Raw genomic sequence first — 57,671 nt, 5'->3', positions numbered from 1 at the left:
TCACGGGACGGCCGCGCAGCACGTGGGCCTCCAGCACCACGGGCACGAGCACCCCGTCCGTGACGAGGGCCGAGAGCTCGGTGCGCGAGAAGGGGCGCGCCGGCAGGAACAGGGTGTCGGGGTGCCAGGGCGGGACGTCCATGGGGCCACTCTCGCCCCACGGCCCCGGCACGGGAAAGGCCCCGCGGGGCGCTGTGGACAGCGCCCCGCGGAGCCTCCCGGTGCGCCTGCGCTCAGCGCAGGTCCGCCGCGGAGCGGCGCAGGGTCTCCAGCCACTGGCGGCTGGTGGCGAGCTCGCCCTCCAGCTTGGCCGCGCGCTTGGTGTCCCCGGTGGACTGCGCCCGGTCCAGCGCCGCCTCCTGGTCCTCGATCTTCGACTCGAGCTGCGTGAGCATCGAGTTGGACCGGGCCTTGGTCTCGGGGTTGGAGCGCTGCCACTTCTCGTCCTCGGCCTGGCGCACGGCGTCCTCCACCGTGCGCAGCTCGGCCTCCACCCGGCGCATGTGGGCGCGCGGGACCTTCCCCGCCTGCTCCCACCGGTCCAGGATGTCGCCGAGCGCCCGCTTGGCGGCCTTGAGGTCGGTGATCGGCAGCAGGGCCTTCGCCTCGGCGAGCAGCTGCTCCTTCACGGCGAGGTTGCCCTCGAACTCCTGGTCGATCCGGTCGTTGTCGGCCTTGCGCGCCGCGAAGAAGGTGTCCTGGGCGGCGCGGAACCGCGCCCACAGGGCGTCGTCGTCCTTCTTGGACGCGCGCTTGGACTCCTTCCACCGGTCCATCAGCCGGCGGTACTCCGCGGCCGTGGCGCCCCAGTCGGTGGAGCCGGACAAGGCCTCCGCCTCGGCGATGAGGGCCTCCTTGGCCCTCTTGGCCTCGGCGTTGTCGGCGTCCAGCTGCGAGAAGAACGCGCGGCGGTGCCGGTCGAACGTGGTGCGTGCGGTGCGGAACCGCTTCCACAGGGCGTCCTCCGCGGCCCGGCCCAGGCGGATGCCGGACTTCTGGTGGGTCTTCCACTGGTCGAACAGCTCGGCCATCCGGGCCGAGGACTGCTTCCACTGCGTGCGCTGGGGGTCCTGGGCGGCGATCTGCTCCGCCTCCGCGACGATCGCCTCGCGCGCCGCGACGTTCTGGGCGCGCTGGGCCTCGTGGGCGGCCCGCTCGGCGGCCTCGAGTTCCCGGATCGCCGGGCGCAGGGCCTCCAGGCGGGACTCGAGGCCCTTGACGTCCCCGAGCATCGTGCGCTGGCCGACCTGCTCGGCGAGGTGGTCCACCGTGCTGAGCATGTCCGCCGAGGGCGCACCGGCGGCCACCCGCTGCTCCAGCAGGGCCACCTGCGCTTCGACGTCGTCGAACTTCCGGGCGAAGTAGCCCAGCGCCTCGTCCTCGGTGGCGTCCGGGAACTGCCCGCAGAGGACCTCCTCGCCGTCGACGACCACGTAGACGTGGCCGTCCTCGGTGACCCGGCCGAAGGCCCGGGCGCGCGCCACGGACTCCGGGGAGGCCAGGGCCGGGGCGGCCGGGGCAGCGGGCGTCGCCGGGGGCGTGGGCGCCGCCGCCGGGGCGGGGGAGGCCTGTGCGGGTGCCGCCGGGGCGCCCGGTCTCGGGGCCCCCGGCTTCGGCACGGGCCCCGGGGTGGGGGCGGGGCGGGGCGTGGGCTGGTCGTCGGATTCGAGACGTTCTGTCACCGCTGAAACTCTTTCGCTCTCGCCGGGGCGGCGGCACCGGGAACGTGCCCGGCGTCGTCGCCCGGCTCCGGACAATCGTCAGCCCCATACTACCGAGGACACCTCCTCCGGCCGCCGCGGGCCCGGTGGCGGGACGTCCGGGCGCCCCGCGGTGCTTTGGGCGGTGCGCCCGGGGATCCCTAGGATGAGTGCGGAACCGTCGGGCCCGCCCGGGCCGACCGTCCACCCGCCCCGCCGCCGACCCACCCGAGGAGCACGTCCCCATGGCCCGCAAGACCTCCCTGTCCGGTTTCCCCGAATGGCTTCCGGAGGAGCGTCTGGTCGAGCTGCACGTCCTCGACGTCCTGCGGGAGACCTTCGAGCTGCACGGCTTCTCCTCGATCGAGACCCGCGCCGTCGAGACGGTCGGGCAGCTGCTGCGCAAGGGCGAGATCGACAAGGAGGTCTACGTCGTCTCCCGGCTGCAGGAGGACGAGGACGCCCCGGCCGAGCGCGGTGACGACCAGCTGGCCCTGCACTTCGACCTCACCGTGCCCTTCGCCCGGTACGTGGTGGAGAACGGCGGGCACCTCGCCTTCCCGTTCCGCCGCTACCAGATCCAGAAGGTGTGGCGGGGCGAGCGGCCCCAGGAGGGCCGGGCCCGCGAGTTCACCCAGGCCGACATCGACGTGGTGGGGGACGGCACGCTGCCCTTCCGCTACGACGTGGAGCTCGCTCTCGTGATGATCGACGCCCTGTCGAAGCTGCCCATCCCGCCTTTCGTGCTGCGCGTCAACAACCGCAAGCTCGCGGAGGGCTTCTACCAGGGCATCGGGCTGCAGGACACCGCCGGCGTGCTCCGCAACATCGACAAGCTCGAGAAGATCGGCCCCGAGCGGGTGGCCCAGGCGCTGTGCGAGGAGGTCGGCGCGACCCCCGAGCAGGCGCAGGCCGCCCTGCAGCTCGCGGCGATCCGCACCGAGGACGCCTCCTTCGTGGACCGGGTCCGCGCGCTCGGGGTGAACACCCAGCTGCTCGAGGAGGGCCTGCGCGAGCTGGCCGAGGTGGTCGGGGAGGCCTCGCGCCGCGCCCCCGGCACGGTGGTCGCCGACCTCTCGATCGCCCGCGGCCTCGACTACTACACCGGCACCGTCTACGAGACGGTGCTCGTGGGCCACGAGCAGCTGGGCTCCGTGTGCTCCGGCGGGCGCTACGAGTCCCTCGCCTCCACCGGCAAGAAGACCTACCCGGGCGTGGGACTGTCCGTGGGCGTGACCCGGCTCGTGTCCCGCGTCCTCTCCCAGGGGATGGCCGCGCCCTCCCGCAAGGTCCCCACCGCGGTGCTGGTCTCCCTGGTGGACGAGGAGTCCTGGTCCTCGGCCCAGGACGTGGCCCAGCAGCTGCGCCGGCGCGGCATCGCGTGCGAGGTCTCCGCGAGCGCGGCGAAGTTCGGCAAGCAGATCAAGTACGCCGAGCGCCGCGGCATCCCCTTCGTGTGGTTCACGGTCCGCGGCGAGGACGGCTCGCTCGCCCACGAGGTCAAGGACATCCGCTCCGGCGAGCAGGTCCGCGCCGACCCGGCCTCCTGGACGCCGCCGGCCGAGGACCTGCGCCCGGTCGTGCGGGCCGCCGGGGCCTGACCGCGCGGGCCCTCGCCGGCCCCGGCCGGCCCCACCGCCGCCGCGTCCCCACTCCCCGGACGCCCGTTCCGCCGAGTCCCCAGTCGGGCCGCGTTTCCCCAGTCCTTTTCCTGGGGAACTGCGACGCGAGTGGGGGCTCGGCGCTGGAAGGGAGCCTGTCTTGGGGGCTCGGCGCGGGACGGTGGCGGGTGACCGAGGGGCCGGCGCGCGGTGGCGGCGAGAGGCCGGTGTGGCGTGGCCCGGTGTGCGGGATCAGCGCCGCCGGGCCAGGACCAGGGCGCGCCCGGCCAGGCCCACGGCGAAGACGACGAGCATGGTGACCACGGACTGCCACGGCAGCGTGAAGGCCAGGACCAGGCAACCGGTCAGACCGAGCGCGTTGACCGCCCGCGGCGCCCACCGGGGGCGCTGCGCCAGCGTGAGCGCCGAGAGGTTGGCCAGCGCGTAGTAGACGAGCACCCCGAAGCTCGAGAACCCGATGACCGTGCGCACGTCGCCGACCAGCACGAGCACCACCACGAGCCCGGCCACGGCCAGTTCCGCCGCCCACGGCACCCGGTGCCGCCGCGACACCGCGCTCAGCGGCCCGGGCAGGTCCCGCTCGCGGGCCATGGCCAGGGCCGTGCGGGAGATCCCGGCGACCAGCGCCAGCAGCGCTCCCAGCGTGGCCAGGGCGGCGGCCGCGGTGACGACGACGGCGCCCGCGGTCGCCGGTCCCGCCGCCCAGCCGGCGTCCCGGACCACGGCCAGCAGCGGGGCGGTCGAGGCGGCCAGCCGGTCGACCCCGAGGAAGCGCAGCAGTCCGAGACCGAGCAGCCCGTAGAGCAGCAGGGTGAACGCCAGCGCCCCCAGCACGGCCCGGGGGATGGTCCGCGCCGGGTCCCGGACCTCCTCGCCCATCGTGGCCACGCGGGCGTAGCCGGCGAAGGCGAAGAACAGGGTGCCCGCGGCCGGCAGCACGCCCCACGCGGTGCCGTCCCACGCCGCGCCGACCCAGCCGCCGGGCCCCGCCCCGGAGGCCCCGCCCGCGGCCGGACCGGTGCCCGCGAACAGCAGGACGGCCACCGCCAGCAGGACCACCAGCACCGGGAGGACCAGCAGCTGCGTCAGCCGGGCCGTGCGGGTGACCCCGCCCAGGTTCACCGCCGTGAGGCCGAGGACCGCGGCCACGGCGAGCAGCCGCGCCCCGGCGTCGTCGGCCCCTGTGAGCTCCGCCGTGTAGAGGCCGAACGTCAGGGCCATCGCGGCCGCGGACGCGGTCTTGCCGGTCACGAACCCCCAGCCGGCCACGAAGCCCGGCCACGGGCCCAGCTGCCGGTTCGCGTACAGGTAGGCGCCGCCGGAGGCGGGGTGGACGGCGGCCAGCTGGGCGGTGGAGCTCGCATTGCACCACGCGACCACCGCGGCCAGCAGCAGGGCCAGCGGCAGCCGGGGACCGGCGAGCGCCGCGGCCGGGGCGAAGGCCACGAACACCCCGGCCCCGACCATCGAGCCCACCCCGATCACGGCCGCGTCGAGGGTGCCCAGGCGGCGGGCGAGGGCGGGGTGGCCGGGGGAGGTGCTCATGGTCGTCCTGTCGTCGTCCTGGGGCCCGAGGGGCGGGCTGTAAACTCGTCCCGGAACGAGAGTAGGGGCACCGGGGAAACACCGGACCAACGCGCGACGAGCGCGGCCCCGTCCGCACCTCCCGAACAACGAAGGGTTTTTCAGTGCTGCGCACCCACAACCTCGGCGCCCTGCGCGCCGAGCACATCGGAGAGACCGTCACGCTGGCCGGCTGGGTCGGCCGGCGCCGCGACCACGGAGGAGTGGCCTTCCTGGACCTGCGCGACGCCTCCGGGGTCGCCCAGATCGTGGTGCGCGACGAGGCGGACTTCCACCACCTGCGCAACGAGTTCGTGCTGCAGGTCACCGGCACGGTGGAGCGCCGCCCCGAGGGCAACGAGAACCCGGCCCTGGCCACCGGCGAGGTCGAGGTCATGGCCGAGACCGTGACCGTGCTCAACACCGCCGCCGCGCTGCCCTTCCAGATCGACGAGCACGTGGAGGTCGGCGAGGACGCCCGGCTGCGGCACCGCTACCTGGACCTGCGCCGGCCCGAGCCGGCCCGGATCATGCGGCTGCGCTCCGACGCCAACCGGGTGGCCCGCGAGATGCTGCACGAGGACGGGTTCACCGAGGTCGAGACGCCCACGCTGACCCGCTCCACGCCCGAGGGCGCCCGCGACTTCCTGGTCCCCGCCCGCCTGGCCCCGGGCTCCTGGTACGCCCTGCCGCAGTCCCCGCAGCTGTTCAAGCAGCTGCTGCAGGTCGGCGGGATCGAGAAGTACTACCAGATCGCCCGCTGCTACCGGGACGAGGACTTCCGCGCCGACCGCCAGCCGGAGTTCACCCAGCTCGACATCGAGGCCTCCTTCGTGGAGCAGGACGACGTCATCGCCCTCGGCGAGCGCATCGTGGCCGCCCTGTGGAAGCTCATCGACGTGGAGATCCCCACCCCGATCCGCCGGATGACCTACGCGGAGGCGATGGCCAAGTACGGCTCCGACAAGCCGGACCTGCGCTTCGGCCTCGAGCTCACCGAGCTGACCGAGTACTTCCAGGACACCACCTTCCGCGTGTTCAAGGCCCCCTACGTGGGCGCCGTGGTCATGCCGGGCGGGGCCTCCCAGCCTCGCCGCACCCTGGACGCCTGGCAGGAGTGGGCCAAGCAGCGCGGGGCCAAGGGCCTGGCCTACGTGCTCGTCGGGGAGGACGGCACCCTGAGCGGGCCGGTGGCCAAGAACATCACCGAGGCCGAGCGCGAGGGCCTCGCCGCCGCGACCGGGGCGCAGCCCGGGGACTGCATCTTCTTCGCCGCCGGCGAGCGGAAGTCCTCCCGCGCCCTGCTGGGCGCGGCCCGCGTGGAGATCGGCCACCGCACCGGGCTGATCGACGAGGACGCCTGGGCGTTCGTGTGGATCGTGGACGCGCCCCTGTTCGAGTCCGCGGCCGAGGCCGTCGAGTCCGGCGACGTGGCCGTGGGCGCCGGCCAGTGGACCGCCGTGCACCACGCGTTCACCTCGCCCAAGCCCGAGTTCCTGGACACCTTCGACCAGGACCCCGAGCACGCGCTGGCCTACGCCTACGACATCGTCTGCAACGGCAACGAGATCGGCGGCGGCTCCATCCGCATCCACCAGCAGGACGTGCAGCGGCGGGTCTTCGAGGTCATGGGCATCAGCCGCGAGGAGGCGGACGAGAAGTTCGGCTTCCTGCTCGAGGGCTTCCAGTACGGTGCGCCCCCGCACGGCGGCATCGCCTTCGGCTGGGACCGCGTGGTCGCCCTGCTGGCCGGCACGGACTCCATCCGCGAGGTCATCGCGTTCCCGAAGACCGGCAACGGCTACGACCCGCTGACCGCCGCACCGGCGCCGATCACCCCGCAGCAGCGCAAGGAGGCCGGGGTGGACGCCAAGCCCGAGGCCAAGTCCGGTGCCGCGGCGCAGCCCGGAGCCCGGGAGAAGAAGCCGGTCGACGCCTGAGCCGTCGGCGGCGCCCGCGGGGGCCGGGTCCGGTCGTGCACGACGACGACGGGCCCGGCCCGTGCGGGTAGTGTCAGTCGAGCAGGCTCTCCAGGTGCGGGGTGCGCTCGTGGGCGCCCGGCAGGGGGTCGCGGCCCCGGCCCAGGAGGAACCACAGCGGGACCACGAGCAGCCCCAGCAGCAGGCCCACCCACACCCACGAGGCGGTCAGCGCGTACTCCGCGGCCGTCAGCACGAGGGCCACGGCCATGAGCACCGTGCCCACCGCACCGAGCGCCCGCGCCCCGGCGCTCCGGCCGAGCTTCGCGACCGCCGCGCACGCCAGGCCGTAGTAGAGGGCCACGAGCACCGAGATGATCCCGATCGAGTCGTCGAACAGGGGACCGGAGAACGTCATCCACGCGGCCGCGACGGCTGCGGTGGTCCACGTGGCGAAGGACAGGGACAGGAAGCGGCGGGGGAGGTGCCCGCCGCGGGCCATGGACATCAGGCCGCGGGAGGTGGGGATCATCGTGGTGCCGATGGAGGCGCCCGCGGAGACCGCCACGAGGGCGGCCAGCAGCGGGGAGGCCACCGAGGAGCCCGGGGCGTAGGCCCAGCCGATGGCGGCGTAGGCGGCGGCCACCACGCCCAGGGCGATCCACGCCGAGACCCGCGGTGCGCGCTGGGTGGTGGACTCCTCGGTCAGCGAGAACGTGGAGTCCCACCCCCAGTACAGGAACAGGGCCAGCAGCAGGGCCGCCGCGACGTCCCCGGCCGACACGGCGGCGCCGGTCGCGAGCTCCGCGGCCCCGTAGAAGCCGGTCCACTCGCCGTCCTCGGCGCCCGTGCCGGGCGGGAGGGCCGGCGCGGTGCGCACGGCCCACACCAGCACGCCCACCCCGATCAGCTGCAGCACGGCCAGGACCCACTGCACGGCGGCCGAGACCCGGATCCCGGACGAGGAGACCGCCGCGAAGGCCGCCATGAGCAGGACGGCCACGGCGGTCGTGGTCCAGGGCCCGGCGCCGATCCCGAGGGCGAACAGGGCGGAGTCGGCCGTGACCCAGGCCAGGGAGGCGAGCACGAGGGTCGCCGAGAGCCACAGCCCCCAGCCGCCCAGGAACCCCGTGAACGCCCCGTAGGCCTCCCGGGCCCACCGGTAGACGGTGCCCTGGTCCTCGTAGAGCGCGTCCAGGCGGGCGAAGCACAGGGAGACGACCGCCATGGGGAGCACGGCGCCGACCAGGACCACGGGGGTCCAGGCGCCCACCAGGGCGTGGATCAGCCCCACCGTGACCACGGCCGAGTACAGCGGGGCGATCGAGGTGGACCCGATGACCGCCGAGGTCGTGGTGGAGATCGACCGGGGGAGCAGGTGGGCGGTCACAGCAGGCCCTTCTTGTCGATGATGTTCGGGACGAAGCGGCAGTAGTAGTCGGTGAGCGGGCCGTCGGACTCCCGGATCCCGATGCCGGCCGCGCCGGCCTCGCCCACCACCCAGGAGCCGATGACCGGGTGGTTGGGGGCGCCGTCGGAGCCCGGGAAGCTCCGGACGGGGGTGTAGGCCTGCCACACGTCCAGCGGGGAGTCGTGGGCGTGCTCCGCGCGGATCCGCACGTCGCGGGCGTGCACCTCGATGCCGTCGCCCTCGCGGCCGAACACGGGCTTGCGCACCCATTCCCGCAGCTCACCGGGCCCGTCCGGGTGGGCGGCCAGCAGGTTCTCGTGGCCGGGGAAGCACCGCCACAGGGCCACGAGCAGCAGCTTGTTGGACTGGAACATCTTCCACGGCGGCTCGTACCAGTGGTGCATCAGGGTGGGGTCCTCGAGCACGAACGCCCCGGGCACGTCGTCGACCATCTGCTCCCACGGGTGCAGGGCGAAGATCTCCTCGATGGGCCCCACCACCACGGGGTGGTCCACGTCCCCGGTGGCGTGCACCCAGCCGCGGGACCGGGTGTCGTAGCGGACGTCCTCGACGGGCAGCAGGACGGTCCGGTAGCCGGCCTCGGCGGCGGTGTTCGCCAGGACCGCGGCGTTGGCGGCGTCCTCCCCGGACTCCTCCGCACGGGTGTAGGCCACGTGCAGGGTCTTCGTGGCCGAGAACGGCAGCCGCTGCCGCCACCGCTCCACGAGCATGGGCCACAGCCCGTTGAGCTGGTCGAACTCCGGGTGGTCCTCGCCCAGGCCCGGGAACAGCGCCTCGACGCGGCTCCACTGGCAGATCGCCCCCTCCACGAGACCGGTGGGGGTGTCGCCGTTGAGCTCGAGCATCTTCGGCGGGCCCGTCCCGTCCCATGCCAGGTCGAAGCGGCCGTAGATCGAGGGCTCCCGCAGCCGCAGGGAGTGCTGGGCGAGCTCGAAGGCCGCCTCGGACAGGCCCAGCGTGCCCAGGGCGCCGGTGGCCAGGTACCGGGCGGCCTCGGCGCACATCCGGTGCAGCTCGTCCGTGACGGTCTCCAGCTCGTCCACCTCGTCGGGGGAGAGGACGTAGGCGGCCGTCTCGTTCCAGTAGGAGAAGCGCCGGCCGTCGGGTCGCTCGGTGAGGGCGTAGGTGAGCCCCTCGTCGCGCACGGTCCGCTCCCAGCCGGGCCGTGGGGCCAGGCCGTCGATGCGCCGCATCAGGAGCCCCAGCCGGTCTTCGAGCCGCCGAAGCCGCGCGAGACGCCGCTCTTGCCCACGGCGGTCCCGTTCCGGGGCAGCCCGCGGGCCACGGTGGCCGAGGCCGGCGGGCGGCCGGTGGTCCAGCCCGCCGAGGACGGCACGGACGAGCCGACGGCGGGCACGGGCACCGCGCGGGAGGAGCTCATGAGCACCCACATCGGGAAGAAGCCGCCGACCCGCGGGCCGCGGTCGTCCTCGCACTCGTCGTCGACCCGGACGGGCTCCGCCCCGCCCTCCCCGTCCTGGTCCTCGACGCAGATCCGGGCGTAGTCGGAGTCCACCTCCTGGACGTCCTGGGTCTCCTGGCCGCAGCCGGTCAGGGCGATCGTCAGGGCGCCGATCGAGGCGGCGGCCATGGTCCGTGAGGAGGGGCGGGGCGGCATGCTGGGCCTTCCGGGACGAGGACGGGACGAGAACTGGACACGGAGCGGGGCAGGAGCGGGCCGCCAGGACGGGCGCCCGTGCGGACTCCCCCGAGCGTAGGACGTCCCGGCGGCCGCCGGGCGTCCCGCGACCGTGCCGTGCCCGGACCGCGGGCACCACCGCGCGCCCGGGCCCCGGCCGGAGGGTGTGCGGGCGCAACCGGACGCAACATGGGTCCCGCCGCCGGCGCCCCGCAGTAGGCTTCCGTCACGTCCGGGGCCGTGTCCCGTCCCCGCCGCAGCACCCCAGGGGAGCCCATGAGCCGTGATCCCGCCGCCGCCCGCACCGCCCTGCTCGACGCCGGGGCCTGGTTCGCCGAGCTCGTCGAGGAGCTCCGCCCGCACCACTGGACGCGCCCGGGCCCCGGCGTCTGGGACGTCCGGGCGCTGGTGGGCCACACCCACCGCGCGCTCGTGACGCTCGGCAGCTATCTCACGGTCCCCGCCGAGGACGAGACCTGCACCGGGGTGGCCCAGTACTACGCGCTCGCCGCGGCCGCCACGGACCCGGCCGACGTCGCGGCCCGGGGCGTGGTCGCCGGTCACGAGCTCGGCCGGCACCCGGCCGACACCGTCCGGGCGTCACTGGACCGGGCCCGGGACGCCCTCGCGCAGGTGCCGCTCGACGAGGACCCCCTGATCCGCACCGTGGTGGGCGGCACCCGGCTGCGCGCCTACGTGCCCACCCGCACGTTCGAGCTGGCCGTGCACGGCCTCGACGTGGCCCAGGCCTGCGGGCTGGACCGCACGCCCCCGGAGCACGTCCTGGCCGACGCCGGGCAGACCCTGCTGGAGATCGGCGCCGACGGCGGGCACCTGCCCGGGATCCTGCTGGCGCTCACGGGCCGGCGGCCGCTGCCGCCGGGGTTCTCGGTCCTGCCCTGAGCAGGCCCCGTCCCGTCCCAGGCAGCCGGTGCCCCGGTGCACGTGCCCGGGCTCGGGCCTCCGTCAGAGCACCCTGCCGGCGGTGGCCGCGTAGCCCACCCCGATGAGCACTCCGATCAGCGCGCCGACGACCGCCTGCGCCGCGGTGTGGTCCCCGGTGCGCACCCGCGAGACGGCCACCGCGAACGGCACCGGCGCGGCGGCGAGCGCCGCCCACGGGGCGGCGAGGACGCCGAGGGCCACGGCCCAGCACGCCGCCATCGCCACGTGGGCCGAGACCTTCCACCGCAGCGTCACGAGCAGCAGCACCAGGATGCCCAGCAGCACGAACCCCGCGGTCACCGGCACGACCACGGGGGCGCCCAGCGCGGACTCGGCCAGCACCACGAGGGCCGTCAGCAGCCCCGTGGCGGCGTAGACGGGCAGCCGCTGCGCGCGGGAGCGCACGAAGTGCCCGTCCACCCGCCCCCGCCGGGCCAGCACCCGCAGCACGAGCATCGGCAGCGACGCCACGACCACCGCCGTGCCCAGGCCCCACGCGGCCCCGGGCCACCCGGCTCCCGACCAGCCGGCGAGCACCAGCAGGGACAGCACCAGCGGGGCCGGCGCGAACACCTCCGCCACCACGGTGCTCGGCCGGGACGTCGTGCGCGCTGCTGCCATGGGACGAGGCCAGCGGTGCTCCCGGTCCGTCCGCGCCTGTGGTGGACTGGGGCGCATGCGCATCGTTCTGCAGCGGGCGGCCCGGGCCGCCGTGACCGTCGGAGGAGACGTCGTGGGGGCCATCGAGGGACCGGGCCTCGTCGCCCTCGTGGGGGTGACACACGACGACGACGCCGCAACGGCCGCGAAACTGGCCGAGAAGACGTGGACGCTGCGGCTGCTGGCGGGGGAGCGGTCCTGCGCCGACCTCGGCGCCCCGGTGCTGGCGATCAGCCAGTTCACCCTCTACGGCGACGCCCGCCGGGGCCGGCGCCCCTCGTGGTCGGCGGCCGCTCCCGGACCCGTCTCGGAGCCGGTGTTCGAGGCCTACGTCCAGGCGCTGCGGGAGCTCGGCGCGCACGTGCAGACCGGCCGCTTCGGGGCGGCGATGCAGGTCGAGCTCGTCAACGACGGCCCGTTCACCCTGGTCCTGGACAGCGCCGAGCTGGACCGGCCCCGGCGGGGCTGAGCCCGGGACCGCCGTGCCCGGCCCCGGCGCCGCTCGCCCCCGCCGTACGGGGGGCGTCAGATCGGGGTGCGAGAGGCGGCCTCCTCGGTTCCCGTCCCCTTCCGCGCCCTGCGCCGCCGGGCACGGTCGAGCCTCGTGATGACGGGACCCGCGGTCACCCCGTGCAGCACGATGGAGGAGACGACCACCAGCCCCACGATGCGCCACAGGGCCTGGTCCTCCGCGGCGAACTCGCCCTCGGACAGGGCGTAGCCGAGGTAGTAGACGGAGCCGATGCCGCGCACGCCGAAGAAGGCGATCACGCCGCGCTCCCACGGGCCCGTCCGGCCGCCGAGCAGGCCGATCCACCCGGCGAGGGGACGGACCAGCAGGAGGAAAGCCGCCGCGACGAGGACCTCGCGCCAGGTGAGCCCGCTGAGCAGGCCGCGGGCCACGGCGCCGCCCAGGAGCACGAGCACCACGACGGTCAGCAGCCGCTCGAGCTGCTCGATGTAGCTGTGCAGCACGCCGTGCACACCGTGGACCCGCTCGACCGCGCGGATGGTCACCGCGCACACGAACACGGCGATGAAGCCGTAGCCCTCGACCATCTCGGCCAGGCCGTAGGTGAGGAAGGCCGCGGCCAGGGCCACGAATCCCTCGGGGTGCACGGTCGTGCGGACGCTCTCGAGCGCGGAGCGCAGGAAGATCCGGCCCAGGAGCCGGCCCACCAGGAAGCCGACGAGGCAGCCGAGGGCGATCCGCCAGGCCACGTCCACGGCGAGGAAGTGCGGCAACCACGCCGCGGGGTCGGTGCCCACGAGACTGAGGGCGATGGCGAGGTAGACGAAGGGGAAGGCCAGGCCGTCGTTGAGCCCGGCCTCGGAGGTGAGCCCGAACCGGACCTCGTCCTCGCCCTCGAGGTCGTCCTGGGTCTCCGAGGGCTCCCCGACCTGGACCTCGGAGGCCAGCACCGGGTCCGTGGGGGCGAGCGCCGCGGCCACGAGCACGGCGCCGGCCGCGCTCAGCCCCAGCACCGACCACCCGAGCAGCGCCGCCCCGAGCAGGCTCAGGGGCATGGCGATCCCCAGCAGCCGCCAGGTCGTGGCCCACCGCCTGAGCCCCGGCGGGCGGTCCAGCGCCAGCCCGGCACCCATCAGCGAGACGATCACGCAGACCTCGCTGAGGTGCACGGTGACGTCGCTGTGGGCCACCGGGTCCGGATCGGGCAGCCTGTCGGTCAGCGAGAAGACCACCGCGCCCGCGGCCAGGAACACCATGGGCATCGACACGGGTGCCCGCACGAGCAGACGGGGCAGCAGGGCGGCCGCGAACACGGCCAGACCGGCGGCGGCGAAGATCAGACTGGGGGGGGGTTCGAACACCGGTACCTCGTCCCTCGGACGGCCGGGCGGGCTCCCGGGTGGAGCCCGCTCCTGGTCGACCGTCGTCCTGCGCCGTCCGCCCACCGGGGGAACCGACGTGATCAGCGTGCTGATCGTACGCCGATCGTCTGTCGTCCGACAGGCCACGACGGGGACAGCCGCTAGCCTGAGGGGGTGACCGGCTCCCTCTTCGACGACCTCGACGCCTCCGACGGCGACCGGCGCGACGCCGCCGCGCCGGCCCGCCCCGCCGGGCGGGGACGTCGCACCCGCTCCCGGGCACCGCTCGCGGTGCGGATGCGCCCGCGCCGGCTCGACGAGATCGTGGGCCAGCAGCACCTGCTGAAGCCCGGCTCCCCGCTGCAGGTCCTGGCGGGGGAGGACCGGGGGCCGGCGGGACCGTCGTCGATCATCCTGTGGGGCCCGCCCGGCACGGGCAAGACCACCCTGGCCCACGTGATCGCCCGCGGAGTGTCCCGGAAGTTCGTGGAGCTCTCCGCGATCACCGCCGGCGTCAAGGACGTCCGGAAGGTCATGGAGGAGGCGCTCACCGACCGCGACCTGCACGGGCGCACCACGGTGCTGTTCCTCGACGAGATCCACCGCTTCACCAAGGCCCAGCAGGACGCGCTGCTGCCGGGGGTGGAGAACCAGTGGGTGGTGCTCGTGGCGGCGACCACGGAGAACCCGTCCTTCTCGGTGATCTCGCCCCTGCTCTCGCGCTCGCTGCTGCTGACCCTCCAGCCGCTGGAGCGCGCCGACATCGGGGCGCTGGTGGACCGGGCCGTCGCGGACCCCCGGGGCCTGAACGGCGAGGTGGAGCTCTCCCCGGAGGCCCGCGAGCACCTGCTGGACCTGTGCGGCGGGGACGCGCGCAAGGCCCTGACCGCCCTGGAGGCCGCCGCCGGGGTCGCCCTCTCCGAGCAGCCGGCGGCGGTGGACCGCACCGAGGAGGAGGACGGGGAGAACGGCGAGGAGGACGGCGCGGAGGAGGACCGCGGGCGTCCGGTCCCGGTGATCACCCGGGAGCACGCCGAGGAGGCCCTCGACCGGGCGGCGGTGCGCTACGACCGCAACGGCGACCAGCACTACGACGTGGTCAGCGCGTTCATCAAGTCGATCCGCGGCTCGGACGTCGACGCCGCGATGCACTACCTCGCCCGGATGATCGAGGCGGGGGAGGACCCCCGGTTCATCGCCCGCCGGCTCATCATCTCCGCCTCCGAGGACATCGGCACCGCCGACCCGACCGCCCTGCAGACCGCGGTCGCGGCCGCCGACGCGGTCCAGCTCATCGGCATGCCCGAGGGGCGGATCCCGCTGGCCCAGGCCGTGGCGCACCTGGCGACCGCCCCGAAGTCCAACGCCGCCTACACCGCGATCAACGAGGCCGTCGCCGACGTCCGGGCGGGCCGGGCCGGGCCCGTCCCGCTCCACCTGCGCGACGCCCACTACCCCGGTGCGGGCCAGCTGGGCCACGGCCGCGGCTACGTCTACTCCCACGACGAGCCCAACGGCGTGGCCGCCCAGCAGTACCCTCCGGACGAGCTCGTCGGCACCGACTACTACCGGCCGACCGAGCACGGCCGCGAGCGCGAGATCGCCCACCGCCTGGAGATCCTGCGGGGCATCGTCCGGGGCCGGTGAGACCGGGGTGCGCACCGGCGGCGCCCCGAGGGGCCGGTGAGACCGGGGTGCGCACCGGCGGCGCCCCGAGGGGCCGGTGACCGGCGGGCTCAGCGGCCGAACAGGTGGCGCACCACCGCCGCGGCCGTGCGCTCGTCGAGGAGCAGGTCCGTGACCACGCCCGCGCGCAGCGCCCCCACCACGCCCGGCACCTTGTGGTCCCCCGCGGCCACGCACAGCCGGCGCGGGATCCGCCGCAGCTCCATGGGCGTCGGCCCGCTCGCCCGGCGGTTGTAGTCGATGTCCGCGTAGGTGCCGTCCTCGCGGAGGAACACGGTGCACACGTCGCCGACCACGCGGTGGGCGGACAGCTCCCGCAGCGCGTCCTCCGGCAGGTAGCCGCTGCTGTACACCTGGGAGATCATCGGCCCCCGGAAGGCCCCCACGCTGAACACCGCCAGGTCCGCCGCGCTGCGCACCGCGAGCACCCGGCGCACCGAGGACTCCTGCCACATCAGCCGGCGGGTCTCCTCCTGGTCGAAGAACGCCGGGGTGGGGAAGGGCACCAGCGCCGCCCCGAAGGCCGTCGACATCTGCCCCAGCAGCGCCGAGGACTGCGCCGCGCCCGGGGAGCGGACGCTCACCGCGCCGTTCATCTGCACCACGACGGCGTCCCGCACGGCCTTGGGCTGCAGGTGCCCCGCGATCGCCGAGGTCGTGGTCCCCCACGCGACCGCCAGCGTCATCCCGTCCCCGAACCAGTCGCCGAGCAGCCCGGCCGCGGCGCGCGCCACGGACTCCAGCCGCTGCGGCTCCGTGGCCGTGCGGGGCGTGCCCGCCACGTGCACCTGCACGCCGAAGGCCTCCCGCAGCCGGTGGGACAGGTCGTGTCCCGCGTGCGGGGGAGCACTCAGGCTGATCCGCACGATGCCCCGCTCCCGGGCGGCCTGCAGCATCCGCGAGACCGTGGGGCGGGAGACGCCGAACCGGTCCGCGACCGCCTCCATCGTCATGCCCTGCACGTAGTACAGCTCCGCCGCGTGGTGGAGCTCGGCATCACCGTGCACGGTGTCCTCCTCGGGCTGCACGTCCGTTCATTCTCTTTGAGCATAGGTGCAATCCGGGACAGAGTGTGATGCAGAGCACGTTTCCACCCGCAACGACCCGCCCCGACCCGCCACGAGGAGTTCCCCACCATGGCCCACCCCGCACTCTCCAGCACCCAGCGCGACCGGGCGCTCGCCGAGCTCTCCGGCGGTCCCGAGCTCGACGTCCTCGTGGTCGGCGGAGGCATCACCGGCGCCGGCATCGCCCTGGACGCCGTGACCCGGGGGCTGCGCACCGGGATCGTCGAGGCCCAGGACTGGGCCGGGGGCACCTCGCAGTGGTCCTCCAAGCTCGTCCACGGCGGTCTGCGCTACCTCCAGCAGCTCGACTTCAAGCTCGTCTCCGAGGCCCTGCGCGAGCGGGAGCTCCTGCTCGACTTCCTCGCCCCCCACCTCGTCAAGCCCGTGCCCTTCCTGTACCCGCTGACCCACCGCTTCTGGGAGCGGCCCTATGTCACGGCCGGCATCGGCCTCTACGACGCCCTGGCCCACCTCGGCGCCAAGGTCGCGACCCTGCCCTACCAGCGCCACTACGGCTTCAAGGGCGTCCAGCGGGTCTTCCCCGACGTGAAGCCCGGCTCCATGGTGGGCGCCGTGCAGTACTGGGACGGCCAGGTCGACGACGCCCGACTCGTCCTGACCATCGTGCGCACCGCGGTGCGCTACGGCGCTCTCGCCGCCAACCGGACGCGGGCGGTGGACTTCCCGAAGGACGACTCCGGCCGCGTCGTCGGGGCCACCGTCCGGGACCTCGAGACGGGCCAGGAGCACACGGTCCGGGCGAGGACCGTCATCGCCGCCACCGGGGTGTGGACGGAGCAGACCCAGGACCTGGCCCACGCCGAGGGCGGGCTGAAGGTGCTCGCCTCCAAGGGGATCCACATCATCGTGCCCCGCGAGCGGATCCGCGGCGAGAAGGGGCTGATCCTGCAGACCGAGAAGTCCGTGCTGTTCATCATCCCGTGGGCGAGGTACTGGATCATCGGCACCACCGACACCCCGTACCACCAGGACCTCGTGAACCCGGTGGCCACCGCGGAGGACATCGACTACGTCATCGACCACGCCAACGTGGTCCTGGACCGGCCCCTCACCCGCGAGGACGTCATCGGCACGTACGCCGGACTGCGGCCGCTGCTGCAGCCCGGGACGAAGAAGGACGGCGGGGACGCGCAGTCCACGAAGATCTCCCGCGAGCACACCGTGACCGAGGTCGCCCCCGGCCTGATCACGATCGCCGGTGGCAAGCTCACCACCTACCGGGTGATGGCCCGGGACGCCGTGGACCTCGCCCTGGGCGAGGAGCGGGCCGAGGCCGTCCCCTCGGTCACCGACCGGACGCCGCTGCTGGGCGCCGAGGGCTACCTCGCGCTGGGCCGGCAGGCCGGGACCCTGGGCGCCCGGCACGACTGGGACGAGGAGCGGGTGCAGCACCTGCTCGGCCGCTACGGCTCGGCGATCACCGAGATCACCGAGCTCGTGGAGGACCGCCCCGACCTGGGCCGCCCGCTGGCGGGCGCCCCCGCCTACCTGCGGGCCGAGATCGTGCACGCCTGCACCCACGAGGGCGCGCTGCACCTCGAGGACCTCTACGACACCCGCACCCGGCTCACGTGGGAGCAGGCCCGCCACGGCCTCGACGCCGTGGAGGAGGTCGCGGACCTCGCGGCCGAGGCCCTCGGCTGGGACGGGCGGCGGCGCGAGGCCGAGGTCGAGGCCTACCGGCTGCGCTGCGCGGCGGAGGACGCCGCCGCCGGGACCGCCGACGACACCGCGGCGGCCTCCGCGCGCGCCGCCGCCCCCGACGTCCTGGAGCTCGTGCGCCCCACCGACGGCTGAGCGTCCCGCCGCCGCGCGTCCCACCGGACCCCGTCCACCCAGAAACCCACCCCACCGGCCGTCCCCGACGGACGACCGGTCCACCCAGTCCGCACCAACCGAGGAGTCGCAAGTGCTGTCGATGTCGAACGCAGTGGTCCAGGCCGTCGCGCCTGCCGTGCCGATCCCCCTGTCCACCGTCTTCTGGTCCGAGGTCGCGGGCACCGCGATGCTGCTGCTGCTCGGCTGCGGCGTCGTCGCCAACGCCGTGCTGCCGAAGACCAAGGGAGTCGGCGGCGGCTTCCTGATGATCAACTTCGGCTGGGGCCTGGCCGTGTTCGCCGGCGTGTACGTGGCCTACCAGTCCGGCGCCCACATCAACCCCGCCGTGACCGTGGGCCTGTGGGCCAGCGGGGCCGAGGAGTACGCCCCCGGCGTGGCCATCACCGCGGTCAGCACGCTCGTCTACTTCGCCGGCGAGCTCGTCGGCGGCATCCTCGGCGCCGTCGTGGCGTTCCTGGCCTACAAGAAGCACTTCGACGAGGAGATCGAGGAGGAGGTCCTCGGAGCGACCAAGCTCGCCGTGTTCTCGACCGGGCCGGCGGTGCGCTCCTACGGCTGGAACCTGGTCACCGAGATCGTCGGCACCTTCGTCCTCGTCGCGGTGATCCTGCTCTTCGGCAACACCCCGTCCCAGCTCGGCCCCCTGGCCGTGGCCCTGCTCGTGGTCGGCATCGGCGCGAGCCTCGGCGGACCCACGGGCTACGCCATCAACCCCGCCCGTGACCTCGGGCCCCGCATCGCCCACGCCCTGCTGCCCATCCGCGGCAAGGGCTCCAGCGACTGGGCCTACGCCTGGGTCCCGGTCCTCGGCCCGGTCCTCGGCGCGATGCTCGCCGGCGGCTTCTTCCAGCTCTACTCCAACCCGCCGGCCTGAGCCCGGCGGCCCGCACCCGTCCGACCCGCAGCACACCACAACGAAGTGAGGTACCACCCGTGAGCACCGAACCGCAGCACGTCATGGCCATCGACCAGGGCACCACCAGCACCCGGGCCATCATCTTCGACCACCGGGGCACGATCGTCAGCACCGGCCAGCTCGAGCACGAGCAGATCTTCCCGCGCGCCGGCTGGGTGGAGCACGACCCGATGGAGATCTGGCGCAACGTCCGCAAGGTCGTCGCGGACGCCGAGGCCTCCGCCGAGATCAACGCCCGGGACCTGGCCGCCGTGGGCATCACCAACCAGCGCGAGACCACCGTGGTCTGGGACCGCACCACCGGGGAGCCCGTCTACAACGCCATCGTCTGGCAGGACACCCGGACCCAGAAGATCGCCGAGGAGCTCGGCGGGGACGCCGGCCCGGACCGGTACAAGGACCGCGTGGGGCTGCCCCTGGCCAGCTACTTCTCGGGCCCCAAGGTCAAGTGGATCCTGGACAACGTGGACGGCGCCCGGGAGCGGGCCGAGCGGGGGGACCTGCTCATGGGCAACACCGACTCCTGGCTGGTGTGGAACATGACCGGCGGCGTGGACGGCGGGGTGCACGTCACCGACGTCACCAACGCCTCGCGCACCATGCTCATGAACCTGGCGACCCTCGACTGGAACGAGGAGATCTGCGCCGACATGGGCATCCCCACGTCGATGCTGCCCGAGATCCGCTCCTCCTCCGAGGTCTACGGCAAGGGCCGCACCCGCGGCTTCCTCAAGGACGTGCCGATCGCCGGGATCCTGGGCGACCAGCAGGCCGCGATGTTCGGCCAGGCCTGCTTCGAGAAGGGCATGGGCAAGAACACCTACGGCACGGGCAGCTTCGTGCTCATGAACGTGGGCACCGAGGTGGTGCACTCGCAGAACGGCCTGCTGAGCACCGTGTGCTACAAGATCGGCGACCAGGACGCCGTCTACGCCCTGGAGGGCTCGATCGCGGTGACCGGGTCCCTGGTCCAGTGGCTGCGCGACAACCTGGGCATCCTCTCCTCCGCGCCGCAGGTCGAGTCCCTGGCCGCGTCGGTCGAGGACAACGGCGGGGCCTACTTCGTCCCGGCCTTCAGCGGCCTGTTCGCCCCGTACTGGCGCTCGGACGCCCGCGGCGCCCTGGTGGGCCTGACCCGCTACGTCAACAAGGGCCACATCGCCCGCGCCGCCCTGGAGGCCACGGCCTACCAGTCCCGCGAGGTGGTCGAGGCGATGAACGCCGACGCCGGGGTGGACATCACCGAGCTGAAGGTGGACGGCGGGATGACCGCCAACGAGCTGCTCATGCAGTTCCAGGCGGACCAGCTGGGGGTGCCCGTGATCCGACCCGAGGTCACCGAGACCACGGCCCTCGGCGCCGCCTACGCCGCGGGCATCGCCGTCGGCTTCTGGTCCGGGACGGAGGAGGTCACCGCCAACTGGGCCGAGAACAAGCGCTGGGAGCCGCAGATGGAGGACGCCCAGCGCGCCCGGCTGTTCCGCAACTGGCAGAAGGCCGTCACCAAGACCTTCGACTGGGTGGACGAGGACGTCGACTGACCGCGTCCGCGCCGAGGGCTCGCCGTCGGAGCGCCGTCCGGGAGTCCCGGGCGGCGCTCCGGCGCGCCGGGACGGGGGCGGGGGCCGGTCCGCATTGTGGGGGCGGTCCGCATTGTGGGGGCGGTCCGCATTGTGGGGGCCGGCCCGCACTGTGCGGGCCCGGGGCGCGCCGCGGGCCCGCACACGCTATAGTGGGACGTCGGCCGGCAAGGCCCGTGCTCCCGCACGCCCGGCGCACCGCCTCAACCACGGTGCACGGCGAGCGGCCACGGCGCTTGTAGGACCGGAGGATTGCGGCTGATCCTCACCTCTCCGGCGGGACCGATCCCGTCCTCGGAGGCCGGACCGAACAGAACACGCTCCCCCCGCGCCGGGCACCGGACGGGGGAGGGCACCGCATTGTGAAAGGTAAACGTGGCTAACAACACGCGTGCGCGCCGCCAGGTGCGCAAGTCCCGCGCCCTCGGGATCGCCCTGACCCCGAAGGCCGAGAAGTACTTCGAGCGCCGTCCCTACGGCCCCGGTGAGCACGGCCGTGCCCGCCGGAAGGCCGACTCGGACTACGCCGTCCGGCTGCGCGAGAAGCAGCGTCTCCGGGCGCAGTACAACATCCGCGAGAAGCAGATGCACATCGCCTATGTCGAGGCCAAGCGCCAGGAGGGGCAGACCGGTGAGAACCTGGTCGCCCTGCTGGAGTCCCGCCTGGACGCCCTGGTCCTGCGCTCCGGCTTCGCCCGGACCATGGCCCAGGCCCGCCAGATGGTCGTGCACCGCCACATCCTGGTGGACGGCGAGCGGGTGGACCGCCCCTCCTACCAGGTCAAGGAGGGCCAGCTGATCCACGTGCACGCCAAGTCGGAGAAGATGGTGCCCTTCCAGGTCGCCGCCGCCGGCGCGCACCAGGCCGTGCTGCCCGACACCCCGGGCTACCTCGACGTGCAGATCGAGAAGCTGCAGGCCAAGCTGGTCCGCAAGCCCAAGCGCGCCGAGGTCCCCGTGACCTGCGAGGAGCAGCTCGTGGTGGAGTACTACGCCCGCATGGCCTGATCCTGCGGGCTCCTGCTCCCGGGACGCCCCGGGAGCAGGGCCTTACCGGCGGAGAGCCCGCGGCGCCTGCGCCGCGGGCTCTCCCGTTCGGTACAGTTGATCCCCGGGCACCGCACCGTTGCCCGGCACCGCACGCCCGGGCGGCCCCGCCGCCCCGGTCCCCTCGACCCGACCAGCAAGGAGCGCGCCGCCCCATGACCGGTGGAGAAATCGCAGGACTGCTCGCCGCGGGGGTGTTCGCCGTGCTGGTCCTCCTGCTCGCGGTGCCGATCCTCAAGCTCGGCAAGGTCTTCGACGAGCTGCGGCTGACGATCCGCTCGCTCAACAACGAGACCGTCCCCCTCATCGACGAGGTCACCCGCACCGTCTCGACCACCAACTCCCAGCTCGAGAAGGTGGACGGCATCACGACCAACGTCTCCGACGCCTCCGCGAACGTCTCCGCGCTGTCCTCCCTGGTGGCCTCCACCGTGGGCCAGCCGCTGATCAAGGTCGCCGCGTTCTCCCACGGCGTGCGCCGGGCGTTCACCGGCGACACCGCGACGGGCGGCGCCCACCGGGCCGACCGCTTCGGGACCGCCGACGAGCCGGTCCCCGGCGCCCCGGGGGAGGACCGGCCATGAGCTTCTGGGGCAGGCTCGCCCTCGTGGCCGCCGGCGGGGTGCTCGGCGCCGCCGCCACCCGGTTCGCCCGCTCGACCGGCCAGGACCTCGCCGTCCGGGAGGCCGCCGGCACCGCGCGCACCCCCCGCGCCGGGGACTGGCGGTCCCGGCTCTACCGGTTCGCCGCCGCCGTGCGGGCGGGCATGGACGAACGGGAGGCCGAGCTGCGCGAGTCCTTCGGCGTGGCCGCGCCCCGGCCGCCGGCCGCGCGCCTCGCCGCCCGCGACACCGCCCCGCCGGTGCTCGACGGCACCACCGCTCCCCACGGGGCCGAGGCCTCGGCGGACCCCACCGACCCCTCGACACCCCCCTCGACCCACCGCGAAGGAAAGCACCGGTAATGCTGTCTCAGGAAATCACCAAGCGCTGGCTGGACTACTTCGAAGGCCAGGGCCACACCGTGGTGCCCTCCGCCTCGCTCATCTCCTCCCAGCCCGGTGCCATGTTCACCATCGCGGGCATGGTCCCGTTCATCCCGTACTTCCTCGGCCAGGAGACCGCCCCCTACCGGCGCGCCACGTCCATCCAGAAGTGCATCCGCACCCTCGACATCGACGAGGTGGGCAAGACCGCCCGGCACGGCACGTTCTTCCAGATGGCCGGCAACTTCTCCTTCGGGGACTACTTCAAGGAGCGGGCCATCCCCATGGCCTGGGAGCTGCTCACCGGACCCGTGGACGAGGGCCGCTTCGGCCTGGACCCGGACCGGCTGTGGGTCACCGTGTACGAGGACGACGAGGAGTCCTACACGCTGTGGAAGGACACCGTGGGCGTGCCCGCCGAGCGGATCCAGCGGATGGGCCGGGACGAGAACTACTGGGACACCGGCCAGCCCGGCCCCGCGGGCCCCGACTCGGAGATCTTCTACGACCGCGGCCCCCGGTACGGCCGGGAGGGCGGGCCGGCCGTCGACGACGACCGGTACATCGAGATCTGGAACCTCGTCTTCATGCAGTACCAGCGCGGCGAGGGCACGGGCAAGGACTACGAGATCCTGGGCGACCTGCCCGAGAAGAACATCGACACCGGCCTCGGCGTGGAGCGCCTGGCCATGCTCCTGCAGGGCGTGGAGAACTTCTACGAGACCGACCAGGTCCGGCCCGTCCTCGACCGGGCGGCCGAGCTCTCCGGCAAGCGCTACCGCGGCTCGGAGAAGCCGGGGGAGGAGGGCTACGAGGACGACGTGCGGATGCGCGTGGTCGCCGACCACGTCCGCTCCTCGCTGATGCTCATCGCCGACGGCGTCAGTCCCTCCAACGAGGGCCGCGGGTACATCCTGCGCCGCCTGCTGCGCCGCGCGATCCGCGCGATGCGCCTGATGGGCGTCACCGAGCCCTGCCTGCCCGTGCTGCTGCCCGCCTCCCGGGACGCCATGCGCGGCGTCTACCCCTACGTGGCCGAGGACTTCGAGCGGATCTCCCGGATCGCCTACGCCGAGGAGCGGGCGTTCCTGAAGACCATCGAGTCCGGGACCACCCGGCTCAACGAGGCGGTGGCCGGCGCCCGGCAGCAGGGCCGGACCGTCTCGGGCGCGGAGGCCTTCGCCCTGCACGACACCTACGGCTTCCCCATCGACCTGACCCTGGAGATGGCCGCCGAGGCCGGGGTCGCGGTCGACGAGACGGCCTTCCGCGGTCTCATGGAGGAGCAGCGCCACCGCGCGCAGCAGGACGCCCGCGCCAAGAAGGGCGCCCACGCCGACCTCTCGGTGTTCCGCCGGCTCGTGGACGAGGGCGGCTCGGTGTTCACCGGCTACACCCGGCTGGGGCACGGGACGGTGCTGCGCGCCCTGCTGCAGGACGGCGTGAGCGTCCCCGCCGCGCCGGCCGGGACGCACGTGGAGGTGGTCCTGGACGAGACGCCGTTCTACGCCGAGGCCGGCGGCCAGGCCGCCGACCGGGGCACGATCTCCGGCGACGGGTTCGTGCTCGAGGTCACCGACGTCCAGCAGCCCGTGAAGGGGCTGTCCGTGCACCAGGCGGTGGTGCGCGAGGGCGAGGCCCTCTCCGGCGCCACGGTGCACGCCCAGGTGGACGTCGCCCGGCGCCGTGCCGCCGAGGCCGCCCACACCGGCACCCACATCGTGCACGCGGCCCTGCACGACGTCCTCGGCCCCGAGGCCGTCCAGCGCGGCTCGTTCAACAAGGAGGGCTACCTGCGCTTCGACTTCGCGTGGGGCGAGGGCCTCGGAGAGGCCCAGCGCCAGGAGATCGAGGAGGTCTCCAACGCCGCGATCCACGCCAACCACGAGGTCGTGACCCAGGAGATGGCCCTCGCCGAGGCGAAGGCCATGGGCGCCATGTCCCTGTTCGGCGAGAAGTACGGGGACCGGGTGCGCGTGGTCGAGCTCAACGGCCCGTGGTCCCGGGAGCTGTGCGGCGGCACGCACGTGGGCGGCACGGCCCAGATCGGCTCGCTCACGCTGCTGACCGAGCAGTCCGTGGGCTCGGGCAACCGCCGCGTCGAGGCGCTCGTGGGGCTGGACTCGTTCCGGCACCTCGCCGCCGAGCGGACCCTCGTGCACCAGCTGACCGGCATGCTCAAGGCGCAGTCCTCCGCGGAGCTGCCCGAGCGCCTGGCGGGCACCCTCGAGAAGCTGAAGTCGGCCGAGAAGGAGCTCGCGGTGCTGCGCCGGGAGAAGCTGCAGGCGCAGGCGGGGTCCCTGCTCGACGGGGTGCGCCAGGTCGGCCCGGTCAAGGTCCTCGCCCACGACATGGGGGAGGTCTCCGGGGCCGACGACGTCCGCTCGCTCGCGCTCGACCTGCGCGGCCGGATGACGGCCGAGCCCTTCGTGGTCGCCGTCACGGGCACCGCCAAGGGCCGGCCCCTGGTCCTCGTGGCCACCACCGAGGGCGCCCGCGACGCGGGCGTGCAGGCCGGCCGGCTCGTGCGCACCGCCGCCCAGGTCCTCGGCGGCGGCGGCGGCGGCAAGGACGACATCGCCCAGGGCGGCGGGCAGGACCCCGCCCAGGTCGGGGCCGCCCTGGACGCGGTGCTGGCCGACATCGCCCGGGCGACGGGCGGCACCGCCGCGTGAGCGACGCCTTCGCCCGGGGACGGCGGATGGGGGTCGACGTCGGCCTCGTCCGCGTCGGGGTGGCCCTGTGCGACCCCGACGGCATCCTCGCCACGCCGCTCACCACGCTGCGGCGCGACCCCCGGAAGGGCTTCGACGTGAAGCTGCTGGCCGGCCTGGTCCAGGAGCACGACGTCGTCGCCGTCTACGTCGGCCTGCCCCGCAGCCTCGACGGCGGGGAGAACGCCTCCACCGCGATGGCCCGCGACTACGCGGAGGCCCTCGTGCGGCGGCTGCGCGTGAAGGGCCGCGAGGTGCCGGTGCGGCTGGTCGACGAGCGCCTCAGCACGGTGGACGCCCACCGGGCGCTCCTCGAGGCCGGGGTCTCCCGCCGGGACCACATGGACAAGGTCGACCAGGTGGCCGCGGCCACCATCCTGCAGAGCGCCGTGGACCGGGCCAGGGCGACCGGTGCGGAGCCCGGGGCGCCGGTGGACCCGCCGGTCCCTGCCGCCGCGGAACCGGCGGTCGCGCATAATGGGGGGGACCTCGACGGGCACGGTCCCGCCGGGGCGCAGGACGGGCAGCCGTCCCGCGAGGCCGGGAGCACGGCCGAGGACACCGCCGGAGCGCCCGACCGGGCGCGGACGGCACCGTTGACGACCACCGATCCGGACGGAGAGCATTCGTGAGCGACGATCCGTACGACCAGTCGGCGTCCCGCCGACCCGAGGGAGCCCGCGAGTCCTCCGGAGGCGGCGGCGGTCTGGGGAGCCTCCTGGACGCGCCGTCCTCGCGGCAGCCCTCCACCGGCCTGCGCGGCGTCTTCGAGCACGAGGAGCTCACCCCGGAGCAGGTCAAGCGGCGGCAGCGCCGCGGCCGCGTGTCCCTCACCACGGCCATCGCCCTGTTCCTGCTCGCCGCGCTGATCACCGTGTCCGTGCTCGGCTCGACCTTCGGCTGGTTCGAGATCCGCGACTACCGCGGTGACGGCAAGGACCCCGTGACGTTCTCCGTGGGCCAGGGCGCCACCACCGGGCAGATCGCCGTGGCGCTCCAGGAGCAGGGTATCGTGGCGGACGCCGAGACGTTCGTCGAGACCTACCAGGAGGAGCACGCCGAGCAGTTCATCCAGCCGGGCGAGTACGAGCTGCGCACGGAGATGAGCTCCGAGGCCGCCGTGGACGCGCTCATGGAGGAGGACGAGGCCACCCACTACGCGGCGGTCAACCGGACCCTGCGCATGTCCGACGTCTTCGGGGTCCTCAGCGAGTCCACGGGCATCCCGGTCTCCGAGTTCGAGGCCTACGAGGAGGACACGGAGGCGTTCGGGATCCCCGGGCGCTTCCCGACCCTCGAGGGCTGGCTGCACCCGGGGGAGTACCGGTTCCCGCTGGACGCCACCGCGGAGCAGATCCTGCGCGACATGGTGGACCGCACCCGGGCGACCCTGGAGGACAACGGTGTCAGCGGCGAGGACAGGATCTTCGAGGTGCTCACCATCGGCTCGATCATCGAGTTCGAGGTCCAGCCCGAGCACTACGACGTGGTGGCGGGCGCGATCCAGAACCGCCTCGACAACCCCGACGGCGAGACCTCCGGGTTCATCCAGTCCGACGCGTCCGTGACCTACGGCCTCGACCGCAGGAGCTACGACTTCACGGAGGAGGAGCGCCGCGACGAGTCCAACCGGTACAACACCTTCGCCAACCCGGGGCTGCCCGTGGGCCCGATCGGCTCCCCGGGCGACGCCGCCATCGCAGCGGCCGCCGACCCGCAGGAGAACGACTACTACTTCTGGGTCACCGTGAACCTCGACACGGGCGAGACAAAGTTCTCCGAGACCTACGCGCAGCACCTCGAGTACGTGGAGGAGTACAACCAGTGGTGCAGCGAGAACGAGGGCCGGTGCGGGTGAGCCCCGCCCACGCGGCCGTGGTGGGCCACCCCATCGGCCACTCGAGGTCCCCGGACCTGCACCGCGCCGCGTACGCGGTGCTGGGCGAGGACGTGGACTACGACGCCCACGACCTCGTCGAGGAGCAGCTCCCGCCGTTCGTCGACGCCCGCCGCGGCGACCCCGCCTGGCGCGGGCTGTCGGTGACGATGCCCCTCAAGTCGGTCGCCGCGGCGTGCGCCGACGAGCTGACGGGACTGGGGGACGCGGTCGGCGCGGTCAACACCCTGCTCTTCCGCGCCGACGGGACGGTCCTGGGCCACAACACCGACGTCACGGGCATCGTGGGCGCGGTGCTCGCGGCGGGCACGGTCCCGGACGCGCCCCGGGCCGCCGTCCTGGGCGGTGGGGGCACGGCCACGGCCGCGGTCGCCGCCGCGCAGCTGCTCGGAGCCTCCTCCGTGGACGTCTTCGTGCGCTCCGCGGTCCGCGCCGGGCGCGCCGCCGAGGCGGGCCGCCGGCTCGGGATCCCCGTGCTCCTGCGCGCCTGGGACGAGGCGCCGGGCCTGCTGGCCGGCTACGACGTGGTCGTCTCGACCCTCCCACCGCACGGCGCCGACGAGCTGGCGGCGCAGCTCGAGGCCGGTTCCCCGGCGACCACGGGCGTCCTGCTGGACGCCGCCTACGATCCGTGGCCGTCGGCGGTCGCCGGGGCCTGGGCCCGGGCCGGGGGAGCGGTGGCCCCGGGACTCGATATGCTGATCTTCCAGGCGGTGGACCAGATCCGCCTGTTCACCGGCCGTGATCCGGGCACACCCCTGCCCCGGGAACAGGACGTGATCGCGGCGATGTGCACGGCGGTGGGGCGGCCCGTCCTCCCCGTCCCGTCCCTGCCCCGCACCTGAGACCCGTCGGCGGCCGCGCCCTGCGGACCCGGCCGACGAGACCCCGAAACGGAAAGAGTTGTTATGTTGCGTTGGCTCACGGCCGGCGAGTCGCACGGCGAGGCGCTCGTCGGGATCATCGAGGGCGTCCCCGCGGGGGTGAGCCTGACCAGCCAGGACGTCCGCGACGCCCTGGCCCGCCGCCGTCTCGGCTACGGGCGGGGCGCGCGGATGAAGTTCGAGCAGGACCAGGTGCGCCTGCTCGGCGGCGTGCGCCACGGCGTGACCCAGGGCGGACCGGTGGCGATCGAGATCGCCAACACCGAGTGGCCCAAGTGGCGCGAGGTGATGTCCGCGGACCCCGTGGACGATGAGGTGCTCGAGGGCCGTGCCCGCAACGCCCCCCTGACCCGCCCCCGCCCCGGCCACGCCGATCTCACCGGGATGCAGAAGTACGGCTTCGACGAGGCCCGCCCCGTGCTGGAGCGGGCCAGCGCCCGGGAGACCGCCACGCGCGTGGCCCTCGGCGCCGTCGCCGCGAAGATGCTCGAGGCCGTGGGTGTGCGCCTCGTCTCCCACACGACCGCCGTGGGCGCCGTGAGCGCGCCGGTGGACGCCCCGCGGCCGCTGCCCGCGGACGTGGCCGCCCTCGACGCCGACCCCCTGCGGTGCTTCGACCCCGCCACGGCGGAGTCCATGGTGGCGGCGGTGGACGCCGCGCACAAGGACGGGGAGACCCTCGGGGGCGTCGTGGAGGTCCTCGCCTACGGCCTGCCGCCGGGACTCGGCTCCTACGTGCACTGGGACCGCCGGCTGGACTCCCGCCTCGCCGGGGCGCTGATGGGCATCCAGGCGATCAAGGGCGTCGAGGTCGGGGACGGCTTCCTGACCGCGTCCCGCCCCGGGTCCGAGGCCCACGACGAGATCGCCCGCGGCGCCGACGGCGCGGTGCGCCGCGTGAGCAACCGGGCCGGCGGGATCGAGGGCGGCATGTCCATCGGGGACGTCCTGCGCGTGCGCGCGGCCATGAAGCCCATCGCCACCGTGCCGAAGGCCCTGCGCACCGTCGACGTCGCGACCGGCGAGGCCGCCCGGGCCCACCACCAGCGCTCGGACGTGTGCGCCGTGCCCGCGGCCGGCGTGGTGGCCGAGGCGATGGTGGCCCTCGTGCTCGCCGACGCCGTGACGGAGAAGTTCGGCGGGGACTCGATCGCCGAGACCGCCCGCAACAAGGACGCCTACCTCGCCGCCGTCCCGGAGAACCTGCACTCCTCCGGCGAGCTCGGGCAGTTCGAGGGCGACGCCGCGGCGCGCGACGACCACATGGGCGACCCGCTCGTGGCGCCCGCCGAGACGGGGGAGGGCCAGGCGTGAACGCGCAGTTCCCCGCCCCGGCCGACGGCACCGCGGTCCCGCAGCGGCCCGTGGTGCTCATCGGCCCCATGGCCGCCGGCAAGTCCTTCCTGGCCCTGCACATGTCCAAGTTCTACGGTTACGACTTCGTGGACGCCGACCAGGTGATCGTCTCCCGCTACGGCGTGATCTCGGGGATCTTCGCGGAGCACGGCGAGAAGTACTTCCGCGACCTCGAGGCGGACACCATCGCCGAGATCCTCCGGGACCCCGACCACGCCAACGCGATCTTCTCCGTGGGCGGCGGCGCCCCCATGACCCCGTCCACCCGGGAGCTGCTGCGCCACGAGCTCGTCGCCTACCTCGAGGTGGACGCCGAGACCGTGCTCCCCAGGATCAGCGGCAACCGGACCCGGCCCATGCTCCAGCCGGACCCGGAGCGGCGCTGGCAGGAGCTCTACGAGTCCCGGCGCGCCTGCTACGAGGAGCTCGCCGACATCACCCTCGACGGCACCCGCAACCGACCCGTCGCGGAGATCGGCGCCGACCTCGAGGCGGAGCTCGTCCGCCTGCGGTCCGCGCGGGCCGCCGGCGGCACCACCGACAGCACCCAGGAGGTCCAGGCATGAGCGAGTCCGCTCCCCGCACCGTCACGACCATCCCCGTCACCGGGGACCGTCCGGCCGAGAACTACGACGTCCTCGTGGGCCACGGGCTGCTCGGGGAGGTCCCCCGCGTGCTCGGCGACCGGGTCCAGCGCGTGCTGGTCATCCACCCGAGGGCGCTGCGCAGCACCGGCGACGTGGTCATGGAGGAGCTGCGCGGCCAGGGCTACCAGGCGTTCACGGCCGAGATCCCCGACGCCGAGGAGGGCAAGCACGTCCAGGTGGCGTCCTTCTGCTGGCAGGTCCTGGGGCAGAACGACTTCACCCGCTCGGACGCCATCGTCTCCGTGGGCGGGGGAGCGGTCTCCGACCTCGCGGGCTTCGTGGCCGCCACCTGGCTGCGCGGGGTGCGGGTGGTGCACGTGCCCACGACCCTGCTCGGCATGGTGGACGCCGCCGTGGGCGGCAAGACCGGGATCAACACCGCGGAGGGCAAGAACCTCGTGGGCGCCTTCCACCCGCCCGCGGCCGTGCTGTGCGACCTCGACACGCTGCGGACGCTGCCCGAGAACGAGCTGCTCACCGGCATGGCGGAGGTCGTCAAGTGCGGCTTCATCGCCGACGAGCGGATCCTCGAGCTCATCGAGGGCCACCCGGAGGCGGTGCGGGACTCGCAGTCCGAGGTGGTGCGCGAGCTCGTGGAGCGCGGCATCCGGGTCAAGGCCGAGATCGTCTCCGGCGACCTGCGGGAGGCCGGGCGCCGGGAGGTGCTCAACTACGGGCACACCCTCGGCCACGCGATCGAGCACAACGAGCGCTACCAGTGGCGCCACGGCGCGGCGGTCGCCGTGGGGATGGTCTTCGCCGCGGAGCTCGCCCGCACCGCCGGCAGCCTGGCCGACGACGTCGTCGAGCGCCACCGCAGCGTCCTCACCGCCCTGGGGCTGCCCACCGCCTACCGGTGGGACCAGTGGCCCCGGCTGCTCGAGGTCATGAAGCGGGACAAGAAGACCCGCGGGAACCTGCTGCGCTTCGTCGTCCTCGACGCCGTCGGCAAGCCCCGTGTCCTCGAGGTCCCCGACCCCGCGATCCTCTTCGCGACCTACCAGGAAATCGCCGAGGGCGCGCCCCGCTAGACTGGTCCGCGGTCCGGGACGACACCGGCCGACCGCGCCGACCTGCCGACTTCGCAGACAGACAGAGAGAGAACCTGTGGCTACCACGAACGACATCAAGAACGGCACCGTCCTGAAGCTGGAGGGCAACCTCTGGAACGTCATCGAGTTCCAGCACGTCAAGCCGGGCAAGGGCGGGGCGTTCGTGCGCACCAAGATGCGCAACATCCGGTCCGGGAAGGTCGTCGACAAGACTTTCAACGCCGGCGCCAAGATCGAGACGGCCACCGTGGACCGCAGCGAGTACCAGTACCTGTACCAGGACGGCGCCGACTACGTCTTCATGGACAACAAGACCTACGACCAGATCACCGTCCCCGGTGAGGTGGTGGGCGACGCCGCCAACTTCATGCTCGAGAACCTCAACGCCACCATCGCGATGTACGAGGGCGCCCCGCTGTACATCGAGCTGCCGGCGTCCGTGGTGCTCGAGATCACCTACACCGAGCCGGGCCTGCAGGGCGACCGCTCCACCGGCGGCACCAAGCCCGCCACCGTGGAGACCGGCTACCAGATCCAGGTGCCGCTGTTCCTCGAGCAGGGCACCAAGGTCAAGGTCGACACCCGCACGGGTGACTACCTGGGCCGCGTCAACGAGTGAGCGCCCGGGGCAAGGCGCGCCGGCGCGCCGTGGAGATCCTCTTCGAGGCCGAGCAGCGCGCCGAGGACGCCCGCGAGGTCATGGAGCGGCGCCGGCTGCACAGCGACTCGCTGGTCTCCCCGTACGCCGAGGAGCTCGTGCTCGGCGTCACGATGCGCCGCGGTGAGCTCGACGAGTACCTCGAGACGTACTCCCAGGGCTGGACCCTCGAGCGGATGCCGGCCGTGGACCGCAACGTGCTGCGCGTGGGCGCCTGGGAGCTGCTGTTCAACGACGACGTCCCGGACGGGGTCGCCGTGGCCGAGGCCGTGTCCCTCGCCAAGGAGCTCGCGGGGGACGACTCCCCGCGCTTCGTCAACGGCCTCCTGGGCCGGCTGCAGAAGATGAAGCCGACCCTGCTGGGCTGATCGGCACGCCCGGGGCGCTAGCATGGCCGGGAGCACGGCCCGCCGTTCCCGGGGAGGTCCCGATGACAGCTCCCGCACTGCGCCTGCAGGGCGTCTCGAAGCACTACGGGACCGTGCGCGCGGTCGACCGCGTCTGCCTCGAGGTCGCCCCGGGGGAGATCTACGCGCTGCTGGGGCTCAACGGCGCCGGGAAGACCACGGTGATGCGGATGGTCCTCGGCATGGTCCGGCCCGCGGCCGGCTCCGTCACGGTGCTCGGCCGCGGCCGCGGCGAGCGGTCGGTGTGGGCCGAGGTCGGCTACCTCGTGGAGGCCGCCTCCGCCTACCCGGAGCTGACCGTGCGGGAGAACCTCGAGGTCGCCCGCCGGCTGCGCCGGCTGCGGTCCCCGGCCGCGGTCGAGGACGCCGTGGAGCTCCTCGGTCTGCGCGAGCACGCCGACCGTCTCGCCCGCGTCCTGTCCCAGGGCAACCTGCAGCGGCTGGCCCTGGCCCGGGCCGTGCTGCACCGCCCGTCCCTGCTGGTCCTCGACGAGCCGGTCAACGGGCTGGACCCGGCCGGCGTGGTCGAGGTGCGCACCCTGCTCGAGCGCCTCGCCCGCGAGCACGGCACCGCCGTGCTGCTCTCCAGCCACATCCTCGGCGAGGTCGCCCGCGTGGCCACCCGGATCGGGGTCCTGCACCGCGGCGCGCTGCTCGACGAGTTCGCCACCGCCGCCCTGCCCGACCGGGTCCGCCGCCGGCTCGAGCTCAGCACGCGCGACGACGACCGGGCGGTGCGGGTCCTGGCCGCCGCCGGCTTCGCGGCCCGGCGCGGGCCCCGCGCGCTCGTGCTCGACGCGGACGGGGCCACGGACCGGCCGGACGCCGTGGCCGCCGCCCTGGTGCACGGCGGCGTGCCGCCCACGGGCCTGACGGTGGTCCGCGAGGACCTCGAGGCCTACTTCCTGCGCCTGGTGGGCGCGCAGGCCCCGGAGCAGCAGGAGGCCTCCGGTGCCCGCTGAGCTGGTGGCCGCCCTGCACGCCGAGGCCCTGAAGCTGCGCCGCTCGCGCGTGCCGTGGGCCACCGCCGGGGCCGTCCTGCTCGCCGGGGCCGTGGGGGCGTTCTTCATGTTCGTGCTCCAGGACGTCGACCGCGCCCGGACCCTGGGGCTGCTGGGGACCAAGGCCCAGCTCACCGGGGGCACCGCGGACTGGGCGGGGTACTTCTCCCTCACCGGGCAGACCGTCTCGGTGGGCGGGCTCGTGATCTTCGGGACCGCGGCGATCTGGCTGTTCGGCCGGGAGTTCTCCGACCGCACCGCCACGGACCTGCTGGCCCTGCCCACCTCCCGCACCGCCGTGGTCCTGGCGAAGCTGCTGCTGCTGCTCGGCTGGTGCGGGGTGCTCACGGTGCTCCTCGTGCTGCTCGTGCTCGTCCTCGGCGCGGGCCTCGGACTGCCCGGCTGGTCGGCCGGCGCCGCCCTGCGCGGGGCCGGCGGCGTCCTCGGCGCCGGGCTGCTCACGGCGGGCCTGGCCGTGCCGTACGGGCTGGCCGCGAGCGTGGGGCGGGGCTACCTGCCCGCCGTGGCGGTGCTCTTCTTCACCGTGCTCACGGCCCAGGTGCTCGCCGCCGTCGGCCACGGCGCGTGGTTCCCCTGGGCCGTGCCCGCCCTGCTCGCCGGGACCGCCGGCCCGGCCGCCGCGGACACCGGCTGGGCCGGGCCCCTGGGCGTGGGGCTCGTTGCCCTCGGCTCGGCCGCGGCCACCGCGGCCTGGTGGGAGCGGGCCGACCACAGCGCCTGACCGGGCCCGCACGGCCGGAGGAGGCGCAGGTCACGCCCGGCCCGGGGGGTGCGGGCCGCTGTGCTAGTTTGGGGCGAGCAAGCAACCTTTAAGTCCGTCCTGTGAGGCGGGGAAGGAGGCGGCACCCATGAACGACGACACCTCCACGGCCGGTCCCGCCACGGGACCCGCGGCCGCGCGCGTCATCCTCTCGGCAGCCGACATCGACCGCGCCCTGACGCGCATCGCCCACGAGATCCTCGAGGCCAACAAGGGCAGCTCGGACCTCGTGCTGCTGGGCATCCCGCGCCGCGGCTATCCGCTGGCCCAGCGGATCGCCGCCAAGATCGCCGCGACCGACCCCGGCTTCGACGCCGCCGCGAGCCTCGGCCAGCTCGACGTCACGATGTTCCGCGACGACCTGCGCAAGAACCCCGCCCGCGCCCCCCAGCCGACCCGCATCCCCGTGCAGGGCATCGACGGGCGCACCGTGGTCCTCGTCGACGACGTCCTGTACTCCGGGCGCACCGTGCGCGCCGCCCTCGACGCCCTCGTGGACGTCGGGCGCCCCCGCGTGGTCCGGCTCGCCGTGCTCGTCGACCGTGGCCACCGGGAGCTGCCCGTCCGCGCCGACCACGTGGGCAAGAACCTGCCCACCTCCTCGCAGGAGAAGGTGCGGGTCCGGCTGGCCGAGACCGACCCGGAGCCCCGCGCGCAGGAGAACGCCGACTGCGTGGTCATCGAGACCACCGTGCCGGGGGCCGGCGCATGAGGCACCTGCTGTCCACGAAGGACCTCTCCTACGACGCCGCCCTGACGGTCCTGGACACCGCGGACCAGATGGCCGCCGTGGGCCAGCGCTCCGTCAAGAAGCTCCCCGCACTGCGGGGCCGCACCGTGGTCAACCTCTTCTTCGAGGACTCCACCCGCACCCGCATCTCCTTCGAGACAGCGGCCAAGCGCCTGTCCGCGGACGTGCTGAACTTCTCCGCCAAGGGCTCCTCGGTCTCGAAGGGCGAGTCGCTCAAGGACACCGCCCAGACCCTCGCGGCGATGAGCGCCGACGCCGTGGTGATCCGGCACTCGGCCTCCGGCTCCCCGCAGCAGCTCGCCGAGTCCGACTGGATCGACGCCGCCGTGGTCAACGCCGGGGACGGCACCCACGAGCACCCCACCCAGGCGCTGCTCGACGCCATGACGCTGCGCCAGCACCGTGCCCGCACCGAGGGCCGGGAGAGCACCCGCGGGCTCGACCTCGACGGCCTGCACGTGGTGATCGTCGGCGACGTCCTGCACTCCCGGGTGGCCCGCTCCGACCTGTGGCTGTTCACCACCCTCGGCGCCCGCGTGACCTTCGTGGCCCCGCCCACGCTGCTGCCGGTCGGCATCGCGGACTGGCCGTGCCGGGTGGTCTTCTCGCTCGACGAGGCGCTGGACCCGGCCCCGGACGCCGTGATGATGCTGCGCGTGCAGCGCGAGCGGATGCACGCGGCGTTCTTCCCGACCGCCCAGGAGTACGCCCGGGAGTGGGGGCTGACCCCCGAGCGGGTCGCGGCCCTCGACGCCGCCGGGGCGTCCACGGCGATCATGCACCCGGGACCCATGAACCGGGGCCTGGAGATCTCCTCGGCCGCGGCGGACTCCCCGCGCTCCACCGTCCTGGACCAGGTGCGCAACGGCGTCTCCGTGCGGATGTCGGTGCTCTACCTGCTGCTGTCCGGCGACGACCTCGACCCCACCTCCACCCCGCACCCCAGGAGCGCTGACCTCTCGTGACCTCGTACCTCATCCAGGGCGCCCAGCCGTACGGCGAGCAGGCCGCCGACATCCTCGTCGAGGACGGCGTGGTCCGGCGCATCGGCCCCGACCTCGCCGGGGCCGCGGGCGGCGCGCGCGTCGTCGACGCCGCCGGGCTCGTGGCCCTGCCCGGTCTCGTGGACATCCACACCCACCTGCGCGAGCCGGGCCGGGAGGACGCCGAGACCGTCGAGACGGGCACCCGCGCGGCCGCCCTCGGCGGCTACACCGCCGTCTTCGCCATGGCGAACTCCGACCCCGTGGCGGACACGGCCGGCGTCGTCGAGCAGGTCCACGAGCTGGGCCGCTCCGCCGGCTGGGTCGAGGTCCGGCCCGTGGGCGCCGTGACCGTGGGCCTGAAGGGGGAGCGGCTGTCCGAGATCATGGCGATGGCCGAGTCCCGCGCCGGCGTGCGGATGTTCTCCGACGACGGCATGTGCGTGCACGACCCGGTGCTGATGCGCCGGGCGCTCGAGTACGTCAAGGGCTTCGACGGCGTCGTGGCCCAGCACGCCCAGGAACCGCGCCTGACCGAGGGCGCCCAGATGAACGAGGGCTCCGTCTCCGCCGAGCTCGGGCTCACGGGCTGGCCCGCCGTCGCCGAGGAGGCGATCATCGCCCGCGACGTCCTGCTCGCCGAGCACGTCGGCTCCCGCGTGCACATCTGCCACCTCTCCACGAAGGGCTCCGTGGACATCGTCCGCTGGGCCAAGCGGCGCGGCATCGACGTCACCGCGGAGGCCACCCCGCACCACCTGCTGCTCACCGACGAGCGGGTCCGCAGCTTCGACCCGGTGTTCAAGGTCAACCCGCCGCTGCGCACGGACGAGGACGTGCACGCCCTGCGCGAGGCCGTGGCCGACGGCACCATCGACGTGATCGGCACCGACCACGCGCCGCACCCCGCCGAGGACAAGGAGTGCGAGTGGTCCTGCGCGGCCAACGGGATGACCGGGCTCGAGACCGCGCTGTCCGTGGTCCAGCTCAGCCTCGTGGACACCGGCCTCCTGACGTGGCGCGACGTCGCCCGGATCACCTCGGCGACCCCCGCCCGGATCGGCCGCCTGGCCGGCCAGGGCCGGCCGCTCGCGGAGGGCGAGCCGGCGAACATCACCCTGTGGGACCCGGCGGCCACCACCGTGGTGGACCCCGCCCGGCACGCGTCCAAGGGCCGCAACAGCCCCTACCGCGGCATGGAGCTGCCCGGCGCGGTCCGGGCCACCTTCTTCCGCGGCCACCCCACCGTCCTGGACCGGGCGCTCAACACCCCCGCCCCGGTGCCCGCCGCCTGACCGCTCCGACCCCCTTCCACCGCCCGGAGGCCCCCGTCCCATGGACCAGCTCACCACCGTGCTCGTCACGGTCCTCGTCCTCGCCGTGCTCTTCGCCCTGCTCCGCCGGGGCTGGACCACGCGCGTGCGGCGCCAGTCCGGGATCCCCGCGCCGGCCGCGCCGCCCGCGGGCCTCGAGGAGCGCGAGCCCCGGCTCGTGGTCCCGGGCATGTACGTGAGCACCACGGAGACCGGCGCCCCGCTCGAGCGGATCGCCGCCCACGGCCTGGGCGTGCGCGCCCGGGCGAGGGCGCTGGTCCTCGAGGACGGCGTGCTCCTCGACCGGCAGGGCGCCCCGGCCCTGTTCGTCCCCGCCGCTGACCTCGTGGCCGTGGGCACCAGCTCCGGCATGGTCGGGAAGTTCGTGGAGCGGGACGGGCTCGCCGTGCTCACCTGGAGGCTCGGCCCCACCGTGGTGGACACCGGCTTCCGCACCCAGCGGGCCGAGGACAAGCAGCGGCTCCTCGCCGCCGTGGAGGCGATCGTCCCGGCACCGCACTCCTGACCCGCCGGCGGCACCCCGCCGCCCCGCCGCAACGACCCCCAGACTTGACGACCCACAGACCTGAACGTGAGGACGACCTTGAGCTCGATCACCACTGAACCCGCCGTGCTCGTGCTGGAGGACGGCCGCGTCTTCCGCGGCCGCGCCTACGGCGCCCTCGGCACCGCCCTCGGCGAGGCCGTGTTCTCCACCGGCATGACCGGCTACCAGGAGACCATCACCGACCCCTCCTACGCCGGCCAGCTCGTCGTGCAGACCGCCCCGCACATCGGCAACACCGGCGTCAACGCCGCCGACGCCGAGTCCCGGCGGATCTGGGTGTCCGGCTACGTCGTGCGCGACGCGGCCCGCCGCCCGTCCAACTGGCGCTCCGAGGGCTCCCTCGACGAGGAGCTGGCCGCGCAGGGCGTCGTCGGCATCCAGGACGTCGACACCCGGGCGATCACCCGCCACCTGCGGGACCGCGGCGCGATGCGCGGCGGGATCTTCTCCGGGGACGCCGCGCTGCGCCCGGACGCCGAGCTCGTGGCCGAGGTCGGCACCGCCGAGCGGATGGAGGGCCGCCGGCTCGCCGAGACGGTCTCGGCGCCGGAGGCCTACGTCGTGGAGCCCGCCGAGCACGGCTGGACCGGCGAGGTGCTGCACGAGCTCGTGGCGGTGGACCTGGGGATCAAGTCGATGACCCCCCACCGCTTCGCCGAGCGCGGCGTGCGCGTGCACGTCGTGCCCGCCGGCACGGACTTCGAGCAGATCCGGGCCCTGGACCCGCGCGGGGTGTTCTTCTCCAACGGCCCCGGCGACCCCGCCACCGCCGAGCGGCAGATCGAGACCCTGCGGGAGGTGCTCCGCGCCGGCATCCCGTTCTTCGGCATCTGCTTCGGCAACCAGCTGCTGGGCCGTGCCCTGGGCTTCGGCACCTACAAGCTGGTCTTCGGCCACCGGGGGATCAACCAGCCGGTGCTGGACCGGAGGACCGGGCGCGTGGAGATCACCGCCCACAACCACGGCTTCGCCGTCGACGCCCCCCTGGACGGCCCGGTCGAGGCGCCCCTGGGCGAGTTCGGGCGCGTCGAGGTCAGCCACGTGTGCCTCAACGACGACGTGGTGGAGGGGCTCAACTGCCTCGACCTGCCCGCGTTCTCGGTGCAGTACCACCCGGAGGCCGCAGCCGGCCCGCACGACGCCTCCTACCTCTTCGGCCGGTTCATCGAGCTGATGGACAGCCACCGGGACGGCCGCGCCGACCCGACCATCGACAACGCCGTCCCCGGCGGCGCCCAGGGCGCGCAGGAGTCCCGGGACGCAGACACGGAAGGGCAGAACTGACATGCCGCGCAGGACAGACCTCACCAGCGTTCTGGTCATCGGCTCCGGGCCGATCGTCATCGGCCAGGCCGCGGAGTTCGACTACTCGGGCACGCAGGCCCTGCGGGTGCTCAAGGAGGAGGGCCTGCGGGTCATCCTCGTGAACTCCAACCCCGCGACCATCATGACCGACCCCGAGTTCGCCGACGCGACCTACGTGGAGCCCATCACCCCCGAGGTGGTGGAGAAGATCATCGCCAAGGAGCGGCCCGACGCCCTGCTGCCGACCCTGGGCGGGCAGACGGCCCTCACCGCGGCCATCGCCCTCGACGCGAACGGCGTGCTCGAGAAGTACGGCGTGGAGCTCATCGGGGCGGACGTCCAGGCGATCAACCTCGCCGAGGACCGGGAGGCGTTCAAGGGCGTCGTGGAGCGCTGCGGCGCCGAGTCCGCCCGCTCCGTGATCGTGCACTCCATGCCGGAGGCCCTCGCCGCCGCCGAGCAGCTGGGCTACCCCATGGTGGTGCGCCCGTCCTTCACGATGGGCGGACTGGGCTCGGGCATGGCCTACGACGAGGAGGACCTGCACCGCATCGCCGGCGCCGGCATCCAGTACAGCCCGACCTCCGAGGTGCTCCTCGAGGAGTCGATCCTCGGCTGGAAGGAGTACGAGCTGGAGATGATGCGCGACAAGCACGACAACGTCGTGGTCGTGTGCTCCATCGAGAACCTGGACCCCGTCGGGGTGCACACCGGGGACTCGATCACCGTGGCCCCGGCCATGACCCTGACCGACCGCGAGTACCAGAAGCTGCGCGACATCGCGATCGCCGTGATCCGCGAGGTCGGGGTGGACACCGGCGGGTGCAACGTCCAGTTCGCGGTCGAGCCGGACACCGGCCGCGTCGTCGTCATCGAGATGAACCCGCGGGTCTCCCGGTCCTCGGCGCTGGCCTCCAAGGCCACCGGATTCCCGATCGCCAAGATCGCCACGAAGCTGTCGCTCGGCTACACCCTGGACGAGATCCCCAACGACATCACGCAGAAGACCCCGGCGTCCTTCGAGCCGGCGCTGGACTACGTCGTGGTGAAGATCCCGCGCTTCGCGTTCGAGAAGTTCCCGGCCGCGGACCCCACGCTGACCACCACCATGAAGTCGGTCGGCGAGGCCATGGCGATCGGGCGCAACTTCACCGAGGCGCTGCAGAAGGCCATGCGCTCCCTCGAGCAGAAGGGCTCGAGCTTCTCGTTCGTGCGCGCCGAGCTCGACGACGACGCCCTGGCGCGGCTCGTCCACGCCACGCGGACGCCCACCACGGAGCGCCTCCAGCAGGTCCAGCAGGCCCTGCTGGCCGGCGCGTCGGTGGAGCGGCTCTACGAGGCCACCGGCATCGACCCCTGGTTCCTCGACCAGCTGGTGCTGCTCAACGAGGTCGCCGACGCCGTGCGCGAGGACGGCGACCTCACGGTCCGCACCCTGCGCCTGGCCAAGCGGCACGGCTTCTCCGACGCCCAGATCGGCGAGCTCGCCCACCTGTCCGAGGACGTGGTGCGCGGCGTGCGCCACGCGCTGGGCATCCGGCCCGTGTTCAAGACCGTGGACACGTGCGCGGCGGAGTTCGAGGCGTTCACCCCCTACCACTACTCCTCCTACGACGAGGAGAGCGAGGTGGGCCGGCACGAGCGCCCCTCGATCATGATCCTGGGCTCGGGGCCGAACCGGATCGGGCAGGGCATCGAGTTCGACTACTCGTGCGTGCACGCGTCCATGGTGCTGCGCGAGGCCGGTCACGAGACCGTCATGGTCAACTGCAACCCGGAGACCGTCTCCACCGACTACGACATCTCCACGCGGCTGTACTTCGAGCCGCTGACCTTCGAGGACGTCATGGAGGTCGTCGAGACCGAGCGGCGCACCGGCGGGCTGCTCGGGGTGTTCGTGCAGCTGGGCGGGCAGACCCCGCTCAAGCTCGCCGCCCAGCTCAAGGCCGCGGGGGTGCCGATCCTGGGCACCACCCCGGAGGCCATCGACCTCGCCGAGGACCGCGGGGAGTTCGCCCGCGTGCTCGGCGAGGCCGGCCTGCGCCAGCCCAAGAACGGCACGGCGTCCACCTTCGAGGACGCCAAGCGGATCGCGGACGACATCGGCTACCCCGTGCTCGTGCGCCCCTCGTACGTGCTCGGCGGCCGCGGCATGGAGATCGTCTACGACGAGCCGGCCCTGGCCCGCTACCTGCAGAACGCCACGGAGGTCTCGGCCTCGCGGCCCGCGCTGATCGACAAGTTCCTCGAGGACGCCATCGAGATCGACGTGGACGCCCTCTACGACGGCCGGGAGCTCTACGTGGGCGGCGTCATGGAGCACCTCGAGGAGGCCGGCATCCACTCCGGCGACTCCGCGTGCACCCTGCCCTCCATCACCCTCGGCCCCGACGTGGTCGAGCGCGTGCGCGAGGCCACCCTGGCCATCGCCCGCGGCGTGGGCGTGTGCGGGCTGATCAACATCCAGTTCGCCGTGGCCTCCGACATCCTCTACGTCATCGAGGCGAACCCGCGGGCCTCCCGCACCGTGCCGTTCGTGTCCAAGGCCACGGGCGTGCAGCTGGCCAAGGCCGCCGCCCTCATCGGCACCGGCACGACCATCGCCCAGCTGCGGGCCCAGGGGCACCTGCCCCAGCGGATCGACGGCTCCACGCTGCCGGCCTCGGCCCCCGTGGCCGTGAAGGAGGCCGTGCTGCCGTTCGCGCGCTTCCGCACCGCCGAGGGGGCCGTGGTCGACTCCCTGCTGGGCCCGGAGATGCGCTCCACCGGCGAGGTCATGGGCCTGGACAAGTACTTCGACACGGCCTTCGCCAAGGCCCAGGCCGCCGCGAACGTCTCCCTGCCCACGTCCGGGCGGATGTTCGTCTCGGTGGCCAACAAGGACAAGCGCTCCTCGATCGCCTACGTGCGGATGTTCCGCGACCTCGGCTTCGAGATCCTCGCCACCGGTGGGACCGCGGACGTGCTGCGCCGCAACGGCATCGAGTCCACCGTGGTCCGCAAGATCCGGGAGACGGCTCCCGGCGAGCGGACCATCGTGGACCTGATCGCGGACGGGGAGATCGACCTGATCTTCAACACCCCGGCCGGCGGCGCCGCCCGCGGCGACGGCTACGAGATCCGCGCCGCGGCCACCAGCGTGGGCGTGCCCCTGATGACCACGGTCTCCGTGCTGGGCGCCGCCCTGCAGGCCGTCACCGCGCTGCGCTCCTACTCGTGGGACGTCACGAGCCTGCAGGAGCACGAGCAGCGCCTGGAGGCCCTGCTCCGCGCCGAGGAGTCCGAGCCCGAGGCCGTGCGTGCCTGAGCGCGCGGCCCCGGTGCCCCCCGCCCCCGGCCGCGCGCCCTTCGGCGCCCGGCTGGGGGCGGCGATGGACGAGCACGGCCCCCTGTGCGTGGGCGTCGACCCGCACCCGGGCCTGCTGGACGCGTGGGACCTGCCCCGCTCCGCCGAGGGACTGCGCCGGTTCACCCTGACGGTCCTGGAGGCGGCCGCCGGCCACGCCGCCGCCCTCAAGCCCCAGGTGGCGCTGTACGAGCCCTACGGCGCCGCCGGCTTCGCCGTGCTCGAGGAGCTGCTCGCCGAGGCCCGCTCGGCGGGCCTGCTGACCGTCGCCGACGCCAAGCGCGGCGACATCGGCTCCACGATGGAGGCCTACGCGGCCGCGTGGCTGGGGGAGGGGTCCCCGCTCGCGGCCGACGCCGTGACCCTGAGCCCGTACCTCGGCTTCGAGTCCCTGCGCCCGGCCCTGGACCTGGCCGCCCGGACCGGGCGCGGCACGTTCGTGCTGGCGCTCACCTCCAACCCCGAGGGCCGCTCCGTCCAGCACGCCGGGGGCCGCGAGTCGGTGGCGGGCGCGGTGTGCGCCGCGGCCGCGGCCGAGAACGCCCGGCTCCTCGCGACCGCGGACGGGACCGCCGCCGGGACGGCCCGGGACGGCCTGGGCTCCTGCGGGCTCGTGGTGGGCGCCACGGTCGGCGCCGCCCCCGCCGAGCTGGGCCTCGACCTGGCCGCCGTGCGCGGGCCGCTGCTCGCCCCGGGCTACGGCGCGCAGGGCGCCCGCGCCGAGGAGCTGCCGGCCGTGTTCGGCACCGCGGCCGGCCAGGTGCTCGCGGCCTCGAGCCGGGCGATCCTGCGCCGCGGACCGGACGCCGCGGCGCTGCGGGAGGCGGTCCGCCGCTCCGCCGGGGAGCTGGCGGCCGCGCTGGGCTGAGCTCCCCGCCGGTCCCGGCACGTGCCCCGGCGGGGTCCCCGATGACGACACCCCTGGTCACGCCACGGTCGTGTTGCCGAGCAGAACATCGTTCTTCATGTAGTTTCTTTAGCAAACGGGCTGTCCGTCCCTCCGCGGGACGGGGGCTGCAGTCCGTGGCGACGAGGAGGAACCACATGGCACTGCGTCCGTTGACCGACGAGGAGCGCGCCGCCGCGCGGGAGAAGGCCACCAGAGCGCGGACCGCACGCGCCGACGTGAAGAAGGGGCTGCGCGAGCGCCGCCTGACGGTCGCCGAGATCCTCGAGCGGGCGGACCGGGACGAGGCCGTGAGCCGGCTGAAGGTCTCGGACCTGCTCGAGGCCACCCCCGGCATCGGCAAGGTCCGCTCGGCGGCCATCATGGACGAGATCGGCATCGCCCGAACCCGGCGGCTGCGCGGGCTCGGCGTGCACCAGCGCAGGGCGCTCATCGAGCACCTCGACCGCTGAGGCGGGCGGGGCGCGGGGGCCGGGGCGCGATCCGCTAGATTGGGGGAAACACCCCAGTCCCAGGAGGATGCCCGTGAGCCCCGACGCGCCCCGCGCCGCGCGCCCGTCCCTGACCGTGCTCGCCGGACCCACGGCCGTGGGCAAGGGCACGGTCTCGACCTACGTCCGGGACCACTACCCCCAGGTGTGGCTGTCCGTGTCCGCGACCACCCGGGCCCCCCGCCCGGGGGAGGTCGACGGCACGCACTACTTCTTCGTCTCCGACGAGGAGTTCGACGCGATGGCCCGGGACGGCCGGCTGCTCGAGTGGGCCGTGGTGCACAACTCGCACCGCTACGGCACGCTGCGCTCCACCGTGGAGCAGGCCATCGAGCGCGGGTACCGCGTGCTGCTCGAGATCGACCTGCAGGGCGCCCGGCAGGTCCGCGACACCATGCCGGACGCCAATTTCGTGTTCCTCGCCCCGCCCAGCTGGGACGAGATGGTCGCCCGGCTCGTCGGCCGGGGCACCGAGACGGCCGCGGAACAGCGGGTCCGGCTGGAAACCGCTAAACTGGAGCTCGCGGCAGAGCCGGAGTTCGACCACACCGTCGTCAACGACCGGGTCGAGCGCGCCGCCGCCGAACTCGTGCAGCTCATGGGGATCGACCCCGAGCAGGCATCCTGATACCCGTCCACCCCGTCTGGAGCAATCGCTTGTCTACCCACACCGAAGGCATCATCAACCCGCCGATCGACGCCCTGCTGAAGAAGTCCGACTCCAAGTACGGGCTCGTGATCTTCGGCGCCCGGCGCGCCCGGCAGATCAATGCCTACTACTCGCAGCTCCACGAGGGCCTGTTCGAGTACGTCGGTCCCCTCGTGGACACCCAGCTCAACGAGAAGCCGCTGTCGATCGCGTTCCGCGAGATCGACGAGGGCCTCATCGAGGGCCGCCCGGTGGAGCACGCCGGGTTCGCCGAGAACGGCCAGCTCACCACGGAGGCCGACCTCGCCGCCGACGTGTTCGGCGCCGACTTCTTCGCCCAGGGCACCGAGGAGGACGCCGTGGACTTCTCCGCGGACGCCGCCTTCTCCGGCGGCACCTCGGTCGACTTCTCCTCCGGCGCCGAGACCCCGGCCGAGCCGCTGGGCGACCTGCCCGGCAGCGGCGCGGCCATCGCCGCCGACAACGCCTCCGACGGCGCCGGCGACGCCGCGGACGCCGCTCCGGCCGAGCCGGGGCGGGAGCCCGGGGACCTCCAGGACCAGTGAGCCGCCCGGCACCCTCGCGCCGGGGCGCGGCGGCATGAGGATCGTCCTCGGCATCGGCGGGGGCATCGCCGCGTACAAGGCGGCGCTGCTCCTGCGCCTGTTCACCGAGGGCGGCCACACGGTGGTGCCCGTCCCCACCGAGGCCGCGCTGCGGTTCGTGGGCGCCCCCACGTGGGAGGCGCTCTCGGGCCAGCGGGTCAGCACGGACGTCTTCGACCGGGTGGACGAGGTCAACCACGTCCACCAGGGCCAGGCCGCCGACCTCGTCGTCGTCGCCCCGGCGACCGCCGACCTGCTGGCGCGCGCCGCCCACGGGCACGCCGACGACCTGCTGACCACCACGCTGCTCGCCACCCGCGCCCCCGTGCTGTTCGCCCCGGCCATGCACACCGAGATGTGGCTCAACCCGGCGGTGCAGGCCAACGTCGCGACGCTGCGCGCCCACGGGCACACCGTCCTCGAGCCCGCCGACGGCCGGCTCACCGGTCCCGACTCCGGCCCCGGCCGGCTCCCCGAGCCCGAGGCCGTCCGCGACGCCGCCCTGGCCCTCGCCGGACGGGGCGACGCCCCCGACGGCCCGTTGGCCGGCACCCGGGTGCTCGTGAGCGCCGGCGGCACCCGCGAGCCCCTGGACCCCGTCCGGTACCTGGGCAACCGCTCCTCCGGCAAGCAGGGCGTGGCGATCGCCGCCGCCGCCCGGGACGCCGGCGCCGCGGTGACCCTCGTCGCCGCCCACCTGGAGACCCCGGTGCCCGCCGGCGTCGAGGTCGTGCACGCGGGCACCGCCGAGCAGCTGCGCCGCGCCTGCGTGCGCGCCGCGGCGCGGGCCGACGTCGTGGTGATGGCCGCCGCGGTGGCCGACTACCGCCCGGCCCGGGTCGCCGACGCGAAGCTGAAGAAAGCCGAGGACGGCTCCAACCCCGTGCTCGAGCTGGTGCGCAACCCCGACGTGCTGCGGGAGCTCGTGGACCTGCGCAACACCGCCCGGCGCCGCCAGCTCCTCGTGGGCTTCGCCGCCGAGACCGGCGACGCCGAGACCGACCCGCTGACGTTCGGGCGCCGGAAGCTCGTGCGCAAGGGCTGCGACCTGCTGGCCGTCAACCACGTGGGGGAGAACCTGGTGTTCGGCCAGGACAGCACGGTCCTGACCGTGCTCAGCGCCGCCGGCACCCCCGAACAGGTCCTGGAGGGGTCCAAGGCCGACGTGGCCCGCGGGCTCGTGGCGCGGATCGCCGAGGAGCTGGCCGGCGTCCGCGCCTGAGCCGGCCGCCGCGCCCCGCTCCCCGCCGCCGGCGGGCGCGGCGCTGCGCCGTCCGGGGCGCCCGGTAGTGTGGTCTCCCGTGAGCGAGACGACCCAGCACCTGAGACTGTTCACCTCCGAGTCCGTCACGGAGGGACACCCCGACAAGATCTGCGACCAGATCAGCGACTCCATCCTGGACGACCTGCTGCGCCAGGACCCCGAGTCCTCCGTGGCGGTCGAGACCATGGTGACCACGGGGCTCGTCCACGTCGCCGGCGAGGTGAAGACCCGCGGCTACGTGGAGATCCCCAACGTGGTCCGCAAGACGCTGCTCGACATCGGCTACAACTCCTCGGTGCACGGCTTCGACGGCGAGTTCTGCGGGGTGTCGATCAGCGTGGGGGAGCAGTCCCCGGAGATCTACGAGGGCGTGTTCCAGTCCCTCGAGGTCCGCGAGGGCACCGCCCGCGACGCCCGTGACGCCCAGGGCGCCGGGGACCAGGGCATCATGTTCGGCTACGCCTCCGACGAGACCGAGGTCCTGATGCCGGCGCCGATCTTCATCGCGCACCGGCTCTCCGAGCAGCTCACCCGGGTCCGCAAGACCGCCGTGCTGCCCGGGCTGCGCCCCGACGGCAAGACCCAGGTCACCCTCGGCTACGACGGCCACCGGCCCGTGGCCGTGGACACCGTGGTGGTCTCCGCCCAGCACGTCGAGGGCTACGACCTCGACCAGCTGGCCTCCGACCTGCGGCAGAGCGTGATCACCCCCGTGCTCGAGGAGACCGGGCTGGACCTGTCCGGGACCCAGGTCATCATCAACCCGGCCGGAAACTTCGTGCGCGGCGGTCCCGTGGGGGACGCCGGCCTGACCGGGCGCAAGATCATCGTGGACACCTACGGCGGGATGGCCCGCCACGGCGGGGGCGCCTTCTCCGGCAAGGACCCCTCGAAGGTCGACCGCTCCGCGGCCTACGCGATGCGCTGGGTGGCCAAGAACGTGGTGGCGGCCGGCCTGGCCCACCGCGTGGAGGTCCAGGTCGCCTACGCGATCGGGCGCGCCGCCCCCGTCGGCCTCTACGTGGAGACCTTCGGCACGGAGCAGGTCGACCCGGCCCGGATCGAGCGCGCCGTCCGCGAGGTCTTCGACCTGCGTCCCCTGGCGATCATCGAGGACCTCGACCTCAAGCGCCCCATCTACGCGCGCACCGCCGCGCACGGGCACTTCGGCCGCTCCGAGCCCGAATTCACCTGGGAGCGCACGGACCGCGTCGCGGACCTGCGGTCGGCCGCCGGGCTCTGACCGTGGACCCGGAGGATCCCGGGGCGGCCGCGGAGGGCCCGCGGCAGCTGTCGCTCCTCTCGGGCTTCCCGCCCCGGCCTCCGCGCGAGGACGCGAAGGGCGTGGGTGCCGTCCAAGCGGCGGAGCAGGACCCCGTGGCCCGGGTGCTGCTCGACACCCACGTCCCGCACCTGGACCGCCCGTTCGACTACCTCGTGCCCGCCGGGATGGCCGCGGCGGCGGTGCCGGGCGCGCGCGTCAAGGTCGGCTTCGGCGGCCAGGAGCTGACCGGCTACGTGCTCGAGCGCACCGCCGACTCCGAGGTCATGCACCGGATCCAGCCCCTGCGCCGGGTGCTGTCACCGCTGCCCGTGCTCGCCCCCGAGATCGCCCGGCTGGCCGAGGACGTCGCCGCCCGCTCCGCCGGCACCGTCGCGGACGTCGTGCGGGTGGCCGTCCCGCCGCGGGTCGCCCGCGTCGAGAAGGAGGTCGAGCAGCGGCTGGCCGAGGCCCCGGGCCACTCCACCGGGCTGTCCCCGCAGGCCCCGGGCCCCTCCCACGACGCCGCGCTGGCGGACTACGCCGGCGGTGCGGCGTTCCTGGCGGAGCTCGCGGCGGGGGCGTCCCCGCGGGCCGTCGTCGAGGTGCTCCCCGCCCATCCCGCCCACGACTGGACCGACGTGCTCGCCGCGGCGATCGGGGCGGCCTGGCGGGCCGGGCGCGGAGCGGTGGCGGTCGTCGCGGACCAGAAAGCGCTGGCCCGGCTGGAGCGCTCGGTCGTGGACGAGATCGGCGGGGAGCACCTCGTGCGCCTGCACGCCGAGGACGGGCCCACGCCCCGCTACCGGGCGTTCCTCGCCGCGGCCACCGGCCAGGTCCGGGTGGTCCTGGGCACCCGCTCCGCCGCCTACGCCCCCGTGGACGACCTCGGCCTCGTGGCCTGCTTCGACGACGGCGACGAGAACCTCGTGGAGCAGCGCGCCCCGTACCAGCACGTCCGGGACGTGCTGCTGCTGCGCGCCGGGCGCAGCGGGTGCGCGGCCCTGTTCGCCGGGCACGCCGTGAGCCCCGAGGCCCAGCGGCTCGTCGTCTCCGGGTGGGCCCGCCGGATCGCGCCGGCCCGGGACGTGCTGCGGGTCCACACGCCGCGGATCGTCTCCACGGCCGACTCCTTCCACGCCGCCCGGGACCCCCTCGCCTCCCGCGCCCGGCTGCCCGAGACGGCCTACCGCGCCGCCCGCGAGGGCCTCGAGCGGGGGCCCGTCCTGGTCCAGGTCGCCCGCGCCGGCTACGCCCCGCACCTCGCGTGCGAGCGCTGCCGCGAACCCGCCCGCTGCACCGCCTGCGACGGCCCGCTCGGGGTCGTGTCCCGGCGCGGGGTCCCCCGGTGCGGGTGGTGCGGCCGCTCGGCGCACGCGTGGTCCTGCGCGGCGTGCGGGTCCCCGCGGATGCGCCTGGTCACCGTCGGCGCGCTGCGCACCGCCGAGGAGCTCGGGCGGGCGTTCCCCCGGGTGCCCGTCGTGGCGTCCTCGGGGGACGCGGTGCGCGCGGACGTCACCGGGGCCCCCGCCCTCGTCGTGGCCACCCCGGGCGCGGAGCCGGTCGCCGAGGGCGGCTACGCGGCGGCGCTGCTGCTCGACGGCAACCGGATGCTGATGCGCCCGGCCCTGCGCGCCGCGGAGCAGACACTGCGCCGGTGGTTCAACGCGGCCGCACTCGTGCGCCAGGCCCGGGACGGCGGGATCGTGGTGGTCACCGCGGAGCACGAGGCCGCCGTGGGCGCGCTCGTGCGGTGGGACCCGGCCGGTCACGCCGAGCGCGAGCTCGTGGAGCGACAGTCCCTGGGCCTGCCCCCGGCCGTGCGCTCGGCGGCGCTGACGGGCCCCGCCGCGGCCGTCGCCGCGTTCCTGGCCGACCTCGAGCTGCCGCCCGCGGTGCGGGTCATCGGGCCCACGCCCCTGGAGGACCACGAGCCCGGGCCGGAGGGGGAGCCGGCGCCGCACCGGGCGCTGCTGTTCTTCGGCTACGGCGTGGCCGGCGAGGTCACCCGCCGCCTGCGGGCCGCCCGGTCGAAGGCCTCCGCGCTGCGCAAGCACCCCCCGGTGCACGTGCGCTGCGACGTCACCGACCTCCTCTGAGCCCCGCGGGGCGCCCGGGGGGCCCCATACCCGCCCGGGCCGGGCCCGGGTGTTGGCGCACGGGCCGCGGTGTGGTTGGTTGGAGTCCTGGGGCCGCGCCGCGGCCGGGATTCGGAGGCCACCGTGGGCGAAGAGGTCAGTTCCCGCAGCTACACGCGCGAGCAGCGCCAGCGCTACCGGGAGAAGGTCCGCGAGGACCTCGACGTGTTCGAGCAGATGCTCGCCCGCGCCTCGTTCGAGTTCGACCGGCCCATGACGGGCCTGGAGATCGAGCTCAACCTCGTGGACGGGCGGTTCGACCCGCACTTCCACAACGACGAGGTGCTCGCCGCGATCGCCGATCCCGGGTACCAGACCGAGCTGGCGCGGTACAACATCGAGCTCAACGTGCCCCCGCGGCCCCTGCCCGGGCGGGCCGCCCTCGACCTCGAGGAGGACCTGCGCGCCTCGCTCAACGCCGCCGACGCCGCGGCCCGCGGCGTCGGCTCGAGGATCGTGACGATCGGCATCCTGCCCACCCTGCGTCCCGAGCACTACGAGCAGGAGTGGATCAGCGACAACAACCGCTACACGGCGCTCAACGACTCGATCTTCGTGGCCCGCGGGGAGGACATCCGGCTCGAGATCGACGGGCCCGGCGGCGAGCGGATCTCCACCTACTGCGACTCGATCGCCCCCGAGTCGGCGTGCACGAGCGTGCAGCTGCACCTGCAGGTCGCCCCGGCCGAGTTCGCCGCGCACTGGAACGCCGCGCAGGCGCTGGCCGCCCCGCAGATCGCCCTCGGCGCGAACAGCCCGTACTTCTACGGCCGGCGGCTGCACGCCGAGACCCGGATCGCACTGTTCGCCCAGGCCACGGACACCCGCCCCGTGGAGCTGAAGAACCAGGGGGTGCGCCCGCGGGTGTTCTTCGGCGAGCGCTGGATCACCTCGATTTTCGACCTGTTCGAGGAGAACGTGCGCTGGTTCCCGGCGCTGCTGGCCGAGTGCTCCGAGGAGGACCCGGCCGCGAAGCTGCGGGCCGGACTGGCCCCGGACCTCGCGGAGCTGCGGCTGCACAACGGGACGGTCTACCGCTGGAACCGGCCGATCTACGACGTGGTCGGCGGGCGGCCCCACCTGCGGGTCGAGAACCGGGTGCTGCCCGCGGGCCCGACGATCGCCGACGTGATGGCCAACGCCGCGTTCTACTACGGGGCCACGCGGGTGCTGGCCCGGCAGGAGCGGCCGGTGTGGACCCGGATGAGCTTCCCCGCCTGTGCCGAGAACTTCTCCCGCGCCGCCCGCGACGGTCTCGACGCCCGGTTCTACTGGCCGGGCTTCGGGGAGGTCAGCGCGGACGAGCTCGTGCTGCGCCACCTGCTCCCGCTGGCCCACCAGGGCCTCGAGGAGTGGGGGGTGGCCCCGGAGGTGCGCGAGCGCTACCTGGGGATCATCGAGGGCCGGTGCGTCTCCGGGGTCAACGGCGCGGTGTGGCAGACCCGGGCGGTCGAGCACTTCGAGCGCCACGGCGCGGACCGGCCCACCGCCCTGCGCCGGATGCTGCAGGCCTACGCCGAGCACATGGACGAGAACGAGCCGGTGCACACCTGGCCGGTGCCGTAGGGCGGTCGAGACCCTCGAGCCCGGCCGGACAGTCACCAGGCTCCCGGTGAGTGACGCCGAGGCGGCTTCTGGGCGTCGTCAGACCACCGCCGTTTGCCGTCGCGGGTCACAGGTGCGGTCACGACGCTCCCGCACGAGACGTTTCGCGACCGATGGGATGCGAGACGTCTCGTCCCAGGAATTTTTCCGTTGTGATTTTTCGCGGGTTCCCGCGACTTGCTGAGTCTTGCAACCATGTACTTTATCTATGTGCCTAGAATCGCGTAGTGGACATTGGTTGCGAGACAGATGGGGTGGACGTGGGGAAGTTGATCGGGTATGCACGTGTTTCGACGCGGCAGCAGGACGCGGACCGTCAAGTGTCTGATCTGTTAGTTGCCGGCGTGCGGCGTGATGACCTCTATGTTGATCATGGAGTGTCTGGAGCTCATGCTTCGCGTCCGCAGTTTGACAAGGCGGTGGCCGCCCTCGAGGAGGGCGACACGTTGGTGATCACGACCCTGGACCGTCTGGGGCGCTCGACCCAGAACATGTTGGCTTTTGCCGAGGCGCTGCGGAGCAGAGGTTCCGGTCTGCGGGTGTTGAATCTTGGTGGGGGAGACGTGGACACTCACACCCCGATGGGCTCGATGGTGTTCACCGTGATGGCGGCCTTGGCGCAGATGGAGCTGGAGATCAAGCGGGAGCGGATCACGGACTCGGTGGCCAAGCGCCGGGCTGCCGGCAAGGACTTGGGTGGGCGTCGTCCGGTCTTCACTGATTCCCAGATCCGTAACGCACTCCGGCTCGTCGAGGCGGGCGAGCCAGTCACCCAAGTGGTCTGCGATCTGGGGATGTCCAGGGCGACGTTCTATCGGCGCGTCCGAGAGCTGTCGACACCGGCGGGCTGAGGGGGCGTGGTGGTGTTTCCACCGCACCGTCGGTGATGCGTAGGCGCGTGGAGAAGCCTCCGTCAGAGTTTTCCGGGGGTGGCTGGGGGTGGCTGCTGGAAGATGCGGTTTTCGTCGGTGGAGAACATTCTCCGTTCGCCGGTTCCCAGTTCTCGGGCCCACACCACGTGGAGGAGTGGCATGGTCTCCTCGACGAGTCCGCGGTAGTAGAGGTCACCGGCAAGGTGGACGTCGATGCGATCACCTGCCTGCAGCACGGTGCAGTCCTCCACGAGGACTGGGACTGGGCCGGGGACGGGGTCGGGGCTGGTCATGGTGGCGGTGCCTTTCGTCGGCGCCTATGGGCTGGGGTGCGGCCTCGGGGTGGTCAGCCGGGTCGCGGTGAGCACATGCTGGGTGGTCGTCCCGATCTGGTGCGCTCAGTGGTGCGGTGTCGACGCGGGGTGTTCTCGGCCTGGAACGCGTATGGGTCCCCCACGGCGGCACGAGGCGGAGGCCGGTCGCGGCCGGCTGGAGCCGGAGGTTTTGGAGGTGTCCGTCAGCAGTCGGGCAGGGTGGGTCTGGGATGGCTCGTTCGGGCGGTCCCGTGCTGGTGGCACCGTTTGGTGGGCGGCGGTCAAGAGTCCTGGGTGGTGCGGGAGTCTGGGGGGCCGCTCTTTAGCGGTGATCGCTGAGTTCGAAGAACCAGATGATGTGGTGGCGCAGGGCTTCGGCGGCGTCTGCGCCTCGGCGCTGCTGGAAGGCCTCCAGGATGTTCTTGTGCTGTTCCTGGAGGGTGTGGCGTACCTGCGGCCAGTCCGCCAGGCCGGCGACGGTCTCCTGGACGTAGCCGATGGTGGCCTGGCGCAGCGAGGCCATGATGGTCTCGACCACCACGTTGCCGGCCAGGGAGGCGAGCAGGATGTGGAACTGCGCGTCGTGGGCGTGGAAGCGCTCGTCCGGCAGGTCCGGGTCGTCCATGGCGGCCACCAGTTCGGTGGCCTGGTCGAGTATCGCGGTGCGTTGGGGAGTGTCCGGGACGGTGGCGGCTTCGTGGGCGGACTGGGTCTCGAGCAGCAGTCGGGTTTGCGCCAGATCGCGGATGCGCAAGGACCGGTTGGCCACGTGCATCCGCAGCGCCCAGCCGAGTGCGGCCGAGGGGTCCGAGATGACGATCGCCCCGGCGTTGGGCCCGGACCCGGTGGAGGAACGGACCAGGCCCATGGCGTCGAGGACCCGGAATGCTTCGCGGACCGAGGCGCGGGAGATCCCGAACTCCTCGGCCAGGTGGCGCTCTGCGGGCAGTCTGTCGCCCACCGAGATCTCCCCGGAGCGCAGGCGTTCCTCGAGCCAGTCAAGGACGAGGGTGTAAGTGCGTGTGACCGCGGGCACGAGGGGCTCCTGGAGGGTATATGGGGAACCGGACCATTCTAGAGAGACCGCGAGGCTGCACCTGACCGGATGGGTCGGGCGCAGCCTCGGGGCCCCGGAGGCGTGGGGCCGGCACCTGACATGCCGTCGGCACCGGCCCCACGTGCCGGATCAGACCCGGAGCTCGCTCCTGGCGGGCGCGTCCTTGCGCCACAACCAGCGGGCGATGAGGGCCAGTCCGGCGACGAGCAGGACCAGCATGACGGTGCCCAGGTTGAGACCCACCCCGTGGATGAAGAGGTACGCGACCGCACCGCCCGCGAGGCAGTAGTAGGTGGTCACGATGATCGTCTTGCGCAGCAGGTCGCCTTCGCGCCCGAGCAGGCCCACGGTGGCGGAGGCCGCCACGATGTTGTGGATGGCGATCGGGTTGCCGCCGGCGCCGCCGATGGCCTGGGCGGCGACCACGAGCTCGGGCCGGTCGAGACCGATCGCGGCGCCGGTGGAGAACTGGAACTGGGAGAACGTCAGGTTGGACACGGTGTTCGACCCGGCGATGAAGGCGCCCAGCGCGCCGATCCAGGGTGCGATCAGCGGCCAGGAGCCGCCCGAGATCGCGGCGGCCCCCTCGGCGAGGGTGACCGGCATGCTGGAGAGCCCCGACTCGTTGAGGGCCGGGCCGGACTGGATGAGCACGCGCACCAGCGGAACGGCGAAGAGCAGCGCGGCGGCGGTGCCGGCGAGCTGGCCGGCGGAGATCCTGAGCGTCCGGGTGATCTCCCGGGAGCTCATCCGGTGCAGCAGGTAGGCGAAGACCGAGGCGAGGATCAGCACGAAGCCGGGCAGGTAGAACGGCTGGACCGTGGTGCTGATCTCGGTGCCGAGGATGTTCTCGAACGGGATCGCCAGGCCGGTCAGCCACTCCTTCAGCGGGGCGATGACGCGGGTGGCCACCAGCAGCCCTGCCATCAGGGCGTAGGGAGCCCAGGCGCGGAGCGTGCTCATGTGCGTGGACACGTCCGTGGCCTCGGCCGGCTCGATGGTGCCCATCCAGCGGGCGGGCCAGGAGTTCCGGGGGCCGAACTGGAAGGTGTCCTTGGGCATGAGGAAGCCCTTGCTGGAGGTGAACATCACCAGCACCAGGCCGAGGATCCCGCCGAACATCGAGGGGAACTCGGGGCCGAGGAAGCGGGCCACCAGCACGTAGGGGACGGTCATGGCCAGGGAGGCGTACACGGCGAAGGGCCAGACCGCGAGCCCGTCGCGGAAGCGGCGGTCGGGGCCGAAGAAGCCGGTGAGCAGGGTCACGAGGATCAGCGGGATGAGGATGCCCACGATGCCGTGCATGGCCGCCGTGTAGAAGCCGATCGAGTTGACGAACTCGGGCATGGTCACGCCCAGGACCTCGACGCGCTCGGCGACCGCGGGATCCCCGCCCAGGCCCCCCGCGACGCCCACCAGGATGGGTGTGCCGACCGCGCCGAAGCTCACGGGCGTGGACTGGACGATCAGCCCCACCATGACCGCGGCCATCGCGGGGAAGCCCATGGCCAGCAGCAGCGGGGCCACCACGGCGGCCGTGGTGCCGAAGCCCGAGACGCCCTCGATGAACGAGCCGAAGAGCCAGCCGATGATGATGGCCTGGATCCGCCGGTCGGCCGAGATGTTGTTGAAGCCGGCGCGGATCGTGGCCATCGCCCCGCCCACGGTGAGGGTGGAGAGCAGCAGCAGGGCGCCGAAGACGATGTAGAGCATGGTGATGGCCACGATGAGGCCCTCCACGGTGGCGGCCAGCACGCCGGTGAAGCTCATCTGCCACACGGTCAGCGCCACCACGACGGCGGCGAGGTAGCCCACCGGCATCGCGAACTTCGCCGGCCATCGGAAACCGGCCAGGAGCACGCCCACCAGGAGCAGGGGCAGCAGAGCCAGGAGGCTCAGCACAGCGAGGTTGTCCACGGACAGATCCTTTCTGGGCCCTGCCCCGGAGGATCGCGGGTGACGGGTCGGGCCGGGTGCGTGGTACGGGCTGGGTCGAGGTTTCCGGGACGCGATGCGTAGCTCATCCCGGCCCCAGTGATCTCGATGCGCTCCCCTGAGAGTTGCGGAGAGCAGTACAGACCTGGTGTCGGTCGGGTGGTCGTTCGGTGCTTCCCGCACACGAGTTCGGGAAGGACCTCACACGCGACCACCGTATGGTCGGACCACAATGGTCTGACCACGAAGAGTACATGAGCCAGGTCACACCTCCAACCCCTGCGGCGCAATGTTTTCGCCGCCTGCCGCCCTGGTTGTGTGGTACGGCTCATAGTCCTACTATGGTCAGACCACAGGCGGCCCGGCGTCGTCGTCCCGTCTTCCCGCTCCCGACTCCGGAGGTCGCATGAGAATCGCCCTGTTCGCCACGTGCATCGTGGACGCGATGTACCCGCGGGTCGCCCTGGCCACGGTGCGGGTGCTCGAGCGGCTCGGCCACCAGGTGGTGTTCCCGCCGGGCCAGGGCTGCTGCTCCCAGATGCACGTCAACAGCGGCTACTTCGACGACGCCCTGCCCGTGGTGCGCAACCACGTCAAGGCGTTCTCCGCCGCGGACTACGACGTGGCCGTGGCCCCCTCCGGCTCCTGCGTGGCCTCCCTGGGCCACCAGCAGCCGATGATCGCCCGCGCCGGCGGCGACGAGGACCTCGCCCGGGACGCCGCGGCCGTCGCCGCGAGCACCTACGAGCTCTCCCAGCTGCTGACCGACGTGCTCGGCGTGACGGACGCGGCCGCGCAGCTCGGCTCCTGGTTCCCGCACCGGGTGACCTACCACCCGTCCTGCCACGGGATGCGGCTGCTGCGCCTGGGGGACCGGCAGAAGAACCTGGTGGCCTCGGTCGGCGACATCGACTTCGTCGAACTGCCCGACGCCGAGGAGTGCTGCGGGTTCGGCGGGACCTTCTCCTTCAAGAACCCTGACGTCTCCGCCGCGATGGCCGAGGAGAAGATCGGCAACATCGTCTCGACCGGCGCCGAGCTGTGCACCGGCGGGGACGCCTCCTGCCTGATGCACCTGGGCGGGGCCATGAACCGCCGGGGCACGGGCGCGGCCACCGTCCACTTCGCCGAGATCCTCGCGTCCACCCGCGAGAACCCGCTCGAGGTCTCCGGGCCGGTCGAGCTGTCCATCCCGGGGCCGGGGGCGCGCCGCGCGGCGTCGCCGTCGGCCCCCCACACCACCGGAGGTGCTCGATGAGCCGCACGGCCCTGGGCATGCCCGCCGTCCGCCCCGTCCACGGCCAGGGGAACCTGCACGCGCGGACCGCGTTCCCCGCCGCGGCGAAGGCCGAGATGGGCAACACGCAGATGCGCGCCAACATCCGCCATGCCACCCACACCATCCGCGGCAAGCGCGCCGCGGTGGCGGGAGAGCTGCCCGACTGGGAGGAGCTGCGCTCCGCCGGCTCCGCGATCAAGGAGCAGGTCATGGCGCACCTGCCGGAGCTGCTCGAGGAGTTCGAGCGCAACGTCACCGCCCGCGGCGGCACGGTGCACTGGGCGCGCGACGCGGAGGAGGCCAACCGGATCGTCACCGAGCTCGTGCAGGCCACCGGGTCGACCGACGTCATCAAGATCAAGTCCATGGCCACCCAGGAGATCGGCCTCGAGGAGCACCTGGCCGGCCACGGGATCACCGCCACGGAGACGGACCTGGCCGAGCTGATCGTCCAATTGGGCCACGACAAGCCCTCCCACATCCTGGTCCCGGCGATCCACAAGAACCGGCACGAGATCCGCGACATCTTCCTCAAGGAGATGGCCGAGACCGACGAGAAGCTCACGTCCGAGCCGCGGGACCTCGCCGAGGCCGCCCGCACGCACCTGCGGGAGAAGTTCCTCTCCACCTCCGTGGCGGTCTCCGGGGCGAACTTCGGGGTGGCCTCCACCGGGACGCTGACCGTGGTGGAGTCCGAGGGCAACGGCCGGATGTGCCTGACCCTGCCCGAGACCCTGATCACGGTGATGGGCATCGAGAAGATCGTGCCCACCTTCCAGGACCTGGAGGTGTTCCTGCAGCTGCTCCCGCGCTCCTCCACCGGGGAGCGGATGAACCCCTACACCTCGATGTGGACGGGCGTGACCCCGGGGGACGGGCCGCAGAACGTGCACGTGGTGCTGCTGGACAACGGCCGCACCGCGGTGCTCGACGATCCCGCCGGGCGCTCCGCGCTGCACTGCATCCGCTGCTCGGCGTGCCTGAACGTCTGCCCCGTCTACGAGCAGGCCGGCGGCCACGCCTACGGCTCCACCTACCCGGGGCCGATCGGGGCGATCCTCTCCCCGCAGCTGACCGGCATCACCTCCGAGGAGAACGCGTCCCTGCCCTACGCCTCCTCGCTGTGCGGGGCCTGCTACGACGTCTGCCCGGTGAAGATCAACATCCCCGAGATCCT

General features: G+C 73.6%; 50 protein-coding genes and 1 pseudogene (1 of these 51 running past the window's edge). 39 read left to right on the top strand and 12 right to left on the bottom strand.

The window, feature by feature from the left end; all coding sequences use genetic code 11:
* Window positions 1-142: the start of a type IV toxin-antitoxin system AbiEi family antitoxin gene (locus AVL61_RS02035; protein ID WP_058872687.1), read on the bottom strand. It extends 455 nt beyond the left edge of the window; the window shows 142 of its 597 coding nt (coding positions 1-142); it begins with the start codon at window positions 140-142; its stop codon lies off the left edge, out of view.
* Window positions 143-233: 91 nt separating this feature from the next.
* Window positions 234-1,682: a DUF349 domain-containing protein gene (locus AVL61_RS02030; protein WP_231738246.1), complete on the bottom strand. Its 1,449-nt coding sequence runs from the start codon at window positions 1,680-1,682 to the stop codon at window positions 234-236.
* Window positions 1,683-1,945: 263 nt separating this feature from the next.
* Here AVL61_RS02030 and hisS point away from each other — a divergent pair, with 263 nt between their 5' ends.
* Window positions 1,946-3,301 (top strand): histidine--tRNA ligase, encoded by a 1,356-nt coding sequence (gene hisS, locus AVL61_RS02025; RefSeq protein ID WP_058872686.1) that lies wholly within the window; start codon window positions 1,946-1,948, stop codon window positions 3,299-3,301.
* Window positions 3,302-3,553: 252 nt separating this feature from the next.
* On the opposite strand, the gene AVL61_RS02020 is transcribed toward hisS, so the two are convergent.
* Window positions 3,554-4,867, bottom strand: coding sequence for an APC family permease (locus tag AVL61_RS02020; protein WP_058872685.1), 1,314 nt, complete (start codon window positions 4,865-4,867; stop codon window positions 3,554-3,556).
* A 143-nt stretch (window positions 4,868-5,010) separates the two neighbouring features.
* Between AVL61_RS02020 and aspS the strand changes: the two genes are divergently transcribed.
* Complete coding sequence (gene aspS / locus AVL61_RS02015; RefSeq protein WP_058872684.1) at window positions 5,011-6,825, top strand: aspartate--tRNA ligase; 1,815 nt, start codon at window positions 5,011-5,013, stop codon at window positions 6,823-6,825.
* A 73-nt stretch (window positions 6,826-6,898) separates the two neighbouring features.
* Here aspS and AVL61_RS02010 read toward each other — a convergent pair whose 3' ends face one another.
* Genes AVL61_RS02010 through AVL61_RS02000 form a run of 3 tightly spaced genes read right to left on the bottom strand, consistent with a single transcriptional unit; the run spans window position 6,899 to window position 9,854 of the window.
* The gene (locus tag AVL61_RS02010) at window positions 6,899-8,194 is read right to left on the bottom strand and encodes an APC family permease (protein ID WP_058872683.1); all 1,296 of its coding nucleotides are present in this window, start codon (window positions 8,192-8,194) and stop codon (window positions 6,899-6,901) included.
* Complete coding sequence (locus AVL61_RS02005; protein WP_058872682.1) at window positions 8,191-9,429, bottom strand: glutathionylspermidine synthase family protein; 1,239 nt, start codon at window positions 9,427-9,429, stop codon at window positions 8,191-8,193. The genes AVL61_RS02010 and AVL61_RS02005 overlap by 4 nt, the downstream gene beginning before the upstream one ends.
* Window positions 9,429-9,854, bottom strand: a complete 426-nt coding sequence (locus tag AVL61_RS02000; RefSeq protein ID WP_157571251.1) for a hypothetical protein — start codon at window positions 9,852-9,854, stop codon at window positions 9,429-9,431. Before AVL61_RS02000 ends, AVL61_RS02005 begins: the two co-directional genes overlap by 1 nt.
* 297 nt (window positions 9,855-10,151) lie before the next feature.
* Here AVL61_RS02000 and AVL61_RS01995 point away from each other — a divergent pair, with 297 nt between their 5' ends.
* Window positions 10,152-10,778 (top strand): maleylpyruvate isomerase N-terminal domain-containing protein, encoded by a 627-nt coding sequence (locus tag AVL61_RS01995; protein WP_058872680.1) that lies wholly within the window; start codon window positions 10,152-10,154, stop codon window positions 10,776-10,778.
* Between the two features lie 63 nt (window positions 10,779-10,841).
* Here the strand turns inward: AVL61_RS01995 and AVL61_RS01990 are convergent, their stop codons facing one another.
* Window positions 10,842-11,441, bottom strand: coding sequence for a hypothetical protein (locus tag AVL61_RS01990; RefSeq protein ID WP_157571250.1), 600 nt, complete (start codon window positions 11,439-11,441; stop codon window positions 10,842-10,844).
* Between the two features lie 55 nt (window positions 11,442-11,496).
* Here AVL61_RS01990 and dtd point away from each other — a divergent pair, with 55 nt between their 5' ends.
* On the top strand, window positions 11,497-11,949 hold the full coding sequence (gene dtd, locus AVL61_RS01985) for a D-aminoacyl-tRNA deacylase (protein ID WP_058872678.1): 453 nt from the start codon (window positions 11,497-11,499) through the stop codon (window positions 11,947-11,949).
* A 56-nt stretch (window positions 11,950-12,005) separates the two neighbouring features.
* Here the strand turns inward: dtd and AVL61_RS01980 are convergent, their stop codons facing one another.
* Complete coding sequence (locus AVL61_RS01980; RefSeq protein ID WP_058872677.1) at window positions 12,006-13,313, bottom strand: cation:proton antiporter; 1,308 nt, start codon at window positions 13,311-13,313, stop codon at window positions 12,006-12,008.
* Window positions 13,314-13,487: 174 nt separating this feature from the next.
* On the opposite strand from AVL61_RS01980, the gene AVL61_RS01975 reads away from it, so the two are divergent.
* Window positions 13,488-14,960, top strand: coding sequence for a replication-associated recombination protein A (locus AVL61_RS01975; RefSeq protein ID WP_058872676.1), 1,473 nt, complete (start codon window positions 13,488-13,490; stop codon window positions 14,958-14,960).
* Window positions 14,961-15,049: 89 nt separating this feature from the next.
* Here AVL61_RS01975 and AVL61_RS01970 read toward each other — a convergent pair whose 3' ends face one another.
* Complete coding sequence (locus tag AVL61_RS01970; protein ID WP_269433304.1) at window positions 15,050-16,027, bottom strand: sugar-binding transcriptional regulator; 978 nt, start codon at window positions 16,025-16,027, stop codon at window positions 15,050-15,052.
* A 108-nt stretch (window positions 16,028-16,135) separates the two neighbouring features.
* Between AVL61_RS01970 and AVL61_RS01965 the strand changes: the two genes are divergently transcribed.
* The 32 genes and pseudogenes from AVL61_RS01965 (at window position 16,136) to AVL61_RS01810 (ending at window position 51,888) form a co-directional block, all read left to right on the top strand.
* On the top strand, window positions 16,136-17,884 hold the full coding sequence (locus AVL61_RS01965) for a glycerol-3-phosphate dehydrogenase/oxidase (protein WP_058872675.1): 1,749 nt from the start codon (window positions 16,136-16,138) through the stop codon (window positions 17,882-17,884).
* A 121-nt stretch (window positions 17,885-18,005) separates the two neighbouring features.
* The gene (locus AVL61_RS01960) at window positions 18,006-18,800 is read left to right on the top strand and encodes an MIP/aquaporin family protein (RefSeq protein ID WP_197412620.1); all 795 of its coding nucleotides are present in this window, start codon (window positions 18,006-18,008) and stop codon (window positions 18,798-18,800) included.
* A gap of 59 nt (window positions 18,801-18,859) precedes the next feature.
* Window positions 18,860-20,383 carry a glycerol kinase GlpK gene (gene glpK / locus AVL61_RS01955; RefSeq protein ID WP_269433303.1) on the top strand — a complete coding sequence of 508 codons (1,524 nt, stop codon included), beginning with the start codon at window positions 18,860-18,862 and terminating at the stop codon, window positions 20,381-20,383.
* Between the two features lie 414 nt (window positions 20,384-20,797).
* Window positions 20,798-21,430 (top strand): 30S ribosomal protein S4, encoded by a 633-nt coding sequence (gene rpsD / locus AVL61_RS01950; RefSeq protein ID WP_017832285.1) that lies wholly within the window; start codon window positions 20,798-20,800, stop codon window positions 21,428-21,430.
* Window positions 21,431-21,624: 194 nt separating this feature from the next.
* A complete protein-coding gene (locus tag AVL61_RS01945) occupies window positions 21,625-22,053 on the top strand; it encodes a DUF948 domain-containing protein (protein WP_058872674.1) in 429 nt (142 codons plus the stop codon).
* Entirely contained in the window at window positions 22,050-22,433 is a 384-nt protein-coding gene (locus AVL61_RS01940; RefSeq protein ID WP_058872673.1) for a hypothetical protein, read from the top strand. The genes AVL61_RS01945 and AVL61_RS01940 overlap by 4 nt, the downstream gene beginning before the upstream one ends.
* On the top strand, window positions 22,433-25,129 hold the full coding sequence (gene alaS / locus AVL61_RS01935) for an alanine--tRNA ligase (protein WP_058872672.1): 2,697 nt from the start codon (window positions 22,433-22,435) through the stop codon (window positions 25,127-25,129). Before AVL61_RS01940 ends, alaS begins: the two co-directional genes overlap by 1 nt.
* Window positions 25,126-25,800, top strand: a complete 675-nt coding sequence (gene ruvX / locus AVL61_RS01930; RefSeq protein ID WP_231738245.1) for a Holliday junction resolvase RuvX — start codon at window positions 25,126-25,128, stop codon at window positions 25,798-25,800. Before alaS ends, ruvX begins: the two co-directional genes overlap by 4 nt.
* Complete coding sequence (locus AVL61_RS01925) at window positions 25,797-27,026, top strand: endolytic transglycosylase MltG (RefSeq protein WP_058872670.1); 1,230 nt, start codon at window positions 25,797-25,799, stop codon at window positions 27,024-27,026. The genes ruvX and AVL61_RS01925 overlap by 4 nt, the downstream gene beginning before the upstream one ends.
* Window positions 26,996-27,910: a shikimate dehydrogenase gene (locus tag AVL61_RS01920; RefSeq protein WP_231738244.1), complete on the top strand. Its 915-nt coding sequence runs from the start codon at window positions 26,996-26,998 to the stop codon at window positions 27,908-27,910. The genes AVL61_RS01925 and AVL61_RS01920 overlap by 31 nt, the downstream gene beginning before the upstream one ends.
* A gap of 63 nt (window positions 27,911-27,973) precedes the next feature.
* Window positions 27,974-29,263: a chorismate synthase gene (aroC, locus tag AVL61_RS01915; RefSeq protein WP_058872668.1), complete on the top strand. Its 1,290-nt coding sequence runs from the start codon at window positions 27,974-27,976 to the stop codon at window positions 29,261-29,263.
* Window positions 29,260-29,871, top strand: coding sequence for a shikimate kinase (locus tag AVL61_RS01910; protein WP_058872667.1), 612 nt, complete (start codon window positions 29,260-29,262; stop codon window positions 29,869-29,871). The genes aroC and AVL61_RS01910 overlap by 4 nt, the downstream gene beginning before the upstream one ends.
* Window positions 29,868-30,983 (top strand): 3-dehydroquinate synthase, encoded by a 1,116-nt coding sequence (gene aroB, locus AVL61_RS01905; protein ID WP_058872666.1) that lies wholly within the window; start codon window positions 29,868-29,870, stop codon window positions 30,981-30,983. The genes AVL61_RS01910 and aroB overlap by 4 nt, the downstream gene beginning before the upstream one ends.
* Window positions 30,984-31,059: 76 nt before the next feature.
* Window positions 31,060-31,623 carry an elongation factor P gene (gene efp, locus AVL61_RS01900; RefSeq protein WP_058872665.1) on the top strand — a complete coding sequence of 188 codons (564 nt, stop codon included), beginning with the start codon at window positions 31,060-31,062 and terminating at the stop codon, window positions 31,621-31,623.
* Window positions 31,620-32,030: a transcription antitermination factor NusB gene (gene nusB / locus AVL61_RS01895; protein WP_058872664.1), complete on the top strand. Its 411-nt coding sequence runs from the start codon at window positions 31,620-31,622 to the stop codon at window positions 32,028-32,030. The genes efp and nusB overlap by 4 nt, the downstream gene beginning before the upstream one ends.
* Window positions 32,031-32,092: 62 nt before the next feature.
* On the top strand, window positions 32,093-33,031 hold the full coding sequence (locus AVL61_RS01890) for an ABC transporter ATP-binding protein (protein ID WP_058872663.1): 939 nt from the start codon (window positions 32,093-32,095) through the stop codon (window positions 33,029-33,031).
* Window positions 33,021-33,812, top strand: a complete 792-nt coding sequence (locus AVL61_RS01885) for an ABC transporter permease (protein WP_197412615.1) — start codon at window positions 33,021-33,023, stop codon at window positions 33,810-33,812. Before AVL61_RS01890 ends, AVL61_RS01885 begins: the two co-directional genes overlap by 11 nt.
* 127 nt (window positions 33,813-33,939) lie before the next feature.
* Complete coding sequence (gene pyrR / locus AVL61_RS01880) at window positions 33,940-34,563, top strand: bifunctional pyr operon transcriptional regulator/uracil phosphoribosyltransferase PyrR (RefSeq protein WP_058872662.1); 624 nt, start codon at window positions 33,940-33,942, stop codon at window positions 34,561-34,563.
* Entirely contained in the window at window positions 34,560-35,567 is a 1,008-nt protein-coding gene (locus tag AVL61_RS01875) for an aspartate carbamoyltransferase catalytic subunit (protein WP_058872661.1), read from the top strand. The genes pyrR and AVL61_RS01875 overlap by 4 nt, the downstream gene beginning before the upstream one ends.
* Complete coding sequence (locus AVL61_RS01870; protein WP_058872660.1) at window positions 35,564-36,880, top strand: dihydroorotase; 1,317 nt, start codon at window positions 35,564-35,566, stop codon at window positions 36,878-36,880. Before AVL61_RS01875 ends, AVL61_RS01870 begins: the two co-directional genes overlap by 4 nt.
* A 40-nt stretch (window positions 36,881-36,920) precedes the next feature.
* Window positions 36,921-37,424, top strand: a complete 504-nt coding sequence (locus tag AVL61_RS01865) for a PH-like domain-containing protein (protein ID WP_058872659.1) — start codon at window positions 36,921-36,923, stop codon at window positions 37,422-37,424.
* A gap of 78 nt (window positions 37,425-37,502) precedes the next feature.
* Complete coding sequence (carA, locus tag AVL61_RS01860) at window positions 37,503-38,750, top strand: glutamine-hydrolyzing carbamoyl-phosphate synthase small subunit (RefSeq protein WP_058872658.1); 1,248 nt, start codon at window positions 37,503-37,505, stop codon at window positions 38,748-38,750.
* Window position 38,751: 1 nt separating this feature from the next.
* Window positions 38,752-42,078, top strand: a complete 3,327-nt coding sequence (gene carB / locus AVL61_RS01855; protein WP_058872657.1) for a carbamoyl-phosphate synthase large subunit — start codon at window positions 38,752-38,754, stop codon at window positions 42,076-42,078.
* Entirely contained in the window at window positions 42,071-42,985 is a 915-nt protein-coding gene (pyrF, locus tag AVL61_RS01850) for an orotidine-5'-phosphate decarboxylase (RefSeq protein ID WP_058872656.1), read from the top strand. The genes carB and pyrF overlap by 8 nt, the downstream gene beginning before the upstream one ends.
* A 176-nt stretch (window positions 42,986-43,161) precedes the next feature.
* Window positions 43,162-43,476, top strand: a complete 315-nt coding sequence (mihF, locus tag AVL61_RS01845; protein WP_058872655.1) for an integration host factor, actinobacterial type — start codon at window positions 43,162-43,164, stop codon at window positions 43,474-43,476.
* 67 nt (window positions 43,477-43,543) lie between these two features.
* Window positions 43,544-44,143, top strand: coding sequence for a guanylate kinase (gmk, locus tag AVL61_RS01840; RefSeq protein WP_058872654.1), 600 nt, complete (start codon window positions 43,544-43,546; stop codon window positions 44,141-44,143).
* Window positions 44,144-44,172: 29 nt separating this feature from the next.
* Window positions 44,173-44,427, top strand: a pseudogene (rpoZ, locus tag AVL61_RS18660) (DNA-directed RNA polymerase subunit omega); the annotation flags it as partial.
* A 337-nt stretch (window positions 44,428-44,764) separates the two neighbouring features.
* On the top strand, window positions 44,765-45,991 hold the full coding sequence (coaBC, locus tag AVL61_RS01830; RefSeq protein ID WP_058872653.1) for a bifunctional phosphopantothenoylcysteine decarboxylase/phosphopantothenate--cysteine ligase CoaBC: 1,227 nt from the start codon (window positions 44,765-44,767) through the stop codon (window positions 45,989-45,991).
* 79 nt (window positions 45,992-46,070) lie between these two features.
* Window positions 46,071-47,276 (top strand): methionine adenosyltransferase, encoded by a 1,206-nt coding sequence (metK, locus tag AVL61_RS01825; RefSeq protein ID WP_058872652.1) that lies wholly within the window; start codon window positions 46,071-46,073, stop codon window positions 47,274-47,276.
* A 101-nt stretch (window positions 47,277-47,377) separates the two neighbouring features.
* Window positions 47,378-49,393 carry a primosomal protein N' family DNA-binding protein gene (locus AVL61_RS01820; RefSeq protein WP_231738243.1) on the top strand — a complete coding sequence of 672 codons (2,016 nt, stop codon included), beginning with the start codon at window positions 47,378-47,380 and terminating at the stop codon, window positions 49,391-49,393.
* A 123-nt stretch (window positions 49,394-49,516) separates the two neighbouring features.
* Complete coding sequence (locus AVL61_RS01815; protein ID WP_058872650.1) at window positions 49,517-50,998, top strand: glutamate-cysteine ligase family protein; 1,482 nt, start codon at window positions 49,517-49,519, stop codon at window positions 50,996-50,998.
* A 299-nt stretch (window positions 50,999-51,297) separates the two neighbouring features.
* On the top strand, window positions 51,298-51,888 hold the full coding sequence (locus AVL61_RS01810) for a recombinase family protein (RefSeq protein ID WP_058872755.1): 591 nt from the start codon (window positions 51,298-51,300) through the stop codon (window positions 51,886-51,888).
* Window positions 51,889-51,950: 62 nt separating this feature from the next.
* On the opposite strand, the gene AVL61_RS01805 is transcribed toward AVL61_RS01810, so the two are convergent.
* The 3 genes from AVL61_RS01805 to AVL61_RS01795 all read right to left on the bottom strand — a co-directional run bounded on the left by AVL61_RS01805 (window position 51,951) and on the right by AVL61_RS01795 (window position 55,197).
* Window positions 51,951-52,202: a hypothetical protein gene (locus AVL61_RS01805; RefSeq protein ID WP_058872649.1), complete on the bottom strand. Its 252-nt coding sequence runs from the start codon at window positions 52,200-52,202 to the stop codon at window positions 51,951-51,953.
* A 343-nt stretch (window positions 52,203-52,545) separates the two neighbouring features.
* Window positions 52,546-53,259: a FadR/GntR family transcriptional regulator gene (locus tag AVL61_RS01800; protein ID WP_058872648.1), complete on the bottom strand. Its 714-nt coding sequence runs from the start codon at window positions 53,257-53,259 to the stop codon at window positions 52,546-52,548.
* Window positions 53,260-53,409: 150 nt separating this feature from the next.
* The gene (locus AVL61_RS01795; RefSeq protein ID WP_082696892.1) at window positions 53,410-55,197 is read right to left on the bottom strand and encodes an L-lactate permease; all 1,788 of its coding nucleotides are present in this window, start codon (window positions 55,195-55,197) and stop codon (window positions 53,410-53,412) included.
* Between the two features lie 424 nt (window positions 55,198-55,621).
* Here AVL61_RS01795 and AVL61_RS01790 point away from each other — a divergent pair, with 424 nt between their 5' ends.
* Both AVL61_RS01790 and AVL61_RS01785 read left to right on the top strand, forming a co-directional pair.
* Window positions 55,622-56,473 (top strand): (Fe-S)-binding protein, encoded by an 852-nt coding sequence (locus AVL61_RS01790; protein ID WP_058872647.1) that lies wholly within the window; start codon window positions 55,622-55,624, stop codon window positions 56,471-56,473.
* On the top strand, window positions 56,470-57,671 hold a 1,202-nt coding region (locus AVL61_RS01785; RefSeq protein ID WP_058872646.1), incomplete at its 3' end, for a lactate utilization protein B. The genes AVL61_RS01790 and AVL61_RS01785, both read left to right, overlap by 4 nt.

The organism is Kocuria rosea subsp. polaris (genome assembly GCF_001483755.1).
GTDB lineage: Bacteria > Actinomycetota > Actinomycetes > Actinomycetales > Micrococcaceae > Kocuria > Kocuria cellulosilytica.
The sequence above is the reverse complement of the archived record's forward strand: the minus strand, read 5'-3'. Positions and strand labels throughout refer to the sequence as shown.

Excerpts from the sequence above, each read along its gene's own strand:
- AVL61_RS01890 (WP_058872663.1), top strand. The coding sequence starts at position 32,093 with ATGACAGCTCCCGCACTGCGCCTGCAGGGCGTCTCGAAGCACTACGGG.
- gmk (WP_058872654.1), top strand. The coding sequence starts at position 43,544 with ATGCCCGTGAGCCCCGACGCGCCCCGCGCCGCGCGCCCGTCCCTGACC.
- dtd (WP_058872678.1), top strand. The coding sequence starts at position 11,497 with ATGCGCATCGTTCTGCAGCGGGCGGCCCGGGCCGCCGTGACCGTCGGA.
- coaBC (WP_058872653.1), top strand. The coding sequence starts at position 44,765 with ATGAGGATCGTCCTCGGCATCGGCGGGGGCATCGCCGCGTACAAGGCG.
- alaS (WP_058872672.1), top strand. The coding sequence starts at position 22,433 with ATGCTGTCTCAGGAAATCACCAAGCGCTGGCTGGACTACTTCGAAGGC.
- aroB (WP_058872666.1), top strand. The coding sequence starts at position 29,868 with ATGAGCGAGTCCGCTCCCCGCACCGTCACGACCATCCCCGTCACCGGG.
- AVL61_RS01945 (WP_058872674.1), top strand. The coding sequence starts at position 21,625 with ATGACCGGTGGAGAAATCGCAGGACTGCTCGCCGCGGGGGTGTTCGCC.
- AVL61_RS01995 (WP_058872680.1), top strand. The coding sequence starts at position 10,152 with ATGAGCCGTGATCCCGCCGCCGCCCGCACCGCCCTGCTCGACGCCGGG.
- aroC (WP_058872668.1), top strand. The coding sequence starts at position 27,974 with ATGTTGCGTTGGCTCACGGCCGGCGAGTCGCACGGCGAGGCGCTCGTC.
- AVL61_RS01865 (WP_058872659.1), top strand. The coding sequence starts at position 36,921 with ATGGACCAGCTCACCACCGTGCTCGTCACGGTCCTCGTCCTCGCCGTG.
- AVL61_RS01990 (WP_157571250.1), bottom strand. The coding sequence starts at position 11,441 with ATGGCAGCAGCGCGCACGACGTCCCGGCCGAGCACCGTGGTGGCGGAG.
- AVL61_RS01965 (WP_058872675.1), top strand. The coding sequence starts at position 16,136 with ATGGCCCACCCCGCACTCTCCAGCACCCAGCGCGACCGGGCGCTCGCC.
- mihF (WP_058872655.1), top strand. The coding sequence starts at position 43,162 with ATGGCACTGCGTCCGTTGACCGACGAGGAGCGCGCCGCCGCGCGGGAG.
- pyrR (WP_058872662.1), top strand. The coding sequence starts at position 33,940 with ATGAACGACGACACCTCCACGGCCGGTCCCGCCACGGGACCCGCGGCC.
- AVL61_RS02020 (WP_058872685.1), bottom strand. The coding sequence starts at position 4,867 with ATGAGCACCTCCCCCGGCCACCCCGCCCTCGCCCGCCGCCTGGGCACC.
- AVL61_RS01940 (WP_058872673.1), top strand. The coding sequence starts at position 22,050 with ATGAGCTTCTGGGGCAGGCTCGCCCTCGTGGCCGCCGGCGGGGTGCTC.
- AVL61_RS01875 (WP_058872661.1), top strand. The coding sequence starts at position 34,560 with ATGAGGCACCTGCTGTCCACGAAGGACCTCTCCTACGACGCCGCCCTG.
- carB (WP_058872657.1), top strand. The coding sequence starts at position 38,752 with ATGCCGCGCAGGACAGACCTCACCAGCGTTCTGGTCATCGGCTCCGGG.
- hisS (WP_058872686.1), top strand. The coding sequence starts at position 1,946 with ATGGCCCGCAAGACCTCCCTGTCCGGTTTCCCCGAATGGCTTCCGGAG.
- AVL61_RS01960 (WP_197412620.1), top strand. The coding sequence starts at position 18,006 with ATGTCGAACGCAGTGGTCCAGGCCGTCGCGCCTGCCGTGCCGATCCCC.
- AVL61_RS02000 (WP_157571251.1), bottom strand. The coding sequence starts at position 9,854 with ATGCCGCCCCGCCCCTCCTCACGGACCATGGCCGCCGCCTCGATCGGC.
- AVL61_RS02005 (WP_058872682.1), bottom strand. The coding sequence starts at position 9,429 with ATGCGGCGCATCGACGGCCTGGCCCCACGGCCCGGCTGGGAGCGGACC.
- AVL61_RS01805 (WP_058872649.1), bottom strand. The coding sequence starts at position 52,202 with ATGACCAGCCCCGACCCCGTCCCCGGCCCAGTCCCAGTCCTCGTGGAG.
- AVL61_RS01790 (WP_058872647.1), top strand. The coding sequence starts at position 55,622 with ATGAGAATCGCCCTGTTCGCCACGTGCATCGTGGACGCGATGTACCCG.